Annotated in this window: 55 protein-coding genes, 1 tRNA gene and 2 pseudogenes (2 of these 58 only partly in view); 25 read left to right on the top strand and 33 right to left on the bottom strand. The window is 59.8% G+C overall.

Going from position 1 to position 55,023, the window contains the following annotated elements:
- The 7 genes from A3C3_RS0105090 to A3C3_RS0105060 all read right to left on the bottom strand — a co-directional run.
- A protein-coding gene (locus tag A3C3_RS0105090; protein ID WP_022713538.1) for a proline racemase family protein crosses the window boundary here: on the bottom strand, positions 1-616 show its 5' portion. Its footprint begins 422 nt before the window's first position; the window shows 616 of its 1,038 coding nt (coding positions 1-616); it begins with the start codon at positions 614-616; its stop codon lies beyond the left edge, outside the window.
- Positions 617-628: 12 nt separating this feature from the next.
- Positions 629-1,339: an SDR family oxidoreductase gene (locus A3C3_RS0105085; RefSeq protein WP_022713537.1), complete on the bottom strand. Its 711-nt coding sequence runs from the start codon at positions 1,337-1,339 to the stop codon at positions 629-631.
- 9 nt (positions 1,340-1,348) lie between these two features.
- Complete coding sequence (locus A3C3_RS0105080) at positions 1,349-2,599, bottom strand: NAD(P)/FAD-dependent oxidoreductase (RefSeq protein ID WP_022713536.1); 1,251 nt, start codon at positions 2,597-2,599, stop codon at positions 1,349-1,351.
- 82 nt (positions 2,600-2,681) lie between these two features.
- Positions 2,682-3,935 (bottom strand): alpha/beta hydrolase, encoded by a 1,254-nt coding sequence (locus A3C3_RS0105075; protein ID WP_183906871.1) that lies wholly within the window; start codon positions 3,933-3,935, stop codon positions 2,682-2,684.
- A gap of 436 nt (positions 3,936-4,371) precedes the next feature.
- Positions 4,372-5,007, bottom strand: coding sequence for a TetR family transcriptional regulator (locus tag A3C3_RS0105070; RefSeq protein ID WP_022713534.1), 636 nt, complete (start codon positions 5,005-5,007; stop codon positions 4,372-4,374).
- A gap of 15 nt (positions 5,008-5,022) precedes the next feature.
- Complete coding sequence (locus A3C3_RS0105065) at positions 5,023-5,685, bottom strand: class I SAM-dependent methyltransferase (protein ID WP_028739417.1); 663 nt, start codon at positions 5,683-5,685, stop codon at positions 5,023-5,025.
- Between the two features lie 275 nt (positions 5,686-5,960).
- A complete protein-coding gene (locus A3C3_RS0105060; RefSeq protein WP_022713532.1) occupies positions 5,961-6,275 on the bottom strand; it encodes a hypothetical protein in 315 nt (104 codons plus the stop codon).
- Between the two features lie 209 nt (positions 6,276-6,484).
- On the opposite strand from A3C3_RS0105060, the gene A3C3_RS0105055 reads away from it, so the two are divergent.
- Complete coding sequence (locus A3C3_RS0105055) at positions 6,485-6,955, top strand: aminoacyl-tRNA deacylase (protein WP_022713531.1); 471 nt, start codon at positions 6,485-6,487, stop codon at positions 6,953-6,955.
- On the opposite strand, the pseudogene A3C3_RS45920 reads toward A3C3_RS0105055, so the two are convergent.
- Positions 6,939-7,135: pseudogene (locus A3C3_RS45920) on the bottom strand (hypothetical protein); the annotation flags it as partial. The gene A3C3_RS0105055 and the pseudogene A3C3_RS45920 overlap by 17 nt on opposite strands.
- A 59-nt stretch (positions 7,136-7,194) precedes the next feature.
- Between A3C3_RS45920 and A3C3_RS48440 the strand changes: the two are divergent.
- On the top strand, positions 7,195-7,554 hold the full coding sequence (locus A3C3_RS48440; RefSeq protein ID WP_198019847.1) for a hypothetical protein: 360 nt from the start codon (positions 7,195-7,197) through the stop codon (positions 7,552-7,554).
- On the opposite strand, the gene A3C3_RS0105045 is transcribed toward A3C3_RS48440, so the two are convergent.
- Positions 7,445-7,933: a RidA family protein gene (locus tag A3C3_RS0105045; RefSeq protein ID WP_022713530.1), complete on the bottom strand. Its 489-nt coding sequence runs from the start codon at positions 7,931-7,933 to the stop codon at positions 7,445-7,447. The two genes, A3C3_RS48440 and A3C3_RS0105045, sit on opposite strands and share 110 nt — an antisense overlap.
- A gap of 194 nt (positions 7,934-8,127) precedes the next feature.
- On the opposite strand from A3C3_RS0105045, the gene A3C3_RS0105040 reads away from it, so the two are divergent.
- Positions 8,128-8,823 carry a TetR/AcrR family transcriptional regulator gene (locus A3C3_RS0105040; protein WP_022713529.1) on the top strand — a complete coding sequence of 232 codons (696 nt, stop codon included), beginning with the start codon at positions 8,128-8,130 and terminating at the stop codon, positions 8,821-8,823.
- A 574-nt stretch (positions 8,824-9,397) separates the two neighbouring features.
- Here A3C3_RS0105040 and A3C3_RS0105035 read toward each other — a convergent pair.
- The 3 genes from A3C3_RS0105035 to A3C3_RS0105025 all read right to left on the bottom strand — a co-directional run bounded on the left by A3C3_RS0105035 (position 9,398) and on the right by A3C3_RS0105025 (position 13,227).
- Positions 9,398-9,474: transfer RNA gene (locus A3C3_RS0105035), tRNA-Arg, on the bottom strand.
- A 122-nt stretch (positions 9,475-9,596) separates the two neighbouring features.
- On the bottom strand, positions 9,597-11,099 hold the full coding sequence (locus tag A3C3_RS0105030) for an ATP-binding protein (protein WP_022713527.1): 1,503 nt from the start codon (positions 11,097-11,099) through the stop codon (positions 9,597-9,599).
- Positions 11,100-11,229: 130 nt separating this feature from the next.
- Positions 11,230-13,227, bottom strand: a complete 1,998-nt coding sequence (locus A3C3_RS0105025) for a methyl-accepting chemotaxis protein (protein WP_022713526.1) — start codon at positions 13,225-13,227, stop codon at positions 11,230-11,232.
- A gap of 454 nt (positions 13,228-13,681) precedes the next feature.
- Between A3C3_RS0105025 and rpmH the strand changes: the two genes are divergently transcribed.
- From rpmH to yihA, 4 genes are all read left to right on the top strand, one after another.
- Positions 13,682-13,816 (top strand): 50S ribosomal protein L34, encoded by a 135-nt coding sequence (gene rpmH, locus A3C3_RS0105020; RefSeq protein WP_016552555.1) that lies wholly within the window; start codon positions 13,682-13,684, stop codon positions 13,814-13,816.
- 21 nt (positions 13,817-13,837) lie between these two features.
- Positions 13,838-14,236 (top strand): ribonuclease P protein component, encoded by a 399-nt coding sequence (gene rnpA, locus A3C3_RS0105015; protein ID WP_022713525.1) that lies wholly within the window; start codon positions 13,838-13,840, stop codon positions 14,234-14,236.
- A complete protein-coding gene (gene yidC / locus A3C3_RS0105010; RefSeq protein WP_022713524.1) occupies positions 14,236-16,026 on the top strand; it encodes a membrane protein insertase YidC in 1,791 nt (596 codons plus the stop codon). Before rnpA ends, yidC begins: the two co-directional genes overlap by 1 nt.
- 143 nt (positions 16,027-16,169) lie before the next feature.
- On the top strand, positions 16,170-16,826 hold the full coding sequence (yihA, locus tag A3C3_RS0105005) for a ribosome biogenesis GTP-binding protein YihA/YsxC (protein WP_022713523.1): 657 nt from the start codon (positions 16,170-16,172) through the stop codon (positions 16,824-16,826).
- A gap of 45 nt (positions 16,827-16,871) precedes the next feature.
- Here the strand turns inward: yihA and A3C3_RS0105000 are convergent, their stop codons facing one another.
- The 3 genes from A3C3_RS0105000 to A3C3_RS0104990 form a co-directional block, all read right to left on the bottom strand.
- The gene (locus tag A3C3_RS0105000; protein WP_022713522.1) at positions 16,872-17,429 is read right to left on the bottom strand and encodes a fasciclin domain-containing protein; all 558 of its coding nucleotides are present in this window, start codon (positions 17,427-17,429) and stop codon (positions 16,872-16,874) included.
- Between the two features lie 108 nt (positions 17,430-17,537).
- Complete coding sequence (locus A3C3_RS0104995) at positions 17,538-18,260, bottom strand: anti-sigma factor (protein WP_022713521.1); 723 nt, start codon at positions 18,258-18,260, stop codon at positions 17,538-17,540.
- The gene (locus tag A3C3_RS0104990; protein WP_022713520.1) at positions 18,257-18,796 is read right to left on the bottom strand and encodes a sigma-70 family RNA polymerase sigma factor; all 540 of its coding nucleotides are present in this window, start codon (positions 18,794-18,796) and stop codon (positions 18,257-18,259) included. Before A3C3_RS0104990 ends, A3C3_RS0104995 begins: the two co-directional genes overlap by 4 nt.
- A gap of 146 nt (positions 18,797-18,942) precedes the next feature.
- On the opposite strand from A3C3_RS0104990, the gene argB reads away from it, so the two are divergent.
- Positions 18,943-19,830 (top strand): acetylglutamate kinase, encoded by an 888-nt coding sequence (gene argB, locus A3C3_RS0104985; protein ID WP_022713519.1) that lies wholly within the window; start codon positions 18,943-18,945, stop codon positions 19,828-19,830.
- A 1-nt stretch (position 19,831) separates the two neighbouring features.
- Here the strand turns inward: argB and A3C3_RS0104980 are convergent, their stop codons facing one another.
- Positions 19,832-20,611: an isocitrate lyase/PEP mutase family protein gene (locus A3C3_RS0104980; RefSeq protein WP_022713518.1), complete on the bottom strand. Its 780-nt coding sequence runs from the start codon at positions 20,609-20,611 to the stop codon at positions 19,832-19,834.
- The gene (locus tag A3C3_RS0104975) at positions 20,608-21,687 is read right to left on the bottom strand and encodes a bifunctional transcriptional activator/DNA repair enzyme AdaA (protein WP_022713517.1); all 1,080 of its coding nucleotides are present in this window, start codon (positions 21,685-21,687) and stop codon (positions 20,608-20,610) included. The genes A3C3_RS0104980 and A3C3_RS0104975 overlap by 4 nt, the downstream gene beginning before the upstream one ends.
- Before the next feature lie 97 nt (positions 21,688-21,784).
- Here A3C3_RS0104975 and A3C3_RS0104970 point away from each other — a divergent pair, with 97 nt between their 5' ends.
- Both A3C3_RS0104970 and A3C3_RS0104965 read left to right on the top strand, forming a co-directional pair.
- Positions 21,785-22,492 (top strand): pyrimidine 5'-nucleotidase, encoded by a 708-nt coding sequence (locus A3C3_RS0104970; protein WP_028739415.1) that lies wholly within the window; start codon positions 21,785-21,787, stop codon positions 22,490-22,492.
- A gap of 110 nt (positions 22,493-22,602) precedes the next feature.
- Positions 22,603-23,253: an EF-hand domain-containing protein gene (locus tag A3C3_RS0104965; RefSeq protein WP_022713515.1), complete on the top strand. Its 651-nt coding sequence runs from the start codon at positions 22,603-22,605 to the stop codon at positions 23,251-23,253.
- A 48-nt stretch (positions 23,254-23,301) separates the two neighbouring features.
- On the opposite strand, the gene A3C3_RS0104960 is transcribed toward A3C3_RS0104965, so the two are convergent.
- A complete protein-coding gene (locus A3C3_RS0104960; protein WP_022713514.1) occupies positions 23,302-24,168 on the bottom strand; it encodes an LOG family protein in 867 nt (288 codons plus the stop codon).
- A 192-nt stretch (positions 24,169-24,360) separates the two neighbouring features.
- Between A3C3_RS0104960 and dapD the strand changes: the two genes are divergently transcribed.
- From dapD to A3C3_RS0104945, 3 genes are all read left to right on the top strand, one after another.
- A complete protein-coding gene (gene dapD, locus A3C3_RS0104955) occupies positions 24,361-25,221 on the top strand; it encodes a 2,3,4,5-tetrahydropyridine-2,6-dicarboxylate N-succinyltransferase (RefSeq protein ID WP_022713513.1) in 861 nt (286 codons plus the stop codon).
- Positions 25,222-25,332: 111 nt separating this feature from the next.
- A complete protein-coding gene (gene dapE, locus A3C3_RS0104950; protein ID WP_022713512.1) occupies positions 25,333-26,526 on the top strand; it encodes a succinyl-diaminopimelate desuccinylase in 1,194 nt (397 codons plus the stop codon).
- Positions 26,513-27,109: a hypothetical protein gene (locus A3C3_RS0104945; RefSeq protein ID WP_022713511.1), complete on the top strand. Its 597-nt coding sequence runs from the start codon at positions 26,513-26,515 to the stop codon at positions 27,107-27,109. Before dapE ends, A3C3_RS0104945 begins: the two co-directional genes overlap by 14 nt.
- A 24-nt stretch (positions 27,110-27,133) precedes the next feature.
- Here the strand turns inward: A3C3_RS0104945 and truA are convergent, their stop codons facing one another.
- From truA to A3C3_RS0104915, 6 genes and pseudogenes are all read right to left on the bottom strand, one after another.
- Positions 27,134-27,937, bottom strand: coding sequence for a tRNA pseudouridine(38-40) synthase TruA (gene truA / locus A3C3_RS0104940; protein WP_022713510.1), 804 nt, complete (start codon positions 27,935-27,937; stop codon positions 27,134-27,136).
- On the bottom strand, positions 27,937-28,872 hold the full coding sequence (gene fmt / locus A3C3_RS0104935; protein WP_022713509.1) for a methionyl-tRNA formyltransferase: 936 nt from the start codon (positions 28,870-28,872) through the stop codon (positions 27,937-27,939). Before fmt ends, truA begins: the two co-directional genes overlap by 1 nt.
- A gap of 22 nt (positions 28,873-28,894) precedes the next feature.
- A pseudogene (locus A3C3_RS48095) lies at positions 28,895-29,305 on the bottom strand (PIN domain-containing protein).
- On the bottom strand, positions 29,302-29,592 hold the full coding sequence (locus tag A3C3_RS0104925) for a plasmid stabilization protein (protein WP_022713508.1): 291 nt from the start codon (positions 29,590-29,592) through the stop codon (positions 29,302-29,304). Before A3C3_RS0104925 ends, A3C3_RS48095 begins: the two are co-directional and overlap by 4 nt.
- Positions 29,593-29,656: 64 nt before the next feature.
- Positions 29,657-30,175: a peptide deformylase gene (def, locus tag A3C3_RS0104920; RefSeq protein WP_022713507.1), complete on the bottom strand. Its 519-nt coding sequence runs from the start codon at positions 30,173-30,175 to the stop codon at positions 29,657-29,659.
- A gap of 86 nt (positions 30,176-30,261) precedes the next feature.
- Complete coding sequence (locus A3C3_RS0104915) at positions 30,262-31,758, bottom strand: globin-coupled sensor protein (RefSeq protein ID WP_022713506.1); 1,497 nt, start codon at positions 31,756-31,758, stop codon at positions 30,262-30,264.
- Between the two features lie 205 nt (positions 31,759-31,963).
- Between A3C3_RS0104915 and A3C3_RS0104910 the strand changes: the two genes are divergently transcribed.
- The 3 genes from A3C3_RS0104910 (at position 31,964) to A3C3_RS0104900 (ending at position 36,702) form a co-directional block, all read left to right on the top strand.
- Positions 31,964-33,187: a DNA recombination protein RmuC gene (locus tag A3C3_RS0104910; protein ID WP_022713505.1), complete on the top strand. Its 1,224-nt coding sequence runs from the start codon at positions 31,964-31,966 to the stop codon at positions 33,185-33,187.
- Between the two features lie 50 nt (positions 33,188-33,237).
- On the top strand, positions 33,238-34,137 hold the full coding sequence (locus A3C3_RS0104905) for a ribokinase (RefSeq protein WP_022713504.1): 900 nt from the start codon (positions 33,238-33,240) through the stop codon (positions 34,135-34,137).
- Positions 34,138-34,368: 231 nt separating this feature from the next.
- Complete coding sequence (locus A3C3_RS0104900; protein ID WP_022713503.1) at positions 34,369-36,702, top strand: methyl-accepting chemotaxis protein; 2,334 nt, start codon at positions 34,369-34,371, stop codon at positions 36,700-36,702.
- Between the two features lie 75 nt (positions 36,703-36,777).
- On the opposite strand, the gene ptsN is transcribed toward A3C3_RS0104900, so the two are convergent.
- The 6 genes from ptsN to lptC form a co-directional block, all read right to left on the bottom strand.
- Positions 36,778-37,242: a PTS IIA-like nitrogen regulatory protein PtsN gene (gene ptsN, locus A3C3_RS0104895; protein WP_022713502.1), complete on the bottom strand. Its 465-nt coding sequence runs from the start codon at positions 37,240-37,242 to the stop codon at positions 36,778-36,780.
- 70 nt (positions 37,243-37,312) lie between these two features.
- A complete protein-coding gene (gene hpf, locus A3C3_RS0104890; protein WP_022713501.1) occupies positions 37,313-37,885 on the bottom strand; it encodes a ribosome hibernation-promoting factor, HPF/YfiA family in 573 nt (190 codons plus the stop codon).
- 255 nt (positions 37,886-38,140) lie between these two features.
- Positions 38,141-39,679, bottom strand: coding sequence for an RNA polymerase factor sigma-54 (rpoN, locus tag A3C3_RS0104885; RefSeq protein WP_022713500.1), 1,539 nt, complete (start codon positions 39,677-39,679; stop codon positions 38,141-38,143).
- Between the two features lie 156 nt (positions 39,680-39,835).
- On the bottom strand, positions 39,836-40,624 hold the full coding sequence (gene lptB, locus A3C3_RS0104880) for an LPS export ABC transporter ATP-binding protein (RefSeq protein ID WP_028739414.1): 789 nt from the start codon (positions 40,622-40,624) through the stop codon (positions 39,836-39,838).
- A gap of 39 nt (positions 40,625-40,663) precedes the next feature.
- Complete coding sequence (locus tag A3C3_RS0104875; RefSeq protein WP_028739413.1) at positions 40,664-41,269, bottom strand: LptA/OstA family protein; 606 nt, start codon at positions 41,267-41,269, stop codon at positions 40,664-40,666.
- A 14-nt stretch (positions 41,270-41,283) separates the two neighbouring features.
- Complete coding sequence (gene lptC, locus A3C3_RS0104870) at positions 41,284-41,949, bottom strand: LPS export ABC transporter periplasmic protein LptC (RefSeq protein WP_022713497.1); 666 nt, start codon at positions 41,947-41,949, stop codon at positions 41,284-41,286.
- Between the two features lie 219 nt (positions 41,950-42,168).
- On the opposite strand from lptC, the gene sppA reads away from it, so the two are divergent.
- From sppA to A3C3_RS0104855, 3 genes are all read left to right on the top strand, one after another.
- Positions 42,169-43,119, top strand: a complete 951-nt coding sequence (sppA, locus tag A3C3_RS0104865; RefSeq protein ID WP_028739412.1) for a signal peptide peptidase SppA — start codon at positions 42,169-42,171, stop codon at positions 43,117-43,119.
- A 29-nt stretch (positions 43,120-43,148) separates the two neighbouring features.
- On the top strand, positions 43,149-43,448 hold the full coding sequence (locus A3C3_RS0104860; RefSeq protein WP_022713495.1) for an integration host factor subunit beta: 300 nt from the start codon (positions 43,149-43,151) through the stop codon (positions 43,446-43,448).
- 111 nt (positions 43,449-43,559) lie between these two features.
- Positions 43,560-43,892 (top strand): LapA family protein, encoded by a 333-nt coding sequence (locus tag A3C3_RS0104855; RefSeq protein ID WP_022713494.1) that lies wholly within the window; start codon positions 43,560-43,562, stop codon positions 43,890-43,892.
- A 7-nt stretch (positions 43,893-43,899) separates the two neighbouring features.
- Here the strand turns inward: A3C3_RS0104855 and A3C3_RS0104850 are convergent, their stop codons facing one another.
- On the bottom strand, positions 43,900-44,334 hold the full coding sequence (locus tag A3C3_RS0104850) for a GNAT family N-acetyltransferase (RefSeq protein WP_022713493.1): 435 nt from the start codon (positions 44,332-44,334) through the stop codon (positions 43,900-43,902).
- A gap of 46 nt (positions 44,335-44,380) precedes the next feature.
- Positions 44,381-44,833: an SRPBCC family protein gene (locus tag A3C3_RS0104845; protein ID WP_022713492.1), complete on the bottom strand. Its 453-nt coding sequence runs from the start codon at positions 44,831-44,833 to the stop codon at positions 44,381-44,383.
- 116 nt (positions 44,834-44,949) lie between these two features.
- On the opposite strand from A3C3_RS0104845, the gene A3C3_RS0104840 reads away from it, so the two are divergent.
- The 5 genes from A3C3_RS0104840 to olsB all read left to right on the top strand — a co-directional run bounded on the left by A3C3_RS0104840 (position 44,950) and on the right by olsB (position 50,675).
- Complete coding sequence (locus A3C3_RS0104840; protein WP_022713491.1) at positions 44,950-46,047, top strand: class I SAM-dependent methyltransferase; 1,098 nt, start codon at positions 44,950-44,952, stop codon at positions 46,045-46,047.
- On the top strand, positions 46,044-46,904 hold the full coding sequence (locus A3C3_RS0104835; protein ID WP_022713490.1) for a TrmH family RNA methyltransferase: 861 nt from the start codon (positions 46,044-46,046) through the stop codon (positions 46,902-46,904). The genes A3C3_RS0104840 and A3C3_RS0104835 overlap by 4 nt, the downstream gene beginning before the upstream one ends.
- Positions 46,901-47,404, top strand: coding sequence for a signal peptidase II (gene lspA, locus A3C3_RS0104830; protein ID WP_022713489.1), 504 nt, complete (start codon positions 46,901-46,903; stop codon positions 47,402-47,404). Before A3C3_RS0104835 ends, lspA begins: the two co-directional genes overlap by 4 nt.
- Positions 47,405-47,459: 55 nt before the next feature.
- The gene (locus A3C3_RS0104825) at positions 47,460-49,697 is read left to right on the top strand and encodes a PAS domain-containing hybrid sensor histidine kinase/response regulator (protein ID WP_022713488.1); all 2,238 of its coding nucleotides are present in this window, start codon (positions 47,460-47,462) and stop codon (positions 49,695-49,697) included.
- Positions 49,698-49,799: 102 nt separating this feature from the next.
- The gene (olsB, locus tag A3C3_RS0104820) at positions 49,800-50,675 is read left to right on the top strand and encodes a l-ornithine N(alpha)-acyltransferase (RefSeq protein WP_022713487.1); all 876 of its coding nucleotides are present in this window, start codon (positions 49,800-49,802) and stop codon (positions 50,673-50,675) included.
- A gap of 259 nt (positions 50,676-50,934) precedes the next feature.
- On the opposite strand, the gene A3C3_RS0104815 is transcribed toward olsB, so the two are convergent.
- Positions 50,935-53,217, bottom strand: coding sequence for an NADP-dependent malic enzyme (locus tag A3C3_RS0104815; RefSeq protein WP_022713486.1), 2,283 nt, complete (start codon positions 53,215-53,217; stop codon positions 50,935-50,937).
- 111 nt (positions 53,218-53,328) lie between these two features.
- Here A3C3_RS0104815 and mutS point away from each other — a divergent pair, with 111 nt between their 5' ends.
- On the top strand, positions 53,329-55,023 hold the 5' portion of the coding sequence (gene mutS, locus A3C3_RS0104810; RefSeq protein ID WP_022713485.1) for a DNA mismatch repair protein MutS. The gene runs 1,032 nt beyond the window's last position; only the first 1,695 of its 2,727 coding nucleotides appear in the window; its start codon is at positions 53,329-53,331; its stop codon lies beyond the right edge, outside the window.

Below are 55,023 nucleotides of genomic sequence, written 5' to 3'. Positions count from 1 at the left end.
CCTTGAGGATCATTCCTGCCTGAACGAGGCCTGCCGCATTCGTCTTCTCAATCGTCAGGTTGATCTGGCGGACATCGATCAATGCGTAGAAGATGCCGCCATAGCAGATGTCCGCTTTGACCTTGCCCCAATGCGGCGTTTGGATCTCGACGTCCAGTTGATGGACGAAAGCCGGAACCATGGTGAGCCGCACCTTCTCGCAGCGGCCATCGCGACAGGTTGCCAGCGCCTTTACCAGACCGGCCGCAGTCTCCAGGGTAACAACCGTTTCAGGTTCCTTCATTTCGACGATGCCCGATTCGAGCAGCGCGGTGGCGACGCAAATCGAATTCGAGCCCGAACTCGCATGCGCCTGATCGGGCTGCAGAATGACGAAGGCTGCATCGGCATCAGGATGCTTGGCCGGCAAGAGCAGATTGACGGACCCGATCGGCGCGCCGCGCGGCTCGAGGCAGAGGAAACGGCGAAGCTCGGTCCCCTTGGGGTCGGTATTCAACCAGTGAAGCTGCGCGGCAACGGTTTCGCCGGGAATTTTCGGCAGACCGCCAATCGCGACCTTGCCGATCTCGCCTTCGCAGTGAACGTCCAGAAGCTGGATGGTACGCTTCCACCTCATTTTTTACTCCTATCAAACGTGACGCGTGACGCCGCCATCGACGCGGATATTCTGACCCGTGATGTAGCCCGCGTCGTCGGAAAGCAGGAAAGCAGCGGTCTTTGCGATTTCTTCCATACGGCCGATCCGCTTCATCGGGATCTTGTCAGCGGTTTCCGGCTTGTGGTTAAGGCTGTCGATATAACCGGGCAGGATGCAGTTCATGCGGATATTATCCGCAGCATAGCGATCCGAATAAAGCTTGGTGAAGGCGCCTGCCGCGGCGCGATAGGTGCAGGAAACGGGGAAGATCAGTGACGGTTCATAGGCGGCGAAGGTCGTGACGTTTACGAAAGCGCCCTTGCCCTGCTTGAGCATGACGGGCGTCACGAGGCGGGTCATGCGCACCAGCGACAGGATCATCATGTCGGAACCGAGCGTCCACATCTCATCAGTGATATCCAGGAGATCGCCCTTCGGCGGATGACCGGTATGGTTCACGACAGCGTCGATGCGGCCATAGGTCTTCATCGTCAGGTCGAAAATCGCCTGGATGTCTTCAGCCTTTTCCGCCACGCCGCGCCAGGCAACGCCGCCAAGCTCGAGGGCCAGCGTCTCGCAGCTTTCGGAGGGCGACATCAGCGCCAGACGATAGCCCTGTGCGGCCAGTTCGCGGGCAATCGCCTCGCCCATGCCGCGGCCGCCACCGGTGATCAGCGCTACGGGCTTCGTGGTATCGGACATCGGTTCCTCCTAATATCGGTTTATGCGGAAAGGGGTCATGTCGACGGCGGGTTTGCCCCCCATCACCATATCGGCGATCAGCTTCGCTGTCGTCGCCGAAAGCGTCAGGCCGAGATGGCCGTGGCCGGTTGCATACCAGACGCCCGGCATCTTCGATGAAGGCGAGATGATCGGGATCGTATCCGGCAGCGCCGGGCGATGGCCCATCCATTCGGTTGTCTCTTCGACCTTCAAACCCGGCAGCGCACGTTGCGCATGGCGCACGAGCAATCGCGGGCGGCGGAAATCCGGCGGCGCGTCGAGACCCGCCAGTTCGACGTTGCCGCCGACGCGAATGCCGCCGGCCGTCGGCGTCACCATGAAAGCGCGATGCGGCCAGATGACCGAATAGCGCATCGAGATGCCAGGCTTCATGATCTGCGTGTGATAGCCGCGCTCGGTCTCCAGCGGGATCGGCTCGCCAAGCCTTGCGGCAAGCTCGCGCGTGTGCACACCGGCTGCCATTACCGCGGAGTTGACCTCGATGCGGCCGCCGTCCTGAAGCAGCACGACAGCATCGCCCGCCGGTTTGCGTTCGATATTGCGCACGACACCTGAAACGAAGCGCGCGCCCGCCGCCTGGGCGGCGTCCGCAAGCTTGACCACCAATTGATAGGGATCACGGATCGATTTGTTGTCCGGCAAAAGCACGGCCTTCGCGATCGAGGGTGAAAGTTCCGGCTCGTAGTGGCGGATCGCGCCGCCGTTCAAGATCTCGAAATCGAAGCCATAGCGCTGCATTAACTCGATATGGCCGCGGTCGGCGGCGAATTCAGCTTCCGTCTCATAGATGGCGAGGCAGCCCTCCTCCGTCATGAGTTCCGGTGCGCCGATTGCAGAAAGCATGGTCCGGAAATCGCCTAGCGCCCGGCGCGTCAGGTTCATGCCTGCATCTTCGATCCCGCGCAGACGGGACCGGCGGCCGGCCGCGATGAAACGCAAGAACCAAGGAAGCATTTTCGGAGCGTAAGACGGACGCAGCCAGACCGGCCCCTCGGGATCCATCAGCCAGCGGGGAATTTTCTTCCAGGTCGCCGGACCAGAACCGGCGGTGAAATCGAGCGCGATGCTCGCCATATTCCCGTAGGACGTACCACGCCCCGGCTCGCCCTTGTCGATCAGCGTCACCTGAAAGCCGCGTTGCTGCATTTCGAAAGCAATCGATGCGCCGATGACGCCTGCGCCGACAACGGCGACGGTCTGCTTCCTCTCATTCGTCATATCATTATCCATCAAGGCAAGATTTTAGCGGCAGGACTTGCGTTGTGATATATCAGAATGAGGTGAATGCCTATGAGGAATTTTATTGTGTCGGCAAACCGGCACCGACCGTATCGCCGACCGAGCCCGCGGTATTCTCCACCGACTGGCCGAAGCGCTTCAACTGGGCATCATAGTTGCGGCGCGTGCGCGGATCGAAGATCGCGATCGGGGTGCTGACGGCAACGCTGGCCGCGCTGCCGACCGTCTGCGCGGCACCGATCGCGACGGCACCAACCGCTTCGCCAAGACCGACCTGCGAATCGGTGATCGTCTGGCCGGCGATCAGCCGGTCGCCGATCAGCTTCACGACTTCCGGGCTTTCGGCGAATTTGCCGTGGTTCAGCCTGTCGCCGCCCTTGAGCTTGGTGAGATCGAGGACGGTGATGCCCGCCGCCTCGAGCTTGCTGCGATAAGGCTCCGCCGAAGGATCGATCTGGCCGAGGCGATCGACATTGCCGGAAATGCGGCGCGAAAGCGCCAGCGCGCGGTCGTCCCGCGAAACGAAGATGGTAAAGTGCGGCCTCTCCTCGCCGAGGCTCACGAATTGCCGCCCGAAAACATCAACGTCGAGATCGGGTGAGGCAAGGATGACGTTGTTGATCTTGCTTGCAACATGCCCGTCCCGGATCGCCATCTGGCGCAGCGCCTCGACGGTCAGCCAAGTGCCCATGGAATGCGCCATGATGGTGATATCGCTGACTGCCGGGTTCCGGGCGGTGCGGCGCAGCAGCTCTTCCAGCGCATCGCGGGAATAATTCGTGCTTTCCTTGTCGTAGTTATAGTCGAAGATGCTTCCGCGCGACGGCCAGGTGAAGACGACCGGCGCCACGTCCGCATGCGAATCGTGAACGATCTGCGCGAAGCGGTAAACGGAATCCTCGTAAAGATTGTTGAAGCCATGGACGAAGACCAGCACGCGGCGGCTCTTCGGCATATGGCTCTTCAGCCAAACCTCGCCTGCCTGCTCTCCTTCCAGCGGATCGACGGACACGGTGACGAAATCGCGAAGCGGATTGGCCGGCAGGCGCTTCGGCCATTGCACCTGACCGATCTTGCGATTGGCATCCGGCGGTATCGAAACGTTGACCGCAGTGACCATCAGTCCGGTGCCGCGCTCGCCAGAAAAGAGGACGGCGGGATCCTTGTCCTGTGCGCGCGTGGTTGCGACGAGAAGGTCGACTTTCGACGTGCCCGGCTGCACGGATCCCACCGGCGTCATCACGCCGACGTGCCGTCCGCCGCAGGCCGATAACAGGAAGGCAGCAAGCGCCAGGCTCGCAAGCGTCTTCCGCATGGCCCCCGATCCGTCAAACATCCCCTACTCCAACATCGACGCCTGGCTGAGCGCTCTGGCTGCTGCTCAAATAAGCCGTGGGCGTAAGGGGAGTCAAATAAGGCAAGCAGCCGGTGAGCCTCGCAATCGATGGGCAGACTGATTTTCAGGGCTGAAATAGAAAAGAGCCCGGTGCGGGAGGAGGTGCACCGGGCTCTTGATCCTGACTGGCAACTGGGAGGAGGAGTGTTACCAGTCTGCGTAAGAGCGCTGGGAGGAGGAGTGCGCTACTTACGAAGCTATAAATACCCGATTGATTTGATCGAGAATAGGGCTATTACCGCAATGCAGCAATGCACCTTACGCATGGCTCGACACGCAATCTTTGCGAAGACGCCTCATTTTGCAGCAACTTTGATCAGCTGGTCAAAATAACGTTCGGTTAAAATGCGATAACCTAAAGCCGATTTTTCGCCTCGTCGCCAAAATCCGCCAGCATCTTCCAAAGATCCGCAAAAAGCTCCCTCGCAAAGGCCTCGAGTGGGCCTTCTGGCGGACGTTCCTGCCAGCGCTCACCGCCGACACGCAATGTTCCGATGACGATCGCAGAGAGAAGCCGCATCCGCGCCCGGACTTCCTTCCCTTCGCCGCTTCTTGCGATCAATGCTTCCGTCAGCTTCTGCTCAAGTTTTGCATATTTCATCTGATCGCGCGCTTTCAGCACGGGTGTGCGACGGATGAGTTCACCAAGGGCGAGACCACGTTCATTGGCGGAAGCGGCAACGGTTTCCACGATTGCTTCTTCAACAACCGTCAAGGGCGACTGGCTCTTTGGCCTTGCGGCGATGGCAGCCATCAGCCGGTCGGCAAAAGAATCTTGCCAGGCGAAGACGACCTCTTCCTTTGAGGGGAAATAATCGAAAAAGCTGCGCTTCGACACGTCGGCGGAATCCGTGATGTCCTCGATCGTCGTTGCATCAAAGCCGCGTTCGAGAAACAGCGTCATTGCCGCCTGCTCAATGCGCTCGCGCGTCTGGCGCCGCTTGCGCTCGCGGCGCCCTTCTGCAGTGCCGGTCTGTTTCGATTCAGCCATTTGCGTCCGATTGCATCAGCCGCCAGCGTCTCCTGCGGCCGTTTCGATCTCCGCTTCCCGGCTATGATATTTGAAGCGCTCCCGCGAGAGCTCAAGCGGCTTGCGGCGCAAAATTCTGTAGACTGCGGCAGGCGGCAGGTTCCGCATCGTGCCGCCGATATGCGTTGCCTTGAGCCCCATCCGGTCGAGGATTGGCCGCGGCACAGGGCAGCGTGGACCGTAAGTGAATTGATAAAACGCACCGCCAGGCCGCATGTAGGTGAAAGCGCCGGCGAGAATGGCGGTGATCTTGCGCGGCGACATCGAAAGCAGCGGCAAGCCGCTGACCACCGCCCCGACCGGCTCGCCTTGGAAGATGCCGGCATGTGCCAAATGACCCGCATCCATCTGCAAGACACGGGCGGACGGAAAGCGAGCCTTGAGGCCATCGATGAATTCGGGGCCATATTCGATCAACGTCAAATCCGCCTCTTTGAGCCCGCGCGCAAGCAGCGCCCGCGTGAAAACACCCGTACCGGGGCCCAGTTCAATGATCGGCCCGTCAAGCGCCGCGATTTCCTTCGTCATCAGCTTGGCGAGCGAAACCCCGGAGGGAGCGATTGCAGCGACGCGAAGTGGATTGCTGATCCACGAACGGAAGAAATGCAGGAAATCCGAGCATGCAATGTTTGCGGTCATGTTGATTGGCCCACTTTTGAAATGCAGCGTCATTACCTGCCAGGCATCGCCTTCAGAACGGCAATTCCAGGAGGCCATCAGCCGCGCAGCGTGTCCAGGTCATTCATCCCAATTGAACGGGATCCTATCCTTTCAATTATTGCGCTTTTATATCTAGTGCATTTTTGCACTTGGTGCAACGATACGAGCCAGATTTTTCGACGCTCGCAGACAGTTGCTGCCAGACCGGCCAGCAAGCAGTTCTCCTTACGTCAAAGAGAGCGTTTCAGACTGCCCTATCGATCGTAGACCGCGCGATAGCCTTCGGACGAAGCGCAGGCGTCATACTGCCTGCGCGCCGCGCCGCGCGAGAGCGCTTCTGCTTCGGCGCTGTCATAATCGCGAGTCATCTGTGCACGCAGTTTATATTGCTGCATCGCTTCGCCATACATCGCATTGGCTTCGCCGATGCACATGACGTGGGCAACGAATGGCGGATTGACCGGGCTGCCGACGGGATAGAGAACCGGCTTGTCGGCATAGGTGACACATCCGGCAAGAATGACCGCGACCGCCATCATCGAAATCCCAACCTGGGTACTCGCCTTCATAATTCTCTCCCGCCCCGCTCCGCACCATCGCGGCGCAGAACGCAGATACATGCGCAAGATTGCGCGAAGCTAAGCAAGTTGATCGACGGCCGTAACAAGTTGGTTTCCCAACCGCTTACACTTGCGGCCGCCCATTCGCCGTTGACTTCCCGCATGATGAGAGGAAAATGTCGCTTATGCGTCCCAGGCAAACATAGGGAGTGCCTACGATGCCGATCGCAGGAAAACTTCAGGACTATATAGCCGGTGAGGGTATCGCTTACGACACCGTCGCTCATCACCGCACAGCAACAACCAGCCAGTCGGCGCAAGCCGCGCATATTCCGGGCAGCAGGCTGGCCAAATCCGTGGTCGTACATCACGAAACGGGGTATGTCCTAGCCGTTGTACCGAGCACACACCGCATCGAGCTCTCCACATTGCAGGATCTGATGAACAGGCGTCTTGGCCTCGCCTCGGAGGAGGAGGTCAGCTCGCTTTTTTCGGATTGCGACATTGGCGCGGTACCACCCATCGGACCCGCTTACGATGTGCCAGTGATCTTAGACGAAAGCCTCGGCGACGCGAGCGATGTCTATTTCGAAGGCGGTGACCACAAGACACTCGTGCATGTCAGTGGGCCCAATTTTCGCAGCCTGATGAAGGATGCGCAAATCGCCCGCTTCAGCCACCTCCCGTAGATGTCACGATCCCGGGTCGCGGCCTTGACGGGCGTACGGACTTGGGCAAAAGGGCCAAGGTCAGGTGGTGGCGGATATGCCTGTGGCGAGCGTCGCCTGGTCGGCATCAAACAGCCGGATGCCCACTATCGCGGCGACCTCGAATACAGCCCCGATGGCGCAACCCGGATCGCCCTTCTGTTCGGGCTGCGGAGCCGTGGACAGGCAGCCAAGCGACTTTCCGCTGTTGCCAATGCGGCTTGCGCGCCCATGCCGACCACAATGCTGCAATCAACATCCTGCGTCGGAACACGGCGTCTATGATCGTGGAGGAAGGGCAGCCGCTCTCCGTTGAAGCGATACCTATCGGCGGTGCTTCGCGCCCCCTCGGAAATCCCCCGCTTGCAAGCGGCCAAGCCTGGTTGCTCGGCCCTCGTGATTGTGAGCACCGGCTGCGGCGGCGCGCTCGACCGATTTCATTTTTCGCGATTGGGTCAGCAGCGTCGCCCGCTAGTGAAGCACGACCACGGCTTCCACCTCGAAGAGCATCGGGTCAATTGCAAGCTTGGGAACGGGAATCAGTGTCTGTGCCGGCAGTGCTTCGCCGAACATTTCCTTGACGCTTCTGGTCAACACCTCAAGCTTGGACATATCGTGATCGACCACGAAGACCGTGAGCTTGGCAACCTGGTCCGGCCGTGCGCCGAGCGCATCGAGAGCCGTGCGCAAATTTGCGTAGGCCTGCTCAACCTGGACAGCGAAGTCGGGCGACAAGGCTCCAGTGCTGTCTTGGCCGCCCTGGCCGGAGATGTAGGCCAGCCGGGCCTCACGGGGCACGATCACCGCCGTGCTGTAGCCATTCGGCGTCGGGTCGTAAAGGTTTTTTGGATTGACGATGGTCAGCTTGAGATCGTTCTCATTGGCCGTCGTCGTAGTGGGGACGCCCATGGTCATGATGATTAGCCCTCCGATAAGCAGATGCTTGATTGCATGTGACATGATTTTTTCTTGGCTCTGCGGACTGCGCGCAACGTATCCTCGCGGCCGGCAGGATTGATCTTTAACCCATCGCTCATGCGATGGACTCGTACGACGTACGTTTTGCATCGTACGTCGTACGAGTCAATCGGCCAGGATCGACATTCGTCGTATTGTCGGCTTAGATCGACGTTCTAATCAGCAAAGGAAGACGGATGACAGCCAAACGTAGCGGAGCCCGGAGCAAACGGCCGCAACGGATAAGTCAATGGTCCCAGCCCGCGCAGGAGCCGCGCAGTGAACCGCCTCTCTCTCGGGAACGCATCGTAGCGACCGCGGCAGAACTTCTGGACGCTCACGGAGTCGACGGCCTAACGATGCGCCGGCTGGCAGATCGCCTCGGCTCGGGCGTGATGAGCCTATATTGGCACGTCGACAACAAAGAGGATGTCTTTGATCTGGCGCTCGACGCGGTGCTCGAATATCGCGGATCGCCGCAGACAGTTCAGTCTCAAGACTGGCGCGGAGAAGTCGTTCATATGCTCGAAGACTGGCGCGCCAGCATGCTGCGCCATCCTTGGTCGGCATCGCTGTTGCCGCGCCGGGCGCTCGGCCCGAACATCCTCAGTCGCCTAGAACTGCTGAGCAAGACATTGTCCAGGGCCGGTGTAGCGGACGCAGATCTGAACGTCGCGATATGGTCGCTCTGGAACTATGTGATGGGCGCCACCATCACCCGGGCGGGCTTCGACCTCTCGGACGACGATAGGGCCGCTGCTCAGAAGCGACTTGAGCATCTCAGCGAACGCTACCCAACAATTGAACGCTGCCGCCTGCTGTTGGATGACGATTGGGATGGTGCTTTCAGGAAAGGCCTCGGCTTCCTGCTCGATGGCCTCTCTCCAAAATAATGAACTCTTCTTAATCTCGTGTGCAAATGAGTGGGCGCTGTTGCCTACCTCAGTGCTCAAGGTTTGCATCATTGGCGGTTCACTCAGCATCACTTAGTAAAAAGACATAAATGTAAACTCTGGCAAGCTCCAGCCCGCAAATGATCGCAATCGCTCCTCCCGATGAAGAGACAGGCGAACACTTCTTTGCTGAAATCTGAACAGGAGTTGACTCCCGGAACCTGCTCTTAGACGGTACCAAGCACCTTCACGGCAACCCCGCGCACGACCAAGGGTGTTGCACCGGCAAGGGTGAGCGCCAGCGCCGCAGCCAGCGCAAAAGCTGAAAGCCAACTATCAGGGTTCATTGAGCCGCAGCGATGGACTTTGACGGAGGATCACGGCGGGAACCAGTGCTGGACTATCACCACAATCCGCCCCGTGTGGCCAGGAAGACAGGGTGGCGAATCTGCATGGCTTGCACCAATTCGCTCTTTTCCGAAGACGTGGTTGCTCTTTGCGACAGGTTCGAAGCGCGCATCCGGCGCAGTTTGCGTGGTGCTCGCGTAAACTATTGTAAACTAAAAGGAAAGAATGGCGCACCCGAAGAGATTCGAACTCCTGACCCCCAGATTCGTAGTCTGGTGCTCTATCCAGCTGAGCTACGGGTGCGTGCCAAAAGCGGCCGTGCCGCTTGCGTGGGCGATCCTCTAAAGCGTCCTTTGGGTGAATGCAATAGCAATTCGAAAAAAATCACGACTTTGGTTGCAGATGGCTGAGTTGCGGAATTTGCATCACTTTTCCGACTGGGTGCGCGAACGATAGTCCTCCAGCGAAACCGGCCGGTCCGGGATTTCGATGCGGAACTGCGTGCCGGCCGCGGGCTTTTCGACGAGGGCGATCGTGCCGCCATGCGCGAGGACCAGTTCGCGCGCGATCGTAAGTCCGAGGCCTGTGCCGCCGCTGCGGGCCGAACCGCGGAAGGCCGCAAAAAGATTCTGCCGGGCCTTCATCGGCATGCCTGGCCCGGTATCGTCAACGATGATGCTGACGACGCTACCGACACGCTGCGCCGATACAGTGATGCGTTTAATGCCGTCAGGGGCGGTTTCGCCGGTCAACGCCTGCAACGCGTTCCGGCAGAGATTGTGAATCACGCGGAAGAGCTGCTCGCTATCAGCATCGACCTCTATGTCCGGCGGCATCTGCTCGGCAAACTCAACGCCGCTCTGCGGATCGATCGCCAGCATATCCCGCACGTCCTGCGTCAGATCGTAGAGCCTGACCCGCCGGCGGCGCGGCGCCGATTCGCTTGCCTGACCAAAGGAGAGCACTTCCGTCGTATAGCCGACAGCGCGATCGATCGTACGCAGCAGCTTCGGTGCGAAGCTCTTAACCATCGGGTCATCGACATCTACGAGACGGTCTGACATCAGCTGCGCCGAGGCGAGGATGTTGCGCATGTCGTGATTGATCTTTGAGACCGCAAGGCCAAGTGCCGCAAGATTCTTCTGCTGCTTCAGCGTCTTTTGCAGTTCCATCTGCATCGCCGTCAGACGCCGTCCCGCGACCGCCAGTTCATCGCGCCCGCCATCGCCCACGAAGACATGCTGCGGGTTTTCCGGATCGGCTGAAAATTGCTGCATGTTGCCGGTCAGCCTGCGGATCGGGAGGATCAGGATGCGATTAATCACGAAGAAAATCAGCGTCGCGGTAAAGAGCGAGATCAGCACGGAGAGGAGCAGAACATTGCGTGCATAGACGAGCATCGCCGTGCGTAACGGCCTTTCCTTCATCAGCACTTCGACGCCCATGTTCGTCTCGCCGACCGGGCCGTAAACGCGGATGATGCGGTTGCCGCCAAAAAGCAGCGTGTCCAATGCGTCTCCCATGGAACTGATGGGCGTGGCCTTGGTCAGGTCATACTGCTCATCGACGGATGTCGGCATGCTGCTCATCGCGAGAAGCCTGGAGGTGCCTTCCTTGCGAAGAACGATCGCCTTCGTGCCGGTCGCCGCCAATGTTTCCTTCTGCAAAGCATACGGCAGTTCGACGGGTTGCAGGCCATCGATAACGATGGCGGCGGCAGCAGCCGTGTTCAGCTTGTCCTCCAGCCAGCGGATGCGCATGCTGGCGATGGAAGGGAAGAAGATCAGCACTTCGGCGAGCATGATGAACAGGACAGTCAGCCAAAGCAGCTTGCCCGACAGGCCGCCGAACGCACCCGCCGGACGGCCATCTGCGCCGTCCGCCGCAATGTCGACAGTCGAATTTCCGCCTTGCTGTTGATCCGGCATCGTCATTTCCGATCGGCTAAGCGCCTGAAACCAGACTTCTATATTAGCCGATCGAAGTGCGCTTTCAAATCTTCGCGAGCGACGGCAAGCCGGTCGCCCGGAGGCGGCGTTTTCTGACTGTCGACGATACTCAGAATTCTTCCCAATTCTGCCCGGCAACCGCCGCGTTGCCGTTGAAGGCCCGCGAGACGGTCTTCATCACGCGGCGCGCCGGCGAGGCGACCGGACGGTGTTCTTCGCGGCGGGCAACGGCGAGCGGCGCTGCAGCAGCATTCGATATCCTGAAATGGGCAATAAGATTGACGAGACCGTCGGCTTCTGCGGAGAGCTTGTGCGTCGCAGCCGAGGTTTCCTCGACCATCGCTGCATTCTGCTGCGTCACCTGGTCCATCTGGTTTATGGCGGTGTTGACCTCCTTAAGGCCGGTCGATTGTTCCTTGGCCGCGGTCGCGATCGAGTGAATGTGATCGTTGATCGCGATGACGCGGGTTTCAATCTCGCCAAGCGCCTCGCCGGTTGCCTGCACCAGCTTCACACCGACATGAACTTCATCGCCGGATTTGGTGATGAGCGCCTTGATGTCCTTTGCGGCCGTTGCCGAGCGCTGGGCGAGCTCGCGAACCTCCTGCGCGACGACGGCAAAGCCCTTGCCCGCTTCTCCGGCCCGTGCCGCCTCGACACCGGCATTGAGTGCGAGGAGGTTGGTCTGGAAAGCGATCTCGTCGATTACGTTGATGATCTGGCTGATTTCGCGCGATGCCTGCTCGATGCGGCCCATGGCATCGACCGCGTTACGGACGACGACGCCGGAGCGGCCGGCATCATCCTTCGCTTCCGAGACCATGATGCTGGCCTCCTGGGCCCGTTCCGTCGAGTTCTGCACGACGGCCGTGATCTCGTCGAGAGCTGCGGAGGTCTGTTCGAGGGCTGCCGCCTGCTGTTCCGTGCGCCTGGAGAGATCGTCACTGGCAACGCGGAGCTCGTTGGTGTTGCCGTTGATCGCTTCGGTGGTCTCGCGGATCTCGCGCATGGTCGTCTGCAGCGTCTGGAACGTGTTGTTGACGTTCTGCTGCAACTCGGCGAAGGCGCCCTGGAAGTCGCCGCGCATGGTCTGTGTCAGATCGCCATCGGCAAGACTTGCAATGACGCGGCGGGTTTCGCCGACGCCGGCATCGACGCTCGAAAGCAGCGTGTTGATATTGCCTGCAAACTGATTGAGATTCTCGTCCTCATAGTCCTTCTCGATACGGCGGCTGAAATCACCGGCAGCCGCGGCAGCGACCACCACAGACATGCTCGACTGCAGGTCGTCGCTCTTGGTGCGCATGGCCGCTTCCTGCGCATGCAGCCGCTTGATGGCCAACCCGTTCTCCTTGAAGACGGCGACGGCGGCGGCCATCTCGCCGATCTCGTCCTTACGGCCGGCATAGGGCACATCCGCGTCGAAATTGCCGTTGGCGACTTCATTGATGGCGGTCGTTACGCGCTTGATCGGACGGCTGAGATGACTGGTACCGATGTAAACGCCCATGCCGACGCCTGTCGAAATGCCCACGCCGGCAATGGCAAGCACGAGCCAGAACAGCGAAGCACGGAAAGCTTCGATCTCGGCATCGACGGCCTGCAGCTCGGCCTTGTCGGTCTTTACGATCGCATCGATCTCGGCCTGGAAGGCCTTTCGGTTCGCGCGGTTGGCTTCATTGTTGCCTTGGGTGTTGGCGGCTGCCGGCCCGACTTCAGTGCCGAGACGGGCCGTTTCAGTGCGGAAGGTGCGGAATTCCTTGGCGCGCTCGACGAGCTTTCCGAAGCTCTCCTTCTGGCTCTCGGGAACGAGCGGCGCCCATCCGGCGATGACCTTGTCGATCTCGTCGAGATCTGCCATCAGTCCCTTGGCGAAGTTGCCGGTATCCTTGATTTCCTTCGCAGCGTAGATGCCGCGGGCTTCCATAACTGTTGCTGTCACGAAGCGGTTGAGCCGCTCGCCAGCATAGGCACGCTGTGAGGCACTCTTATAGGCGCTGAATTTGTTGTTGTACTCGTTCATGGCAATAAGGGCGGTTGCGCCAATAATAAGGGCGACAGCTGCCATAACGGAAACGAGCAAATTGATCTTGCCGCGGATTTTCAACGGAAATGCCTCCTGAGGGACTAACGACAGTCTGGAAAGCAAATTCCCAGCCGATGGAATGAAGATCGGCTAAATGTCTTAATGTTACATTTCGAATGTGATGGTTTAGAACTACAAAAAATTATCCATATTATCCGCGCATCAACGGCATTCTTCGCAAAAATTGCATAAACTTGAGTAGAAGCATCGCCGATAGCATGCCCATCAAGATAAAATCAGCAAAATTCAACCTTTCGACGTGTTGAGTACAATAGTTAATACCATGATGCGAATTTTTACAGTCTTAAACGGCTGGCAGATGAATCACCGGGGCGATAATTGACTTCTTGAGGCTTCATCCGTATAAGCCGCCGCACGTTCGGTCACTTCGGTCTTTGGCCTCGCCCGTTCGAAAAACAACGCTCCTTGCAATATGCAAATTCAAGAAGGGCCGCACTCCGCGGTGTTTAAATAAATGAAGCGTACCTACCAACCATCGAAGCTTGTCCGCAAGCGCCGCCACGGTTTCCGTGCGCGTATGGCTACCAAGGGCGGCCGCAAGGTCATCGTTGCCCGCCGCGCGCGTGGCCGCAAGCGTCTTTCGGCCTAAGGCCGGATTGCCCGATAACAGATGGCGGGCGAATTGACGACCACTGAAAAAAACACTGCAGGGCGGTTGAAAAGCCGCCCGCAGTTTCTTGCTGTCCGCAACGGCGAAAAGCGCAAGGGTGGCCTCTTCCTGCTCGAGGTTCTCGACCGGAAAGAGCCCGAAACCGAAGCCCGCGTCGGCTTCACCGTCACAAAAAAACATGGCAACGCGGTCGAACGGAACCGCATGCGACGCCGCCTCAAAGAGGCGGTGCGACTTCATGTGGGGTTTGCAATGCAGCCCGGACACGACTATGTGGTTGTCGCGCGAAGAGACTGCCTGACGGCGTCCTTCAAGGAATTGAGCGCGGAGCTTAAGGCACGCGTCGAAAGCAAGCCGAAACACAGGCGATCCTCCCACGGACGCCCCAGGAACGTATGATGCAAAACAACCGCAATTATTTCATTGCGATCGCTCTCTCGGTGCTGATCGTTCTCGGCTGGCAGTTTCTTTACATGAACCCGCGCATCGAGGCTCAGCGCAAGGCGCAGGAAGCCCAAAAAGCGCAGCAGCAGAGCGAGCAAACACAGGCTCCTGCTGCAGGCGGCCAGCCCGCACCGCAAACAAGTGGCGCCGCGCCGACCGGCCAGGCCGCCGCGACCGCAACGCGCGAGGAAGCGCTTGCTAAGGCGCCGCGCATCGCCATCGACACGGAAGCGCTCTCTGGCTCCGTCAACCTGGCAGGTGCCCGCCTCGACGACCTGAAGCTCAAGGGTTATCACGAGACGGTCGACAAGAGCAGCCCGATCATTACGCTTTTTTCGCCGGCTGACACCAAGGACGGCTACTTTACCGAACTCGGCTATATCGGCAGCGACCAGACCGGAGCAGTTCCCGGTCCGTCGACCGTATGGACGGCGCCGGAAGGCGCCAAGCTCACCGACAAGTCCCCGGTGACGCTGACCTACACCAATGACAAGGGCCTGACCTTTGCGCGTACGATTTCGGTCGACGACCGCTACATGTTCACCGTCACGGACAAGGTGACGAACAGCGGAAGTACGCCGGCTTCCATTTCGTCCTACGGGCGCGTTACCCGCTACAACAAGCCGACGACGCCCTCCGTCTACGTCCTGCACGAGGGCTTCATCGGCGTCATCGGCGACGGCCTGGTCGAGAGCAAGTACTCTGCCGTCGAGAAAGAAGCCGTCACCCCCGCCAAATCCACCGGCGGCTGGCTTGGCATCACCGACAAGTACTGGGCCGCAACGATCGTGCCGCCGCAGAAATCGGCTTATGAAGCCCGCTTCTCGCATTTCACCGATGGCCAGCCACGCTATCAGGCCGACTATAAGGAAGACGCAGTAACCGTTGCTCCCGGACAGTCGATCGAGCTCAAGAACCTCGTCTTTGCCGGCGCCAAGGAAGTTCCGGTCATCGACGGCTACGAGGCCTCCTACCAAATCCCGCGCTTCGACCGGCTGATCGACTGGGGCTGGTTCTATTTCATCACCAAGCCGATGTTCAAGCTGATGGATTTCTTCTTCCGCTACTTCGGCAATTTCGGCGTCGCGATCCTGCTGACGACAATCGTCGTCAAGGGGCTGTTCTTCCCGCTCGCCAGCAAGCAGTACGCCTCGATGGCGAACATGAAGCGCGTGCAGCCGAAGATGGAAGAGCTCAAAGCCAAATTCGGCGACGACCGAATGGGCCTTCAGCAGGCGATGATGCAGCTCTACAAGGAAGAGAAGATCAATCCGATTGCCGGCTGCTGGCCGATCGCCTTGCAGATCCCGGTCTTCTTCGCGCTCTACAAGGTCATCTATATCACGATCGAAATGCGGCATGCGCCGTTCTTCGGCTGGATTCAGGACCTCTCGGCCCCCGATCCGACCACGATCGTCAACCTCTTCGGTCTGCTCCCCTTCGAAGCGCCCGCCCTCCTGCATCTCGGCGTATGGCCGCTGATCATGGGTGTTACGATGTTCGTGCAGATGCGCATGAACCCGACGCCGCCCGACCCAACGCAGGCGATGATCTTCAACTGGATGCCGCTGGTCTTTACCTTCATGCTGGCAAGCTTCCCGGCCGGCCTCGTCATCTACTGGGCCTGGAACAATACGCTCTCCGTTATTCAGCAGGGGGTAATCATGCGCCGCCACGGTGTGAAGATCGAGCTCTTCGACAATCTCAAGGGCTTGTTCCGGCGAAAACCGGCGCCATCGAAATGAACGAGGAAGCCTCGCTTCGGCGGGGCTTTTTCTTTTCGGCAACCTGTTTCCAATGAGGGCGCATCGGGGACCGTTGGTTGACAAAATCATGCGAAACCTGAATGCCGTATGCGCAATGGATTAGGACGCGCTGGAAAAGCGGAATGACGCAAAACAACGAAAAGCCACTCTTCGGGCGGCCGTGGATCTTCATCCGCGGCGTGCCTTCCATGAAGTTCCTGCCACCGGAAGGGCCGCTGGAAGTGGCCTTCGCCGGGCGCTCGAATGTCGGCAAGTCGTCGCTCATCAATGCGCTTGTCGGACATAAGGGACTGGCGCGTACCTCGAATACGCCGGGCCGGACGCAGGAGCTGAACTACTTCGTTCCGGAGGGTTATTCCGGCGAAGGCGGCGACCTGCCGCCGATGGCGCTCGTCGATATGCCGGGCTACGGTTATGCGCAAGCGCCGAAAGACCAGGTCGACGCCTGGACGAAACTCGTGTTCGATTATCTGCGCGGCCGCGCTACGCTGAAGCGCGTCTACGTGCTTATCGACAGCCGTCATGGCATCAAGAAGAACGACGATGACGTTCTGAGCCTGCTCGACAAGGCCGCCGTTTCCTACCAGATTGTTCTCACCAAAACCGACAAGATCAAGCCGCCCGCGGTCGCCAAGCTGCTCGCGGAAACGGCAGAGAAGATCAAAAAGCGTCCGGCGGCCTTCCCATTCGTTATTGCCACCTCTTCCGAGAAGAGCGAGGGATTGGATGAGTTGCGCCAAGCCATTGCCGAAACGGTCGAGATCAAAAACTGGAACTGAGGGGAGGCGCCCGCAGGCGCCTCCCCTCCTTCGTCCATAAATCCATCACGTCTTAGGCAGAAGCACTTTGTCAACGACATGGATTACGCCGTTCGACTGCTTGACGTCGGCGATCGTCACGCGTGCTGTGCCTCCCCTTTCATCGGTCAGCGTGATCTTGCCCATGCTTTCCTTGGCTTTCAGCACGCAGCCGCCCACCGTCTTGATGTCGTGTTCGCCGCCATCGTCCTTGATCATTTTGGCGACGGTCTTCGCCATCGCATCTGCCGCAACCACGTGGCAGGTCAGCACCTTGACGAGCGCGGCCTTGTTTTCCGGCTTGAGAAGCGTCTCGACCGTGCCCTTCGGCAGGGCGGCGAAAGCCTCGTTCGTCGGCGCGAAAACAGTGAACGGACCTTTGCCTTCGAGCGTGCCGACGAGACCGCCGGCCTTCACCGCCGCGACCAGGGTGGTGTGGTCCTTCGAGTTGACGGCATTGTCGATGATGTTCTTCGTCGGGAACATCGGAGCGCCACCCACCATGGGGTTGGCGGCCTGCACAGCAAAAGCGATTGCGGATACGGCAGTGGCAAGCGCAATGGTGCGCAAAGCTGACTTCATCATGACCATTCTCCTCACGTCCGGCGCCGGTTCGCGTGCGGAATGCCTCGGCCCGCCCGGACATCGAGATGTACGAGGCGATGCAGAAAGAGTTTCAGACGAGACGATTTTTTAGCGGCGATGCGTGGTGCCACTGGCGACAACCGGTCCTGTCGGTGCACCGGTCGTCGAACCACCAAAAGGCTCAAGGCTGACGGCGAGCGTCGTACCGTCGGCAATGCCGCCGCGCAGATCGGCAGGAACAACAAGCTCGCCATCTTCATCCGAGTGGAAAATGCCGAGCGACTTTGGAGTGCCGCTTGCCGGCACCAGCCAGAGCTCCAGTGATTTATTCTCAGCCCCGCCCGCCGCAACAGGCACGATGCGGAGGCGGCCGCTTTGGGCGTCGTAAGAGGCAAGCAGATTGACCTGGCTGTCGGCGGACGACAATTCGGCAAACAGTGGCGATTGACCTTTCGGCGGTGGAACGTTGCCGGAGGCGAAAATTATGGCACCGATCGCAACGACCAGCGAAGCGAAGGTCAGCGAGCGCCAGAAGACCGCGGAATTCCAAAGGCCGCGCGAGAAGGACCGCGAAAGCTCCGGTTCGCCGAAAAGGCGTGCCTCGATCTGCTTGAACGTCTCCCGGCCCGGGCTCGCGGCCACTTCATAATCGTCGTTGAAAGCAGAGAGGTTCGTTTCCCAGCGGCTGACGATTGCGGCAAACTGGCGGTCCCGGCGCATGCGCTCCTCGACCACCCGGCGATCCTGAAACGAAAGAACACCAAGCACGTACTCGCCGGCGAGCACTTCATCACGGGAACGGCCTCCCTTGCTTTGATCCGGCGATGTCATCGCTCCATGCACTCTCTCAGCTTCAAAAGGCTGCGCCGCAGCCATGTCCGCATGGTGTTCAGCGGAACGCCAAACTGATCGGCAAGTTCCTGATAGCTTAGTCCTTCGACATAGGCCTTCTTCACCGCCTGCGCCCGATCAGCTTCCAACTCTTCCATGCAGGTGTCAATCCGCCTTCCTTCATCAGACAACACGGCCTGCTTTTCCGGGTCGAGGCCAGGATCGGGAAGATCGTATTCACCGTTCAACTCGTCGGCGACAGGCTTTCGCGCCCGCATCATATCGATCGCCTGGTTGCGGGCAATCGCCGCGAGCCAGGAGGACGGCGTACCTTGGTTGGCCACGAAAGCCCCGGCGCGCTGCCAGATCTTTGCATAAACCTCCTGCAACGCTTCCTCGGCTTCAACACGATCGTTCAGGATACGCAGGCATATGGAGAAAAGTTTCGGGCTCGTCTCCTTGTAGAGATCGGCGAAAGCCTTCCGGTCGGCCATGGCGATGCGGCCTATCAATTGCGCGATTTCCTCGCTCGTCATGCCGCGGCCCGTCTATCTTTGACACGATGCCAATAAACGGCGGCCGGCTCAAATTGACAAGAGGCGGAGCAACTAATGCGCAGGGCATTATTCCATCTGTCAAAAACTTGAGATAAAAGGCCGCGATCTATTCTGCGGGGTATGCCATGAACCAGTCCGAAAGCGAAACCCAAGCACGCCTTCTCGCACAGGCGCTGCCTTTCATGCAGCGTTACGAGAACAAGACAATAGTCGTCAAATACGGCGGCCATGCCATGGGCAATCCCGAGCTCGGCAAGGCCTTCGCCAGCGACATCGCGCTTTTGAAGCAATCCGGCGTCAATCCGATCGTCGTCCACGGCGGCGGACCACAGATCGGCGCGATGTTGACGAAGATGGGCATCGAATCGAAGTTCGAAGGCGGTCTTCGCGTCACCGACGCCAAGACCGTCGAGATCGTCGAGATGGTGCTTGCCGGCTCCATCAACAAGGAGATCGTGGCACTCATCAACCAGACGGGCGAATGGGCGATCGGGCTCTGCGGCAAGGACGGCAACATGGTCTTTGCCGAAAAGGCGCAAAAGAAGATCAAGGACCCGGATTCGAACATCGAGCGCGTGCTCGATCTCGGCTTCGTCGGCGAGGTCGTCGAAGTCGACCGTACGCTGCTCGACCTGCTCGCCCGTTCGGAAATGATCCCGGTCATCGCCCCGGTCGCGCCCGGCCGCGACGGCGCAACCTACAACATCAATGCCGACACCTTCGCAGGCGCCATCGCTGGCGCACTGAATGCCACGCGCCTGCTCTTCCTGACGGACGTTCCCGGCGTGCTCGACAAGCAGGGCAACCTCATCAAGGAGCTCTCGGTTTCGCAAGCGCACGCGCTGATCGCCGACGGCACGATTTCCGGCGGCATGATCCCGAAGGTCGAAACCTGCATCGACGCGATCAAGGCCGGCGTCCAGGGCGTCGTCATCCTGAACGGCACGACGGCCCATTCCGTGCTGCTCGAAATCTTCACCGAACACGGCGCCGGAACGCTGATCGTTCCGTGATTCAAGCTTGGCCCGCGGCGGCGAAGACCGCCTCGGCTGCCTCCTTCAGCTTTTCCATCATTGCGCGGTAAGGTCCCGGCCCATAACTGACACGGCCGACGCCGAGCTTTGCCAACGTCCTCACATCCGGCACGCCTTGGCGCATCATGATGTTGACCGGCAGCGTAACCGCTTCGCACACTCGGCGGATCAGGTCCTGGTTCGACAATCCCGGCGCAAAAAAGCCGCTGGCGCCAGCCTCTGCATAGGCGGCTGCCCGCTCGATCGCCTCGTCCACCAGCGGGACATGCCGGTCGGGATCGGAGAACTTGAGAAACAGGTCGGTGCGGGCATTGATGAAGAACGGAATGCCCTTAGCCTCGGCCATCTCGCGGATGGCGCGGATGCGTGCGGCCTGCTGATCGATCGGATGCAGCCCGCTGCCGCCAACCACCTGGTCCTCGAAATTGATGCCGACGGCGCCTGCATCAATCAGCATGGCGGCGTTGGCAGCGGCTCCCGCTTTCTCGGTCGAATAGGCGCCCTCGAAATCGACGGAGAGAGGCAAGTCGTTGGCCGCAGTGATCGACCGCACCGTTGCGACAAGCGCTTCCAGCGGGATTTTTTCGCCGTCCGCATAGCCTTGCGCCGCAGCAACCGACCAGCTGCCGGTCGCGAGCGCCTTGGCGCCTGCATCGCTGACAGCCTTCCCGGTGCCAGCATCCCAGATATTATAGAGGACGACCGGATTGCCCTTCTGATGCAATGCGCCGAACGCCTTCGCCTTTTCCGCCTGGTTCATAGAACGTCCTCCTCAAACAGACCCTTTGGGCCGCATTTTCCTTCGTGCCTCAAAAGCCATTGCTTGCGCCACAGCCCGCCGCCATAACCGGTCAGTGATCCGTCTGCGCCGACCACGCGATGGCAGGGGATGACGATGGCAAGCTGGTTTGCGCCGTTGGCGCGGCCGACCGCGCGCACCATCTGCGGGTTTTCCATTTCCCTGGCCAGATCACCATAGGTGCGTCTTTCTCCGACAGGAATTTCCCGAAGCTTCGCCCAGACCGCCCGCTCGAAGGGGGTACTGTCGCCGAGCGCCAAAGGGGTTTTGAAGTTCGCGGATTTCCCCTCGAAATAGGCTCGCAGCTCGGCATCGATCTGCTCGATCGCAGGCGTTCTCCCGGCGGCAACCGAGGAGCGCGTCTTGCGCTGCAGGTTTTCCAGCTCAGCCTGAAGCGCCTTCCGATCGTGGAACTCCAGAAGATGCAGATGCGTCTGATCGGCCACCGCGACCATCGGCCCGAGCGGCGTTTCAAACCAGTCTGCGAAAAGCAGCTCGCGATTTTGCGACATGGCAGGCGCCTTGCCGATCAACCGCTGAAACGCGGCGCGAAACCCGCTGCCCGACTCATAACCCGCATCCAGCTGGACATCGATGACGCGGGCGCCGCTCGCAAGCTGCCTTGCTGCCTCGCCGAGTCGGCGGTAGCGGGCGATGTCTAGGAATGTCATGCCCAGCGATCGTTTGAACGCGCGCCGCACGGTGGAGGGATCGTAACCCTTGCGGACGAGATCGTCCTCGGTCCAGCGCGCCGCCGGAGCGCAGTCGAGCGCTTCCAGCAGTTCGTCGACGATCGGTTCCTTGCCCGCCTGTTCCAGCGGCTTGCAGCGCCGGCAGGGCCGGAAGCCGGACTGCATGCAGGTGGCGATGGAATCGTAGAAGAGCGTGTTCTCCCGTTTCGGCTTGCGTGCGGGGCAGGTCAACCGGCAGAAGACGCCGGTCGTTCTCACGCAGACATAGGCAAGCCCCTCGTAATCGGAGCTGCGGGCGATCAGCGCATCATAAAGCGTGTCTTCATTGGGAAGATCGAAAAGCATGGGATCCTTTTATCATCCCTTCCCTTTTCCGTCCGTCGAAAATCGGGCGCCTATTTTTTTGTTCGGCAATTTCCTTGGCTCATGCCATAACGCCGCCATGACCAAGATAGATCGCACTCCGACCAAAGCCGATTTTGCGCATGTGACAGAATGGGTTTTCGACCTCGACAACACGCTTTATCCGCATCACGTCAATCTCTTCGCGCAGATCGACAAAAACATGACGGCCTATGTCTCGGCGCTTCTCCAGATGGAGCGGGACGAGGCGCGCAAGCTGCAGAAGCAATATTATCTCGATCACGGCACGACGCTGCAGGGTCTGATGATCCATCACGGCGTCGACCCGAACGACTTTCTGGAAAAGGCCCATGCCATCGACTATTCGAGCCTCACGGCTCAACCCGAATTGGGTGCGGCGATCAAGGCACTTCCGGGCCGCAAGTTCATCTTCACCAACGGCAGCGTCAAACATGCCGAAATGACGGCCGGTGCGCTCGGCATTCTCGAACATTTCGACGACATCTTCGACATTGTCGCAGCCGAATTCGTGCCGAAGCCGGCGCAGGTTACCTATGACAAGTTCATGGCACTGAAACGCGTCGAAACGGTCAAGGCGGCCATGTTCGAGGACCTGCCGCGCAACCTTGTGGTTCCAAAGGCGCTCGGCATGCAGACTGTGCTGCTCGTGCCGAACAATCTTGAGGAAACCGTCGTCGAGTGGTGGGAACAAACGAGCGGCGACGAGGACCATGTCGATTTCGTCACCGACGATCTGGCAGCGTTTCTGGCAAGGGTTGTGGACTAGATTACGAAGATTTCATTCAGCTTGCCAATGTTTAATTGGTCAAATTGACGCATCGGTCCTAGCCTTCGAGCGCGATCTCCAGCGAGATTGCGAACGCGAAAGGAAATACGATGTCTCGGAACAAGCTGATACTGATCGCACTTTCCTCCGTCATGATCGTCGGTGCTGCAGCCGGCGCCAGCTTTGCCGCTCCAGGCGACAAGGCCCGCCAACCACCGCGCCGGATGATGGGCGACGGGATGCGCGCTGAAGCAATGCGCGAGGTTGCCTTTGTGCGCATGTTGAAGCAGTTCGACACCAACAAGGACGGCCAGATTTCCAAACAGGAAGCCCAGGACGGCATCGAGAAGGTCTTTGCCGCGATCGATACGAACAACGACGGGGCGCTGACGCCGGGCGAAATCCGCAAGCACCGTGAAGCCCAGATGGTGGACCGCAAGGCACCGGATGACCAAATGGGCGCCAATGACGACGCCATGCCCAACGCTCCGCAGACGGCCGACAACGGTGACCAGCCGACGATACCGAAGCGCGCCGACCATGACCGCGGCGATCGCGGCCGCGGCGACAAGCGCTGGGGGATGCGCGACGGTGGCAGGATGATGTTCACCTCGATGATGCGCCGCATGGACACCGACGAGAACGGCCAGATCTCCAAGCACGAAGCCGAGGCCGCCTTCGACAAGTTTTTCATCCGCATGGATCGCAACAAGGACGGCGTGATCTCGATCGATGACATGCCTAATCGGCCGTTCCTGTAAGCAAGGACTTACCTCTATTGAAGTCCGTCGCACGTCGTGGCGAGTGTTCTATTCCTGATGCTCATAGAAATCCTGGATGATCTTCCAGGCAGCATCTGCCGTATCGACGAAGCTGATCAGCTTCACGTCGTCAGGTGCGATCGTCCCGAATTCGGCAAGTGCGTCGAAATTGACGATGCTTCGCCAGAACTTCTCGCCGAAGAGAATGAGCGGCATCTTTTCCATGCGTCCCGTCTGGATCAACGTCAGGCATTCGAAGAATTCGTCGAGGGTTCCAAAGCCGCCCGGGAACACCGCAATCGCTTTCGCGCGTACCATGAAATGCATCTTGCGGATCGCGAAATAGTGGAAGTTGAAGCTGAGCTCCGGCGTCACATAGGCGTTCGGGGCCTGCTCGTGCGGCAGCACGATATTGAGTCCGATCGAGGGCGCGCCTTCGTCGGCTGCTCCGCGGTTGCCCGCCTCCATCACGCCCGGGCCGCCGCCGGTGACGATCACATATTCATGGAAATCGAAACCAGCGGAATATTTCGAGCAGAGCCGGGCGAACTTGCGTGCTTCGTCATAATAGATGGACGCCGCCTCCAGGTTGGCGCGCTGCATGTCGTTGCGGGCTGCCCATGCACTCTGGCCTGGGGCCGGAATACGCGCGCCGCCGAACATGACGACGGTGGATTTGATGCCGCGTTCCGTCAACATCATCTCGACCTTCAAAAGTTCAAGCTGGAGACGGATCGGCCGCAGCTCCTCGCGGCACAGAAAATCGTCGTCGGCATAGGCCAGGCGATAGGAAGGAGAAAGCGTTTGCGGCGTCTTCGGCACGGCCAGTGCGCGGTGCCTGTCGATCTCGCTCGACTTCAGCGGAGCCCAGACTTTGTCCTTGCGCCTGAGCTTGCCGTTTTTTCCCTTCGCCATTTCAGAATGCCCTTCAAAATGCCGGCAACACTTGCCGGGTATGTCTATAACGCCTTGAATACAGAAACGATCTCGTTCGAAAAATCATTCCATTTTAGCCGCTCATGCGATAGAGCAGATCGCATCCCGCCGATCACAATTCCCGGAGACTTCCTAGTCTTCAGGATAAAGCTCGAAGTTTAAGGAATTCTCATGAGCGCCACCGACCTCGCATCCCTCGAAAAGACCATCGAAGCTGCCTTCGACAACCGCGACAACGTGAACGCGTCGACGAAAGGCGAAGTTCGCGAAGCCGTGGAAGCAGCGCTCGAGCTTCTCGACGGTGGCAAGGCTCGCGTCGCCGAACGCGGCGCCGATGGCGTCTGGACGGTCAATCAGTGGCTCAAGAAAGCCGTACTGCTTTCCTTCCGCCTGAACGACATGGAAGTTGTCAAGGGCGGCTCCGGCAATTCCACCTGGTGGGACAAGGTGCCTTCCAAGTTCGAAGGCTGGGGCGAGAACCAGTATCGCGCCGCGGGCTTCCGGGCCGTTCCGAACTGCGTCGTCCGCCGCTCTGCCTATATCGCCAGGAACGTCGTGCTGATGCCTTCCTTCGTCAATCTCGGGGCCCATGTCGGTGAAGGCACGATGGTCGACACTTGGGCGACGGTCGGCTCCTGCGCCCAGATCGGCAAGCATGTGCATCTTTCCGGCGGCGTCGGCATCGGCGGCGTGCTGGAACCGATGCAGGCCGGCCCGACGATCATCGAAGACAACTGCTTCATCGGCGCCCGCTCGGAAGTCGTCGAAGGCTGCATCATCCGCGAGGGCTCAGTTCTCGGCATGGGCGTCTATATCGGCAAGTCAACCAAGATCGTCGATCGCGCCACCGGCGAAGTCATGTATGGCGAAGTACCGCCCTACTCCGTTGTCGTTGCGGGTTCGATGTCGAGCGGCAACAAGACCATGGCAAACGGCCAACCGGCACCGCATCTCTATTGCGCCGTCATTGTCAAACGCGTCGACGAGCAGACCCGCTCGAAGACCGGCATCAATGAATTGCTGCGCGACTAAGCTTTGAGTGACAGCCGGATTCCGATCCGGTAAACAAACGGCGTTCTTTTCAGCGAGGCGGTTGGCCGCCTTGCCATGTCTTTGCCATTCCCGCCGGATAATTCGACCCTCATGACCGCCACCGATCCCGTCGCCAATCTCCAGACGCTCATCCGCTGCCCCTCCGTGACGCCTGCCGAAGGCGGCGCACTTTCTGCGCTCGACGCCATGCTTTCGCCGCTGGGCTTTAAGGTGGACAAGGTGAAGGCGACGGAAGCCGGCACGCCCGACATCGAAAACCTCTACGCCCGCCTGGGCAGTGATGGCCCGCACCTGATGTTTGCGGGACACACGGACGTCGTGCCGGTTGGCGACGAAGCCGCCTGGACGCATCCCCCCTTCGCCGCCGAAATTTCGGGCGGCGAACTCTTCGGTCGTGGTGCAGTCGACATGAAGGGCGGGATCGCATGCTTCGTGGCAGCCGTTTCCCGGTACGTCGAAAAACACGGCAATCCGAAGGGCTCGATTTCCTTGCTGATCACCGGCGACGAGGAAGGCCCCGCCATCAACGGCACGATCAAGCTCCTGCAATGGGCGGCAGAACGGGGCGAGCGCTGGGATGCCTGCCTCGTCGGCGAGCCGACCAATCCAGATACGCTCGGCGACATGATCAAGATCGGCCGCCGCGGTTCGCTCTCCGGCAGGATCACTGTCCACGGCGTTCAGGGTCACGCCGCCTATCCGCATCTCGCGGATAATCCGGTGCGCGGCATGCTGCAGCTCACGAGCGCGCTGATGGATCCCCCATTCGACAACGGAACCGAAAACTTCCAGCCGTCGAACCTCGAGGTGACGACCATCGATGTCGGCAATCCGGCCACCAACGTCATTCCGGCGAAGGCAGCGGCAAGCTTCAACATCCGCTTCAACGACACCTGGACGGCCGACACGCTGCAGGCGGAAATCATCCGCCGTCTTGAAGCGGCCGCCAAGAATGGCGCCCTGCGCCCTGGCCGCGAGGCGGTAAGATATGACATTGCCTGGGCCGATCGTCCGAGCCATGTCTTCCTCACTCGCAACAACGCACTGATTGCATCACTTTCCTCTGCCGTCGAGAGCATTGCCGGCAAGGCCCCGAAGCTTTCGACCACCGGCGGCACGTCGGATGCGCGTTTCATCAAGGACTATTGCCCGGTCGTCGAATTCGGGCTGGTCGGACAGACCATGCACATGGTCGACGAACGCGTTGCTGTTTCCGATCTCGAGACGCTGACCCAGATCTACGAAACCTTCATCGAGCGATGGTTCGCAAATGCCGGGGCTTAGGGAGGTTCAATACTATCTGTCGGGTTTGTGGCTGCTGATCCGTATGGACACGCGGGGCTTCCGGTTTCTCGATATGTCGGACCGCGGCGTCAACCGCTCCTTCTGGGCGATGGCCTGGTGCCTGCCGCCGATGGGCATTTCGTGGCTCTGGTGGCGTCAGGCCTTCCTGCAGTCGATGCCGCCGCATGTCGAAGTCGGCCTTCCCTTCTATTTCCGTTTGGGCCTGGTCGAAATCGCCAATTGGTTCGTGCCGCTGGTGCTTGCCGGACTGTTGCTGTTTGCCTTCCGCATGGGCGATCGCTTTGCCGCCGTGGTCGTCAGCATCAACTGGCTCGGTGTGCCGCTTTCCTACATCAACGGCCTGCTGCTGGCGCTGGTCTTCTTCATTCCCGGCGCCATAAGCCTCGTGTCGATCCTGCTTCTGGTCTTCATGATGGCGCAGGTCTTCATGCTTGCAAGGATTTTGCGGATGATCTTTCACGGCCACGGGCTGATGGTCGGGGCGCTGACGCTGGCGCTGCTGGTGCCGACCATGATCCTCGCCGAATATCTTCAGCGCTTCCTCGGCATTTATCCGGTTTAGATCAACGCTCTGGTATGAGCCGGGTCACGACAGATCGTCATCGCCATTTTCTTGCGTCCGCTTGCGCCGATCGGTGATCACCGCCGGATAATCGACCTGCATGAAATAAAGTCCTTCGGGCGGAGCAACCGGACCGCAGGCCTTGCGGTCACGCGCCTCGAGGGCGGCACGCACATCCTCCGGCGTCCATTTTCCTTCTCCGGCAAGCTTCAGCGTTCCGGCAAAGGAGCGGATCTGATTGTGCAGGAAACTCTGTGCCGTTGCGCGGATTTCGATGAGCTCGCCGTTCCGCGTCACGTCGAGCCGGTCGAGTGTGCGGACCGGGCTGTTTGCCTGGCAATGCGCGGAACGGAAGGTGGAAAAGTCATGCCTGCCGACGAGGATCTGGGCGGCCTGGTGCATCACCTCATGATCGAGCACCTTCGGCACCCACCAGGCCTTGCCCGCCTCGAGCGCCAGCGGCGCCCGGCGGTTGATGATGCGGTAGAGATAGTGCCGCCGCTCGGCGGAAAAGCGGGCATCGAAGAACTCGCCAACCACCTGCACCTCCAAAATGGACACGCGCTCGCCCGCCAGCTTCAGATGCGCATTCAGCGCGTTCTGCAACTTGAACGCCGACCATTCCTTTAAAAGATCGGCATGGATCACTTGACCCATCGCATGCACGCCGGAATCGGTACGCCCGGCGCCACGGATCGACACGGTCTCGCCGCTTAACGACAGGATCGCAGCTTCGATCGCCCCCTGCACGGAGGGGCCGTTTTCCTGTCGCTGCCAGCCGACATAGGGTCCGCCGTCATATTCGACTGACATCCGGTAGCGCGGCATCAGGCAAGCCTCGTGCCGCGCGCAAGCGGCGTGCCGCGCAGGAAATCCGCCGCCGCAAGCGGCTTGCCGCCGGCCTTCTGCAATCTGGTCAGCCGAACCGCTCCGGATGCGCAGGCGATAACCAGCTCATCCGTCAGCACTTCGCCGGCAGGTCCGTGCCCGTCCGCAAGTTCCGAACCCAGCACCTTCACCCGCTCCGGATTGCCGCCAATCTCGACTTCGACCCAGGCCCCGGGAACCGGCGAAAGTCCGCGGATATGATTGTGAACGTCCCTTGCATCCCTGCCGAAATCGATCCGCGTCTCGCCCTTGTCGATCTTCGTGGCATAGAGGACGCCCTCTTGCGGCTGCGGCGTCAGCGGTAGGTCGCCCATTTCGAGCTTTACCATCGCTTCGCCGATCGACTTGGCGCCGACATGCTTCAGTTGGTCGTGCAATTCGCCGGCCGTCATGTTCGGGCCGATCTCGACCTCGCGGGTCAACGCGACGGGGCCGGTATCCAGCCCCTTGTCCATCTTCATCACCATCATGCCGGTCTTTTCGTCGCCTGCCATGATCGCTCTCTGGATGGGTGCTGCGCCGCGCCAACGCGGCAGCAGCGAGGCATGGCCATTGTAGCAGCCATTGCGCGTTCCGTTCAAAATCGCCTCCGGCAGCAGCAGTCCATAGGCAACGACAACCGCCACATCCGCGTTGAGCGCCCGGAAGCGCTCCCGTTCTTCCGGCTCCTTGAAATTGACCGGCGTGAAGACGGGCAGGCCGAGCAGTTCGGCGGCCTGATGCACCGGCGACTTCTGCAGGTCAAGTCCGCGCCGTCCGCCCGGCCGCGGCGGCTGCGTATAGACCGCAATAATCCGATGCCCCGCATCCACCAGTGTGCGCAGGGTCGGAACCGAGAACTCAGGCGTTCCCATGAAAATGATGCGAAACGACATTCTCTCTCGCCAGGTTTTAGGATCAGCCGTCTTCAAACGGGTTTACGAGCCTGAGATCAAGCCCTTCGAAATCTTTTATGTCGCGTGTCGCCAGCGTCGCTCCGTGAGATGGTGGCGATCATAGCGTCCTGGATCGATATCGGCCGCCCTTTGCACTCACGCTTTGCCCGCAGACGGCCCGTTGCAATCGCGGCATGGTGATCAAGGGCGAGTATCTTGTTCCGATAAGCTCCAAGCAGGCTGGCGAATTTGTCGATGTAACGCTTCGATTTCGTTCGGAGCCAGAAAAGCTCGGCAGCGTAGGACTGCTCCATCGCGACAATTTCGCAGAGGTAAAGGTCAGATTTACCTGCCTTGTCATCCATGTTTTGACGCGCTCGCTTGGAGCAGGCTTTGCTACCTCCGAAATGATATTGGTATCAAGGACGATCACTCGAGATCCTCGATGGGTCGGCCGAAATCACGCTTTCGGTCCGCTTCAATCTCATCCATGATTTTCGCGAACGCCTCGGCCTCGTCGTCGTTCTCCGGCCCGAGGATTGAACGCAGACTGTCCCATGCCGTTAGATCGTCATCATTTGCAACAGGTTCTTCGGCGATCATGCCTTCTTGTACAAGGCGCTTGGCTTCGTCGGAAAGACTGCAACCCCATTGCTCGGCACGCACAGAGATGTTCCGCTTCATCGCATCGGAAATATCCCGCATCCGAAGATCGCCCATACGGCACCTCCTTTACGATATCAGCGATATCATCATGCGCTTGCGTCCATAGCTTCAACGCAACTCAGAGAGCCTTCGCCGACTTCGCCGCCTTCGTGAACTTCTTGATCACCATTTCCCGCTTCAGCCGCGAAATATAATCGATGAAGAGCACGCCGTTCAGATGGTCGATCTCGTGCTGAAGGCAAGTGGCGAGGAGGCCGTCGGCCTCAACGGTCTGCTCCTTGCCGTCACGGTCGAGATATTCGACGCTGACGGTCGCCGGACGCTCAACCTCGGCATAATAGTCCGGAATGGAAAGGCAGCCCTCTTCGTAGACCGATCGCTCGTCGGAAGATCTGACGATCTTCGGATTGATAAAGACCTGCGGCTGCTTTTCCTCGCCCTCCCGCGAAACGTCGATCACCAGTATCCGGCGCGGCACGCCGACCTGGATTGCGGCCAGGCCAATGCCCGGTGCGTCATACATCGTTTCCAGCATATCGTCGGCAAGACGCTTGAGATCGGCATCGACCCGCTCGATCGGTTTGGAAACCTGGCGGAGGACGGGATCTGGAAGAATGATAAGTGGCTTGATGGTCATCGCGTTCCCATAACCTATCTTTTCCAGCTAGGGAATTATCCTGAAACTCCGGAAAGTGCTTTTTTGCGCAGCCCTGCGGAATTTGGTCAGGCTGCACGGCGGGATGCCGGCGCCTGATGCTCCTGCGAGCGGATATTGAAGTGCTGCAGCAGCGCCACGAGGTTATCCACCGCCGCGCGCAGGTGACGGCTCTCTGCCGAGGTATGTTCTACCATGCTTGAGTTCTGCTGCGTGATCGTGTCCATGTTGCGGATCGCAATGCTGACTTCGTTTACCCCTGTCGCCTGATCACGCGCTGCCGCTGCGATATCGGCGACGAAGCGGTTGATGATGTTGATACGGCTGATCATATCGCTAAGTGCCTCTCCGGTGCTGCTGACGATGCCGACGCCCTCATTCACCTGTATGGAACTTTCCGAGATCAGATTCTTGATCTCCTTGGCCGCGTCGGCAGTGCGCTGCGCGAGCTGGCGCACTTCCTGGGCGACAACTGCGAAACCCTTGCCCGCCTCGCCGGCACGCGCGGCCTCGACGCCGGCGTTAAGGGCCAGAAGGTTCGTCTGGAAGGCGATTTCGTCAATGACGCCGATGATCTTGGCAATCTCGGCGGACGACTTCTCGATACCCGCCATGGCCGACACCGCGCTTGTCACGAGCTCACCAGAACTCTTCGCCTTCTCCTGCGTCTCGCGCACCGCACCGGATGCTTTCTCGGCATTTGCTGCGGTCTGGCCAACGCTGACAGAGAGCTGCTGGAGCGCAGCAGAACTCTCCTCAATGCCGGCCGCCTGTTGCGCCGTGCGCATCGCCAGATCGTTGGTCGCCTTGGAAATCACGTCGGTGCCGCTCAAAATTTCACCGGAACTGCTACGCACCGATGCGAATGAGGCGCGTAGCGCCGCCGCGGCGCGGTTATAGTCCTCCGCCATGTGCCGGAAATTGCCCGGCAGGTCCGCCGGCAGTGTTGCTTCGAGATCGCCCTTGGAAAGAGCTTCCAATCCGCGGCGCAGATGCTCGAGCGCAATCGCCTGATCGGCTTCTGCCTTGGCACGCTCCTCTTCATGCTTGCGCCGCTTCTCTTCCAGCGCATCGAGATAGACGGAAATTGAATAGTCCATGTCGAGCATACTGGCCTTGATGACCGAGGCGAGCTTTTCGGCAAGCGCCTTGCCCTGCTGGCGGCCGAAGCGTGACGGCCACTGCTTTTCCATGATGCCTTTGACGAGTTCTGCCATGACGATCGCATAACCGCCGATATACCAGCGCGGTTCAAGGCCAATGCGGGCATGCGCCCTGCCGACGGCGGTGACGCCGTTCACGTAGCTCTCGTCGAAATTGCCGCCGGCAAGGTTCGCCCAGTGATCCTCCTGGCGTTTCTTGGCCTGGCCGACATGCGTTTTGTCAGAAAAGAAGGCGGCCACCGCGGGCGTCCTGGCGATCTTGCCATAAAACTTGTCCAGCGCGCCGCCGATCAGTTCACCGATGACCGGGCGCAGTTCGCGTATCGTCTTTCTCGCCTCGCTGTCGAGTTCGATGAAATCAAGGCGCTGCTTGAGTGCGTTTTCGGATTGCTGAGTGGTCATACTGTATTTCTGTCCTGGCGCATGGTGCGATAGAGGTCTCTTCAGAACCGACAATTCAAAAATATAGTTGAGTATCCGTTAAAATCAGGCGGCGATCTTCAGGAGCTTCGTGCCGCAGTGCTGCGGCACTTGCCCCCGAAATTGCGCTGTGGATCTGTTCACGTTTTGATCTAGCCATCGCCGGCGGGTTTGTTATTGTGCGCGAATGAACAATGTTGCCGAATCGCTGACAATTTCGATCGCCGGGCTCAGCCCGGCCGTCCTCGCCCTTGCCGGTGGCGCTGTCGCTGTCGTTGTCGTGGCGCTCGTGTTCCTGCTGGTCGGGAACAGCAGCCTGCGGCGCGAACAGGATGAGGAGGCAGCGATCCGGGCCGCGGAAGCCGATGCCCGCATGGCCGAGCTGCTGAAGATTCAGGCCGAGATGCAGGGACGCATTTCGACCATGGCTGAGGTCTTCGGAACGCGTCAGGCCGAACTCAACCAGGCTATCGGTCAGCGCCTCGACGGCATGTCACAGCGTGTCAGCACGACGATCAGCGAACAGACGAAATCGACGCACGAGAACCTTCAGCGCCTGCAAGAGCGGCTCGCGGTCATCGATGCAGCTCAGAACAATATCCAGACGCTGGCAAAGGATGTCGTCGGGCTTCAGGCTATCCTCTCCAACAAGCAAACGCGCGGCGCATTCGGCCAGTCTCGTATGGAGACCATCGTCGCCGACGGTCTGCCGATGGGCGCCTATGCTTTCCAGCAAACGCTTTCAAACGGCTCGCGGCCGGACTGCACCGTGCGCATGCCGAACGGTGCGCCGCCGCTGGTCATCGATGCCAAGTTTCCTCTCGAAGCCTGGAATGCCATTCGCGACGCGGGCACGGCGGACGCAACCAAGCTTGCCTCGCAGCAATTCCGCCGCGATATGGAAATCCATGTCCGCGATATATCGGAGAAGTATCTTATCCAGGGTGAGACGCAGGATACGGCTTTTCTCTTCGTTCCTTCGGAATCGATCTTCGCTGAAATTCATGAGAACTTCGAGCCGATCGTCCAGAAGGCGCATCGTTCCCGCGTCGTCATTGTTTCGCCCTCGCTGCTGATGCTGTCGATCCAGGTCATCCAGGCCGTTTTGAAGGATCAGCGCATGCAGGCGCAGGCGCACGTCATCCAGGGCGAGGTAGCGATCCTGATGGATGATCTCGGGCGGCTCGATGAGCGCGTGCGCAAACTGCAGACTCATTTTTCCCAGGCACAGCGGGATGTTGATCAGATCATCACGTCCACTGACAAACTCTCCAAACGCGGCGCAAAAATCGAAGCGCTGGAATTCGAGGGCGCAGAAGCGCTCAAGGCGGAACGTGAAAGCGGACCTCCGGCGAAGTCGGTCGAAAGCCGCACCGGCCTTCTCAAACTGAGGGTGGTTGACGAAGAGTGAGCCCATCGGGCAGTGTCCGTCACCATGAGAAGCATGACAGGACACCCTTTATGATCACAGTTTTCGGCTCCATCAACATGGACCTCATCGCCACGACCGATCGCCTGCCAAAGCCCGGCGAAACGGTGGCCGGCAACGGTTTTGCAACGGCGGCGGGCGGCAAGGGAGCCAACCAGGCATTAGCAGCGCGACGCGCCGGCTGCGTGGTCCATATGGTGGGCGCAGTCGGCAGGGATGAATTCGCTGCACCGGCGCTCATGCTGCTCGATCAGGCGGGCATCCGCCTTGCAGGCGTCAAGCATGTCGATGGACCCACCGGTACGGCGCTGATCCTTGTTGGTGGAGACGGCGAGAACATGATCGCCGTCGTGCCGGGCGCAAACGGGACCATCGCGGCCGAAGATGCCGATGCGGCGATCGGCGCCATGAGCAAGGGCGATACCCTGATGCTGCAGTTCGAGGTGCCCGCCCCGGCAGTCGAGCGTGCGCTGGCCGCAGCCAAGGTCAAGGGCGTCACGACCGTCCTCAACCTCGCCCCGCTCATTGCGGACGCCCCGCGGCTTGGACGTCTCGCCGATATCGTCATTGCCAACGAGACGGAGTTCGAGCGGCTTGCTGGCCAGGACAACATGAACCCGGCTGATCGCGAAACGGCGTTGAGAAGGCTGCACGGAGAGACTGGACAGACGTTGATCGTGACGCTCGGCGCCGACGGCGTGATCGCAATCCGCGATGGCGTTCTTACACGAGCGAAAGGACTGAAGATCGAGCCGGTGGATACCGTCGGGGCAGGCGATACATTCTGCGGCTACTTTGCCGCAAGCCTGGATGAAGGCCTCGATTTCGAAGCTTCGCTGCGCCGGGCCGCCGTCGCCGGCTCGCTTGCCTGCCTCAAGGCCGGAGCACAGCCATCCATTCCCCTGTCCGCCGACGTCGCAAACAAGATATAGCCTTTTCTATTTTGACCGGACACTCGAAGAAATATGAATCAACTCAATATATTAGCGGAATGAATCGGTATAGTTTCATTCAAATTTAAGAGATTTCCGGCGATCTTTCTTTTGATCGCCAGGCTTTTCTTAAAGGGCCCCGGCAACGTCACGGCTGCTCCATGACGGCGCGGCATTTCCTCCCCGTGCCGGAGAATGCGACTCCGGTGCGGCGCCCCTGCCGAGGAACCCATGTCCATCTTCCGCATGAAGTCGCTTGCCGCAAAGCTCATCCTCATTACAGGCGCGGCCATCGCGCTTGTCCTACTGGTTTCCAACTTCTTCCTGATTGGCCAGACCCGCGATCGCGTACATGCGTTGACGATGGACCAAGCCAACCTCGAAGCGAAATCAATCGCCAACGAGATCGCCGCGAATGTCGGCGAGCTGGCGAGCGCCGCGCGCTCGATGTCGGGCGTCCTCGGTCGCGGTCACGAAGGCAAGACCTTCGACCGAAAGGGCATCATTAACATCCTGAAGGCCAACCTCGAGCAGAATACCTTCGCCTTCGGAAGCTGGTTCTGCGAACAGCTCGGCGCCTTTGACGGCAAAACAGCCGAGATCGCCGACAACCTCGATGAGGGCACGAACAAGAATGGCGCCTTTACGCCCTACTGGTCGAAGACAAGGGATGGCGCCATCCAGTTTTCGACCTTCGACAACGACTATACCGCCGAATGGTGGAAACTTGCCGCCGACACCTCTAAGGGCGCCATCACTTCACCCTATCTTGCCGAAGGCACCGACGTTCCGACGTTGCTGACTTCCATCGCCTATCCGGTCATGTCCGGCGGCAAGATGATTGGAGTCGAAGGCGTCGACATCTCGCTCAAGTCCCTCACCGACAAACTGCTGGCATTGCAACCCTTCGGTTCGGGCCGTGTCACTCTCGTTGCGCAAAACGGCAACTGGATCGTGGCGCCGACGAAGGAACTGATGTCGAAACCCTACGGCAACGGCAAAGGCGCGGCCGAAGTTAAGACAGCGCTGGCCTCGATGACCCCGAGTGTGGTTCGCAACCTTAACTTTGATGGCCATGAACCTTTCGATCGCGTCGTCTATCCGTTTGCCGTACCGGATCTTCATGCCACCTGGGTCGTACTCGTCGATGTTCCCCACAGCGCCATCAATGCACCGGTGCGAGATCAAACCTTCATGATGATCGCCGGTGGCATTGTTGTTCTTGGTGCCGTCATGCTGGCTCTCTATTTTGCCGTCCGCTCCCTGGTGCAAAAGCCTCTCGGCTTGCTCGTTGCAAGTGTCAAGGCACTCAGCGACGGCAGGTATGAAGAGCCGGTCACTGGCCAGGAGCGCGCAGACGAGATCGGTTCCGTCGCCCAGGCCCTCGAAGGGTTCCGGTTTGCGCTTGCCGATACGCAGCGGCTCCAGGCAGAGGCCGACAATCAGCGCAGTGCCGCAGAAGCCGAACGCAGCCGCTCGGAAAGCGAGCGGCAGGAGTCTGTCGCGCTGCAACGCCAGATCGTTTCCATCGTCGGCGCCGGGCTCTCAGAACTATCGCAGGGCAACCTCGGTCATCGCCTCACGGAGGAGTTCCCCGGCGAATACGCCAAACTGAAGCAGGATTTCAACGCTGCGCTAGCCAGCCTTAAAGAGACGATCAACACGATGAACCTCAGCGTCGTGAACATTGGCTCCGGCACCAGCGAAATCAGCAATAGCGCCTCGGACCTTGCCAAGCGCACGGAACAGCAGGCGGCAAGCCTGGAAGAAACCGCCGCCGCGCTCAACGAGCTGACCGCTCAGGTCAATTCAAGTGCCGAGAATGCCCGCACGGCTGCAGAAAACGTCAATCTCGCCTGTGAAGATGCGGAAAAATCCGGCGAGGTGGTGCAGAAAGCAATCGCCTCCATGCACGGCATCGAACAGTCATCGACGGAAGTCTCGCGCATCATCGGCGTCATCGACGAAATCGCTTTCCAGACGAACCTGCTGGCACTCAATGCCGGCGTCGAGGCGGCGCGCGCTGGTGAAGCGGGCAAGGGCTTCGCTGTGGTTGCTCAGGAAGTCCGTGAGCTGGCGCAACGCTCTGCAACTGCAGCCAAGGAGATCAAGACGCTCATCAACACCTCGGCCATCCAGGTCAAGGAAGGCGTCGACCTCGTCGGCCGCGCTGGCGGTACGCTGCATAAGATCGCCGAACAGGTGATGGGCATCAACGGTCTCATCCGCCAGATCTCCGTCTCGGCGAGCGAACAGGCGATCGGCCTTAAGGAAATTAACCAGGCCATGAACCAGATGGACCAGGTGACCCAACAGAATGCAGCAATGGTGGAAGAGGCGACAGCCGCCAGTGTTGCGCTGAACGACGAGGCGCAGACGCTGAAAGCGCTGGTCCTTCGCTTCCATGTGTCAGGTCAGGGGAACGCCACGGCGCTGCGCTCGACGGCGCAGCAGATGCGCACCCCGACGCCGGCCTACCGTTCCCCGGCTCCCGCGCCGCGCCGCCCTGCGCCACAGTCGAACAGTTCGGCTGCCGTTGTTCAGGACAACTGGGAAGAGTTCTGAGGCGCAAGTCTTCACACGTGAAAAGAGGCATCCGACAATCGGGCGCCTCTTTCATTTCAGATGATCGTCTGCCGCTCAGGCAGCGTTCGATGCTTGCTCTTCATTGAGGAAAGCGTAGATCGCCGATGCGGAATCTGTGGCACGCAGCTTCGCGACGAGATCGTGATCGCGAAGCACGCGCGCAATGCGCGACAACGCCTTCAGATGGTCGGCGCCCGCCCCTTCCGGAGCGAGAAGCAGAAACACCAGGTCGACCGGCTGGTCGTCCAGCGCTTCGAAATCGACCGGACTTTCCAGCCGTGCGAAGACGCCGACAATCGAGCGGACGCTTGCGAGCTTGCCGTGCGGAATGGCGATGCCATTGCCGACGCCCGTCGAGCCGAGACGCTCGCGCTGCAGAACGACGTCGAAAATTTCCCGCTCGGAAAGGCCGGTGATCTTGGAGGCCTTTGCCGCCAACTCCTGAAGCAACTGTTTCTTCGAATTTACCTTTAGGGCGGGAATGATCGCATCTTGGTGCAGCAGATCTGCCAATGCCATTTCTTTTTCCTTCTGTCGCCGAAACCGGATGATTGGGAGAGCGGCGTGGCTACCGCTCATCGCCCGGATGTCAGCTCTTGATATTGGCGGCGTCGATCCAGCCAATATTACCGTCATGCCTGCGGTAAACGATGTTCAAATGTTCCTTGCCCGGGCTGCGGAACAAAAGCAGTGGCTCATCCGTCATATCGAGCGCCATGACGGCAGTCGCAACGGACATGGTCTTCAACTGCTTCGTGCTCTCGGCAACAATTACCGGGGCGAAATCGTCGGGGACCTCGTCTTCATGATCCGGGACAGCGTCCATGACCGTATAGGCGACTTCCGTACCGTTCAGATGGTTTCCGGCATGATGATCCTTGAGCTTGCGCTTGTAGCGGCGCAGACGCTTTTCGATGCGCTCCGAAGCGGCATCGAATGCAAGCTGTGGGTCCATCGCTTCGCCTGCCGCATGCAGCACCACCCCGCTATCAAGATGGAGCTTGCAATCCGCAGAGAACCGCGAACTCGATTTCTCCACAATCACCTGACCGGAATATCCCCCGTCGAAGTATTTCGTGATGGCCATGTCCATTTGGTCCTCGATCCTTTGACGGAACGAGTCCCCAATTTCCATATGTTTACCGGATACACGCACACTCATGGAGTTTCCCTTCTTATAGTGGTTTGCGGTACCAGTTTACGCCAAGGCCAGACCTCATCCAAGCACTTCACGCAAACTCAAGCAATATCGGCTTAAGTCGTGTGCTTCAATCGCCCTGAGGATGATGGGGATAAGTCCAAACGCTGTTGGCAGCGCCAACTGCGGCGGGCTTCTAGCGGCAGACTGCCGAAATGTCAACGGGTGTGCCGCCGCGCCGATATGGATATGCAGGCAAGGGTTGATTTAGCTCCACTTTCAAAAGCCCGCAACCTTCGCCAATGCCCGCTTTTCGCGCCGCCGCTGAACGGAGGATGCGATATTCATCGCCTCACGGTACTTTGCAACCGTACGGCGAGCCAGATCAATGCCATCCTTCTTCAGCATGTCGACAATATCATCGTCGGAAAGGACTGCGTCCGTGCTTTCCTGCATGATCAGGGCGCGTATCCTGTGGCGAACGGCCTCAGCCGAATGACTATCGCCGCCCTCCACCGCGCTGATCGACACCGTGAAGAAATATTTGAGTTCGAAGAGGCCGCGCGGTGTCAGAATGTACTTATTCGAGGTGACGCGGCTGACGGTCGACTCATGCATCTTGATGGCATCGGCAACTGTCTTCAGATTCAGCGGGCGCAGGTGATCGACGCCATGCATCAGGAAGGCATCCTGCTGGCGGACAATCTCGCTTGCGACCTTCATGATCGTCTTCGCGCGCTGATCGAGACTGCGGGTGAGCCAGTTGGCGCTCTGAAGGCATTCGGACAAGAACGTGTAATCACCGCCGTTCTTTGTGACATGGGCGAAATAGGACTGATTGACGAGCACGCGCGGGAGCGTATCAGGGTTCAACTCCACCAGCCAGCTTCCATCTGATGACGAACGTACGACGACATCCGGCATGATCGCTTCGGAAACGCTGGTTTCAAAGCCGCTGCCGGGTTTCGGGTTCAGCTGGCGAATCTCTGCGAGCATATCAAGCAGGTCTTCCTCGTCCACGCCGCAAAGCCGCTTGAGCGTCGCGAAGTCGCGCCGTGCCAGCAATTCGAGGTTGGAAACGAGGGCCTGCATGGCAGGATCGAAGCGGTCCTTCTGCTTCAGCTGGATCGACAGGCATTCGGCTAGGCTGCGAGCAAACACACCGGGCGGATCGAGGGTCTGCAGCTCGGCAAGAACACGTTCGGCGGCCGCAGGATCGCTACCCAGTCTTTCGCCGATGTCGGCAGGGTCGCTCTGCAGGTAGCCCGCCTCGTCGAGCTGGTCGATCAACTGCTGCGCGATCAGCCGGTCTCCCGCATCCGGCAGGATGAATGGAATCTGCTGCGCAAGATGATCCCTGAGCGAGACCTGGCCTGCAACAAAGTCGTCGAGATCGTAATTCTCTCCGTCACCACCCCCCGGCATCGACTTCCACTGGCTGATCAGCTCCGGCGCATCGGCCCGCGGCGGCACCCCATCATCCTGGAAGACATTTGCATAATTGACGTCCAGTTCTTCGCTCAGCCGGCTGGCGCTGCCGTCATTGCCGTTGTCATACCAGTCCCCGGAAAGTGCTTCGGTGCGGTCATCATCATCGTCGGACTGCCGGCCGTGCGGCTCATCCTGCGCATCGTTGTCACTGCCCGTTTCCGCGTCATCTGACGGAAATTCGAGCAATGGGTTCTTCTCGACTTCCTGCGCAATAAACTGGACAAGCTCGAAGTGCGTCATCTGCAGCAACTGGATGGATTGCATCAGTTGCGGCGTCATCACCAGGGACTGGTTCTGTCGCAGGAAAAGATTGGCAGACAGGGCCATAGCGGACGCGAAACTCCCGTTCAATTCCTCCGGGAAACCGCGATCGAGCAGAGTTCGGGCCGCGGAAATCCAACTTGGCCCAAAAATTGCTTTTTTATTCTATTTGGTCAAGCGCAAGTATGACAGGAAGGTGAATTTCCGTCGCCTTCGATCCTATCAAAGGCTGAATTTATCGCCAAGATAGAGCCGGCGCACTTCCGGATTATTGACGATGTCGTTCGCGCGCCCGTGCGTCAGCACTTCGCCGGCATGGATGATATAGGCCCTATCGATGAGGCCAAGCGTCTCGCGCACATTGTGATCGGTGATCAAAACGCCGATGCCGCGCGCCGTCAGATGGTGGACGAGGTTCTGGATGTCAGCGACCGAAATCGGATCGACGCCCGCAAAAGGCTCGTCAAGCAGCATGAAGGTCGGATCGGTTGCGAGCGCGCGCGCGATTTCCAGACGCCGGCGCTCACCGCCCGACAATGCGACCGCCGCCGATTTTCGCAGCTTGGAGATATGGAATTCCTCCAGAAGCTCATCGAGCTTCTTTTCCCGCTCCGCCTTGTCCTTCTCGTGCACTTCGAGCACGGCGCGGATATTCTCTTCGACCGTCAGGCCGCGGAAGATCGAGGCCTCCTGCGGAAGGTAGCCGACGCCGAGGCGCGACCGGCGATACATCGGCATCGTCGTCACGTCATTGCCGTCGATCTCGATCGTGCCTTCGTCCACCGGCACGAGGCCGGTAATCATATAAAAACAGGTCGTCTTGCCGGCACCGTTCGGCCCCAGAAGGCCGACAGCTTCGCCGCGCCTGACGACCAGCGAAACGCCGTTGACGACACGCCGCGTGCTATAGGTCTTCGTCAGACCGCGCGCAATCAGCGTGCCGTGGTAACGACTTTTGTCTCCGCCGGCGGCAGAATCCGCGGCAGATTGCGGCCCGGCCCGGCCGAACATGGTTGAAAGCGAGAATAATTTCACGTCGGGCGGCCGGTCTCAGTTCTTTTTCTGGGATTTCGGATCGAGCTGAATCTGGACGCGCCCCCCGCAGCTATCCAATTGCGCCTGTCCGGTCTGCATATGAACCGTCAGCTGGCAGCCCGTGAAGACGTTCGGCCCATCCGACAGCACAACCTTTTCACCTTTCAGGACAAAGAGCTGTTGGGCCATGTCGAAAGAGCCATTGTCGGCAGTCGCCGTCTGCGTGCCGGAACTCAGGAAAACCTTATCGGTGACGATGATACGATCGATGTCGGCATTGCCGGATGAGATGGATGCCGCTCCGGCCTCGGCCTTTGCGCCGTTTGGTTGGGCGTCGCCGCTCTGTGCCTTGTAAAAGACCGTCATATGACCGGCCTGCAGGGTCGTCTTCCCCTGAACGACCTTCACATTGCCGGTGAAATCGGCCTTGTGCTCCTGATCGTGGATCTCGAGCTTGTCGCTTTCGATCTGGATCGGTTGATTGCTGTCGAGCTTCAGGCCATCCATCTGGCTGGTCGTCGCCTGCGCAAAGGCCGCTCCTGCCATCAGTAGAAGCCCCAAGGCGCTGCCGCCAAGTGTTACGCCAGACTTACGAAGTGAAAAGTGACAATCTATTGTCATGAGTGACCCGGCTGTTAGGTGCCCTGTTTACGGATGACGGATGGATCGACATTCATGCGAACATTCCCCTCGAATGTGATCACGCGCCCCTTATCCGTCATCTTGAGCGACTGCGCAACAATCGAAGCGCCGTCTTTTTGAATCTCGATAGGATCATCTGTCGTCATCTTGCCGCCCTTGATGTCGAGCTTGGCAGATTGAAATTTCGCCGTCAGACCGTTGCTCAGCAAAATCGTGAATGGGTCCCTCAGCGCAAGGTTGTCCGTGGATCGGTCATAGTCGGCCGTGACAGCCTCAACGCGGGCGATCAGATCATCGTTGACCGGCACCGCAGCCTTGATCGTTTCGAGCGTGATAAGGTTCGGGTTCTTGATGTCTTGCAGCGCGCGCTCGGCAAGCATCGAATAGTTGATGCCGTCGGCATTACGCCCGGCGATCGCCGGCTTTTCCATGACGATCTTGCCGTTTTCGATCTTAGCGCCTTCGATCTTGAGATTCTCGGGCAGGTAAGCCCGGACCATCGAGACTGCAATGAAGGCAAGCGAAATGATGACGGCAGCGACAGGCAGCAATATCTTCAGGCGGCGGACACGTGCAGAATGGAAGAGCGCAGCCGCATAGGCGCTCCTTGCAGGCCTGGCAAAGGCAGGCTTCCCGCTGCTGTTTAATGTGTTGAGCATTAACATGTCCGTGTCTGTTGATCGGCAACCCTATATAGGAACTACATCCGCCGATCACAGATCGTTTCGCATTATTACACTAGCTTGCCAATATGGATTTTTTTCTGCAACTAGCAAATAAGGCACGAAACCGAGGAAAATCGGCATTTCCGAAGAAGGAATGCCGCCTTATCTGATGCCATGTTGCATGAAGCCGGCGCGCCGGCTCTGGAGGACCTTATGGACAGTTCGACGATCGCGGATCGCCGCAGGCTTCGCCGCAAACTCGGCTTTTGGCGTATTGCGGCGGTGGTGCTCTTGGTCGCGCTCGGCTTTGCTCTTTACCAATTCGTCGCAGGCGACATCGCCACGCAGCGGCCGCACATCGCTCATGTGACGATTTCCGGCCTCATAACCGACGACGACGAGTTGCTTGAAAGGCTGAAGAAGATCGAAGAAAACGACCGAGTCAAAGGCGTCATCGTCTCTATTTCTTCGCCTGGCGGCACGACCTATGGCGGCGAAAAAATATTCAAAGCGATCCGGGCGATTGCGGCGAAGAAGCCGGTTGTCTCCGATATCCGAACCCTTGCCGCTTCCGCAGGCTATATGGTCGCTGCCGCTGGCGATACGATCATTGCCGGAGAAAGCTCGCTCACCGGTTCGATCGGCGTGATCTTTCAGTATCCGCAGATCCAACCGCTGCTCGACAAGCTCGGCGTCTCGCTGCAAGAAATCAAGTCGTCTCCGCTGAAGGCAGAGCCATCGCCTTTCCATGCTGCCAGCGAAGAAGCGAAAACCATGATCAACAATATGGTCATGGATAGCTACGCCTGGTTCGTCGACTTGGTCGTCGACCGCCGCAAGCTGCCGCGCGACGAGGTGCTGAAGCTCGCCGACGGAACGATTTTCACCGGTCGCCAAGCGGCGAAGCTCAAGCTCATCGACCGGGTCGGCGGCGACACGGAAATCCGGGATTATCTCGCTGGGAGGGACGTCGGCAAGGATCTTCCGGTCGTGGATTGGGACAGGAAGAGCAATACGCCTTTTCTGCTCGCAGGGGCTGTTTCGAAGCTCGCAGTTCTGTTCGGTTATGGCGATCTCGTGAAGAGCCAGGACATTGAGGGTATTCTGCCACAAAAGTTGCTCCTTGACGGGCTCGTTTCAGTTTGGCAGGTTGGCCGCGATTGATAAGAAATCAATAATTTAAGGGGGCGACCGTGATCAAGTCGGAATTGGTGCAGATCGTTGCCGCGCGCAACCCGCATCTTTATCACCGGGATGTCGAGAATATCGTCAACGCGGTTCTCGACGAGATCACCGATGCGCTCGCAGCGGGCAACCGCGTCGAGCTTCGCGGCTTCGGTGCATTTTCCGTCAAGAATCGCCCTTCGCGCTCCGGCCGCAATCCGCGCACCGGCGACACCGTTTTCGTCGAGGAGAAGTGGGTGCCCTTCTTCAAGACCGGCAAGGAGTTGCGCGAACGGCTGAACCCCGGCCAGGCCGACCACGAAGATTGAGCTTCATCCAGACTGCGTCGAAATCGCGCTTGAACCTCGCGCGCACCTTTCTATTCTGCTGAGCAGTCATGCGCCGTATCGAAGCGGCGCAACCACGCGCGGAGGCCACGGATGGCGAAGAAGATCATCAACCTTTTGATTTTGTTGCCGCTCGGCATCATTCTCATCACCTTCTGCGTTGCCAACCGGCAGGCCGTGACGCTGGCATTCAACCCCTTCCGGCCCGAAGATCAGGTTCTCGCGCTTTCTGCGCCGTTCTTCGTTTTCATCTTCATCGCGCTGATTATCGGCATGCTGATCGGATCGGCCGCCACATGGCTCACGCAGGGCAAACACCGCAAGCGCGCAAGAATCGAGGCGAAGGAGGCCGTTCGCTGGCACAGCGAGGCGGACCGGCATAAGACCCGCGCCGAAGAGATCGCCGGTCAACTGCCCTCCCGCTGATCGACCGTCAGCCAGGAATAAAGCTCAGTTCCTCGTAGTCGCCTTCAGCCGACGTGCCGCTACCGGTGACCACGAAACCGCGGCCGGCATAGAATGTCTTGGCGTTTCTGTTGTTGATCAGGCACTTCAACCGGTATTTGCGGCGCGGCCACTCCGGCAGCGCCGTCAGCAGCGCGGTACCGACGCCCCTGCCCTGCCATTCCTTGCGGATGTAAAGCATGTGGATGAAATCATCCGCGGCCCACAGCGTCATGAAGCCGGCAATCTCGCCATCAGGTGCTTCGGCAACCCAGACAATTTCACCCTGCGAATGGGCGAGAAAATCCTCATGGCTAAACTTGCCGGGATCGACCCAGGTGAAGGTCTGTCTGCGCTCGTTAAGATAGATGTCGCCGAGCTGCCCATTGTCGGAAGGGCGGGAATTTCTGACTGTGTAATTCATGGATGCGATTTAGAAGAGGCTGAAGACTGTGCCAAGCCAACAGCCCCTATTGCGCGGCCTTTTCGCTGACGACAGCATTGAAATCTGCAAAGAATTGCTGCGCAAGCTTTTGCGATGTCGAATTCACCAGCCGCGCTCCAAGCTGGGCAAGCTTGCCGCCGACCTGTGCCTTTGCCGCATATTGCAGCACTGTCTCTGCACCTTCCGCCCTCAAGGTGACGTCGGCCCCGCCCTTGGCAAAGCCTGCAACTCCGCCCTTGCCCTCACCCGAAATCGTGTAGCTCTCCGGCGCGTTGACATTTGTCAGAGTCACCTCACCGTTGAAGGTGGCCGAGACCGGTCCGATCTTGACCTTGACGACCGCCGTAAGCTCGGTTGGCGATCTCATCTCGAGGCTTTGACAGCCGGGGATGCATCGCTTCAAGACTTCTGGATCGTTCAAGGCTACCCACACCGCATCGCGCGACGCGTTGATACGTTCCTCGCCGGTCATGTCCATATCGAAATCCTCCCGTTTCAATTCTCTAAACTTATCACAGCGGGAAAGCACTTTGCCAAGGTGACTGGGGATGCTATTTGCACGAGCTCTATCAAACTTGAGACGCGGAAATCACGTTGAGACAGAAAGAGCGCCGGCCGGGCCATAAGGCGCAACCTGCCGGCTCCCCCGGCAATCGCCGCAATGACGCACGCTCGAGCCACCCGCCAAAAGCGGTCAAACCTGTGGCCACGCGGGAGACCGTGCGAGAGGCGGCTTCGCCCGCTGCAAGCGAGCGGCCGCTAAAGGACCGCACGGGCAACCGTCCTCACGAGCGCGTTCCTGTCATTCTGGAATCCCTCGGCGCAGGCGACTTTCACCTCATCGACAGCGGCACCGGCCTGAAGCTCGAGCAATATGGCCCCTATCGCATCGTCCGCCCCGAGGGTCAGGCGCTCTGGCAGCCGTCGCTGGCATCGCATGTCTGGGAAAAGGTCGATGCGATCTTTACCGGCGATACGGACGAGGAAGGCACCGGCCGCTGGCGCTTTCCGAAGGAGGCGCTCGGCGAGACCTGGCCGCTGCATCTTCTCGGCGTCGATTTTTATGGGCGCTTTACCTCCTTCCGCCATGTCGGCGTGTTTCCGGAACAGATCGTCCACTGGAGCTGGATGAAAGAGCAGGTCGAGGCCGCCGGCCGACCGCTGAAAGTCCTCAATCTTTTCGGGTATACAGGCGTCGCGTCGTTGGTCGCGGCGGCGGCCGGTGCGGAAGTCACCCATGTCGACGCCTCCAAGAAGGCAATCGGTTGGGCCCGTGAAAATCAGGCGCTCGGCCGCTTGGAGAAACTGCCGATCCGCTGGATCTGCGAAGACGCGATGAAGTTCATCCTCCGTGAGGAGCGCCGCGGCAATACCTATGACATCATCCTTACCGATCCGCCGAAATTCGGCCGTGGCCCGAACGGCGAAGTCTGGCATCTCTTCGAACACCTGCCATTGATGCTCGATGTCTGCCGCGAGATCCTGTCGCCTCAGGCGCTTGGCCTGGTGCTGACCGCCTATTCGATCCGTGCCAGCTTCTATTCGATCCACGAATTGATGCGCGAGACGATGCGCGGCGCAGGCGGCGCGGTCGAATCCGGCGAGCTCGTGATCCGCGAGGCGGGCCTTGACGGCAAGACGCGGGGCCGCGCGCTATCGACCTCCCTCTTCTCCCGCTGGGTGCCGAAATGAGCCATGAACATCGGGGCCATGGCCCCCACAAGGTCGGACATGTGAAAGAGGTGACCTCGCTCGCCAATCCGATCATCAAGGACATCAAGGCGCTGACCAACAAGAAGTCGCGCGAGGAGAGCGGTACCTTCATGGCCGAGGGCCTGAAGCTGGTCATCGACGCGATCGAGCTCGGCTGGGCGATCCGCACGCTGGTCTATGCCAAGGCGGCCAAGGGCAAGCCGCTGGTCGAGCAGATGGCGGCGAAAACCGTAGCCTCCGGTGGCCTCGTCCTCGAAGTCAGCGAGAAGATCATTTCCTCGATCACGCGGCGTGACAATCCGCAGATGGTGGTCGGCATTTTCGAGAGCCGCTGGAAGCCGCTGAAGGACATCCGTCCGAAGGACGGGGACACCTGGATCGCGCTCGATCGTGTACGCGATCCCGGCAATCTCGGCACAATCATCCGCACGGTGGATGCCGCAGGCGCCTCCGGCGTCATCCTCGTCGGGGAAACGACCGACCCCTTCTCCCTTGAAACGGTGCGCGCCACGATGGGCTCCGTCTTCGCCGTGCCCATCGCGAAGGCGACGCCAGAGGAATTCATCGGCTGGAAGAAATCCGCCGGCGTGGCCGTCGTCGCCACGCACCTTGCAGGTTCGGTCGATTACCGCACGATCGATTACAAGAAGAGGCCGGTCGTTCTCCTCATGGGCAACGAGCAGTCCGGCCTGCCGGACCAGTTGGCTAAGGAAGCCGACGCACTTGCACGCATCCCGCAGCAGGGTCGTGCGGACTCCCTCAATCTCGCCGTTGCAAGCGCCGTGATGCTTTTCGAAGCGCGGCGCCATCTCCTTTCGCTTTCCGAGGGCAAATGACCGAAAAGACGCTTAACCGTCCGGCGCTCCTGTCGCGCCCGCTGCCGATCCTGATCTTCATTCTCGTCGCGGTCCTTATCGACCAGATCGTCAAGATCGCAGTCGATCGCTATCTGCCATTGCAGGAAGCCGTGCCGATGATCCCGATGCTGGCGCTCTACCGCACTTACAATCTCGGCGTCGCCTTTTCGATGCTGTCGGGCATGGACGGTTGGTTCATCGTCGGCATGCGGATCATCATCGTGGCCTTCGTCATCTGGCTCTGGCATCGCACCTCGAAGGACCGCTGGATTGCGCATAGCGGATTTGCGCTGATCATTGCCGGTGCGCTCGGCAATCTGATCGACCGTTTCCTCTACGGCCACGTCATCGACTACATTCTCTTCCACACCGAAAGCTGGTCCTTCGCCGTCTTCAATCTCGCCGACAGCTTCATCACGGTGGGCGCCGGTTGCGTCATTCTCGACGAGCTTTTGCAGCCGAAAAAGACGGAAAGCTAAAATCTTACGCTTTTCCTGAAGGCATTCGGAACGGCGCATATGTTAGCCAGAAATTATGCACAGTCTGGCTCAATTGCAGGAACGTCTCGCCGCCGCATTCGGCGCGGCCGCCAAGCCGCATGACCCGCGGCCGGCGGACGATGTTGTGCCGCCGGCGCCGGCAGCTCCAAAGCAAAAGCATCCGCTGCGCACCCTGCTCTTTTACTGGCTCGGCGGCCTTGGCCTTTTTGCTGCGATCGCACTCCTTGCGCTCGGGCAAGCGGGCGGACCTTGGTTATTTTTCGCTTGCCTTGCAATCCTTGCCGTAGCACTTCCAGGTTTTATGTTGCTGATGAAGCTGCGTCAGCGGACCGGCAACCAGCCGCAGGCAAGCGATGCCGGTCAACTTTTCGCCAATGTTCATGACGCCCTCGGCGACATAACCGTTACCCGTACCATTGACCGGCGGATCATCGGCGCCAATGCCACTTTTCGCCGCCTGACGGGCCGTCTGAAGCCGGAGGGACAGACTTGCGAACAACTCGGCATCGCCTTCCGCCCTGGCGCCGAGCCGTATCGCTTCGATGTCGAGATCTCGACACCGGAAGGCCAGCGCATCTTCGCCTGGCATGACATCGTCACCCGCGATCCGTCTAATGGACGTCTGCTCGTCCAGAGCGTCGCCCGTGACGTGACCGCCGAGCGCCTTTCAGCGCAGGCGCGCGAGGAGGCACGCCAAAAGGCCGAGTACAACAGTGCGGCGAAATCCCGCTTGCTTGCGACCGTCAGCCATGAAATCCGAACGCCACTATCGGGCATTCTCGGGATGACTCATCTGCTTAGCCAGGCGCAGATGACCCAGGAGCAGCAGAACTATATCGACGGCATCCGCCAGTCAGGCCATGCGCTCGCCCAACTCGTCGAAGACCTCCTCGATTTCTCCACAATCGAAGTCGGCCGCTTCCAGCTTCGTCCGCGCACCGAATCGCTGCGCCAGCTGCTGGAAAGCGTCGTCGAAATGCTGGCGCACCGCGCCCACGAAAAGGGCATCGAGATCGGTGCGACGGTCTCTTCCGACGTGCCGGAATTCATGAGTTTCGATCCGGCGCGGCTGCGCCAGGTGCTTTTCAACGTCATCGGCAATGCGGTGAAGTTCACCCAGGTGGGCGGCGTCTTCATCCGCGTATCCTTGCGCGATAACGACCTCATGATAACGGTGACGGACACCGGCCCAGGGATGACAGCGGAGGAGCATGCCCGAATCTTCGGCGAATTCGAGCAGGGAGGAACCATGTCGGAAAAGAGCGGCGGCACCGGGCTCGGGCTCACCATCTCCGCCCGCATCATGCGCGAATTCGGCGGATCGCTGACCGTCGCCAGCGAAAAGGGCAAGGGCAGCGAATTCACGATCCGCTTTCCTGCAGACATTCCTCTAGAGGCTCGCGGCAGCCGCAAGTCCCTGCTTGCCGGCAATATTGTCGTGCTTCTTGCGCCGGTCGGCGCAGCCCGCGCCGCAATCGCCGAGACCATCGTCGCTCTCGGCGGCGATTGCCATCTGGTGGCCGACGGCGAAAAAGCCCGGGAGACGCTTCTCTACATTGCCGGCATCGACCATCGCCCGACGGATATCATCGTCGATCATCGCATGTCCGCGGAGTTTACAGAGCATCTTGCCGACCGCGTCGACATTGCCGCGCTTGGCCTGCGCAAGACCCTTCTCGTCAATCCGGAAGAGCGTAACGCCCATCCGCTCGATCTCTTCGATGCCTGGCTTATTCGGCCTCTTCGCGAACAGTCGCTGATCGACGTGCTTCGCGGTCGCATGCGCGGCATGGAAAAGCGCGATGCGCTGAACGACAACCAGCCCGGCTTTACCGCCGCCATTCCCGAAGCGAATATGCCAGGCGGGATGAATATCCTTCTCGGAGAAGACGACCCGATCAACGCGATGCTTGTCCGCGCCGTGCTGGAGAAGGGCGGACATAAGGTTCACCATGTCGAAGACTTCGAGACGTTGCTGGATTGCGCACTTGCCGAAGGCAGCATGCGCCCCGATATCATCATCAGCGATCTCACGATGCCGGGCGGCGAAGGTGTTGAAATGATTGGCCGGCTGCGCGGTCACGAACGGCGGCTGCAGGTCATTCCGGTGCCGGTCATCGTGCTGACCGCCGACAAACGCGACGAGTCGCGCCGCCAGGTCCTGCTTGCCGGTGCAAACCGCGTGATGCTGAAACCTGTCGACCCAATCCGGCTACTGACGGAAGTCCATGCCGTCGCAGCTCTTTCCGCCCGCCGAGCCGAAGCGCTCTGAGCAGAGTGACATAAGCGTCGTTTTTCCGTAAAGTCCATGTCACTTTCCTGTCGTACAGAAGTGTTTTATGACACGCCATGAGCCGGCAACGGGAGAATCACCATGTCCATCGACATCCTTAATCGCGACACAACGCCGGAGGTTTCTCGGCCTGCAGCGGCCGTCGCGCCGAAGGAAGGCGACGTCTTGGGCCGCATCGGCAACCTGGAGACCCGCCTTGCCCGCACTGCTCGCGAGATCGATGCCGCCCAGCATGTGCGCTACCGCGTTTTCGTTCAGGAAATGCAGGCGCAGCTTCCGCCAGAGGCCATGCGCCGCGAACGCGACTTCGACGCTTACGATGCATTCTGCGATCACCTTCTCGTCCTCGACCGCTCGATCGAAGGTGACAGCGAAGACCAGATCGTCGGAACCTACCGCCTGCTGCGCCAGGACGTGGCGATGGCAAATGGCGGTTTTTACTCGGCTTCCGAATTCGCGATCGGCGAGCTTCTCGCACGTCATCCAGACAAGCGCTTCATGGAGCTCGGCCGCTCCTGCGTGCTGCCGGAATACCGCACGAAGCGCACCGTCGAACTTCTCTGGCAGGGCAATTGGGCCTATGCGTTGAAGCACGGCATGAGCGCCATGTTCGGCTGCGCCTCCTTCCCGGGTGTGCATCCGGAGAGCCATGCGCTGGCACTTTCCTTCCTGCACCACACGGTCCTTGCCAAGGGCGAATGGGCGGTCGGCGCTCTGCCGGGCCAAGCCCGCAGCATGGATCTGATGCCGCCGGAGGCCGTCAACCCGAAAAAGGCGTTGATGGCCCTTCCGCCGCTGATCAAGGGCTACCTTCGCCTCGGCGCCATGGTCGGCTCCACCGCGGTGGTGGACCATGCGTTCAACACGACGGACGTGCTGATCGTGCTGCCGATCGCAAGCATTTCGGATCGCTATTTGAATTACTACGGCGCTGACGCCGGCCGCTTCGCGAGCTGATTTTCGAAAAGATCGAACTGGCGGCGCAAACAGGTAATCTCGTCCGGTCGAAGCAGATGGTAGCGAGCACGCGCTATCTCTGATGTCCTGCAGTGCCGCCGCCTCATCCGACCCTTCGGGGCCGTCTCGGCGAGCAGGCAAGATTGCCGCATCCGCTCGGCGAGATAAATTCAAGAGACGCACAAGCAGCGCCGCCAGTCCCTTCTCCCCGGCGGGGAGAAGGTGCCGGCAGGCGGATGAAGGGGCTCGCGCCTGACTGCTACCCCGCCGAATAGGCCGCGATCGCCGCCATGTTGACGATGTCGGAGTCCTTGGCGCCCATCGAGGTGATCTGAACGGCTTTGTCGAGGCCGACAAGGATCGGGCCGATGACCGTCGAGCCACCGAGTTCCTGCAGCATCTTCGTCGAGATCGAAGCGGAGTGGAAAGCCGGCATGACCAGCACGTTGGCGGGAGCCGACAAGCGGCAGAACGGGTACTGCTCCATCACCTTTCGGTTCAGCGCCACGTCGGCTGCCATTTCGCCATCATACTCGAAATCGACACGGCGCTTGTCGAGGATCTTCACGGCTTCTCGCACGCGCTCGGAACGTTCGCCCGAAGGATGACCGAAGGTGGAATAGGCGAGCAGCGCAACGCGCGGCTGATAGCCCATGCGCCGCGCAAGGCCTGCCGCTTCTTCGGCGATATCGGCCAGCTCCACGGCGGTAGGCATATCGTGAACCGCGGTATCGGCGACAAAGACCGCACGGCCGCGGACAATCACCAGCGACACGCCGATGACACGGTGGCCCGGCTTCTCGTCGATGCAGCGCCGCACGTCCTCCAGCGCCGTCGAGTAGTTGCGCGTGATGCCGGTCACCATGCCATCTGCATCGCCAAGCGCCACCATCGTCGCGGCGAAATGATTACGATCGTTGTGAATCAGGCGCTGTGCATCGCGGTGCAGATAGCCTTTCCGCTGCAGCCGGGCATAGAGGTAGTCGGTGTAAGCCTCAATGCGGGTCGAGATGCGTGCATTGACGATTTCAAGGCCCGGCCGGTTGAGGTCGATCCCTGCCCGCTCCGCCGTCGCCCTGATCAGATCTTCGCGGCCGAGAAGGATTGCCGTGCCGAGCTGCTGGTTGGCGTAGGACATCGCCGCGCGCATGACCTGCTCTTCTTCAGCCTCGGCAAAAACCATCCGTTTCGGACGGCGGCGAACCCGCTCGTAGAGGCTCGCAAGCGTCGAAGCGATCGGATCACGTCTTGCCGACAGCTCGCGGCGATAGCCGTCCATGTCGGTGATCACCTTGCGGGCAACGCCAGTTTCGATCGCAGCCTGCGCCACGGCGGCCGGAATAGCCGAAATGAGGCGCGGATCGAAGGGCACCGGAATGATATATTGCGCACCAAAGCGCGGGCGGTTGCCCTGATAAGCGGCAACGACGTCATCGGGTACATCCTCGCGGGCCAGATTGGCAAGCGCCTTGACGGCGGCGATCTTCATGGCGTCGTTGATCGTGGTTGCCCGCACGTCGAGCGCGCCGCGGAAGATATAGGGAAAGCCGAGAACGTTATTCACCTGGTTCGGGTAGTCCGATCGCCCTGTCGCCATAATGGCATCATCGCGGATGCGCGCGACTTCCTCCGGCGTGATTTCCGGATCGGGGTTTGCCATCGCAAAGATGATCGGCCGGTCGGCCATCGAACGTATCATCTCCTCCGAAAAGGCACCCTTCTGCGATAGACCGAACACGACGTCCGCACCCTTCATCGCATCTGCCAGCGTGCGGGCCTTTGTCTTTACCGCGTGTGCCGACTTCCACTGGTTCATGCCCTCGGCGCGGCCCTGATAGATTACGCCCTTGGTGTCGACAAGGGTGATGTTTTCAGGCGCAAAACCCATCGACTTGATGAGCTCGACACAGGCGATTGCGGCAGCTCCTGCGCCGTTGCAGACGAGTTTCGTCGTCTTCAGGTCACGTCCCGTCAGCTCCAGGGCATTGATGAGGCCGGCCGTTGCAATAATCGCCGTGCCGTGCTGGTCGTCGTGAAAGACCGGAATATCCATCAGCTCGCGCAGACGCTGCTCGATGATGAAGCAGTCTGGCGCTTTGATGTCCTCCAGATTGATGCCGCCGAAAGACGGGCCAAGGAAACGCACACAGTTGATGAACTCGTCGACATTTTCCGTATCGACCTCGAGGTCGATGGAATCGACATCGGCAAAGCGCTTGAAAAGGACGGATTTGCCTTCCATCACCGGCTTGGATGCCAAGGCGCCGAGATTGCCGAGGCCCAAAATGGCTGTGCCGTTGGAAATGACGGCAACCATATTGCCGCGCGTTGTGTAGTCGTAGGCAGTGCCCGGATCGGCGGCGATCGCCTTTACCGGCACCGCGACGCCCGGCGAATAGGCCAGCGACAGATCGCGCTGCGTCGCCATCGGTTTCGTCGGGTTGATTTCCAGCTTCCCGGGCCGCCCCATGGCATGAAACTCGAGCGCTTCATTGTCGGTAACGGACGTCACCGGCTGCGGCTTCTTTTCGATATCGGGCATTCTTCCTCCAACGTCCTGTGGGTGACGCCTTGCTCTTCCTCAATGGCGGTTGTCATCTATAGCGGCGGGCGGCTAGGGTTGGCACCTGTTTTTTTGGAAAATTGCACCTCCGTGAACCAACGAATAGACGCCAGGAACGAAGCCTTTTCGGCTGCCGAGCTATCCACGCAGGAAAGCCGTGCCTCGGCCACGCCGATGATGGAGCAATTCATCGAGATCAAGGCGAACAACCCCGACTCGCTGCTCTTCTATCGAATGGGCGATTTCTACGAATTGTTCTTCGAAGACGCCCTGGAGGCCTCGCATGCGCTCGGCATTACGCTCACGAAGCGCGGTCAGCACATGGGGCAAGATATCCCGATGTGCGGCGTTCCCGTGCATGCCGCAGACGATTACCTGCAGAAGCTGATTGGACTGGGCTTCCGTGTCGCCGTCTGCGAACAGGTGGAAGACCCGGCGGAGGCGAGGAAGCGGGGCTCGAAGTCCGTCGTCAAACGCGACGTCATCCGCCTTGTCACGCCGGGAACCATCACCGAAGAAAAGCTGCTATCACCCTCTGAATCGAACTATCTGATGGCGCTCACCCGGATTCGAGGCGCGTCTGAACCGCTGATGGCGCTCGCCTGGATCGATATCTCTACCGGCGTCTTCCGGCTGGCCGAAACTGAGGCATCACGGCTGCTTGCCGACATCCTGCGCATCGATCCCCGCGAACTGATCCTGCCGGATACGATATTTCACGATCCCGAGCTGAAGCCGGTCTTCGACGTGCTCGGCCGCACTGCCGTGCCGCAGCCCTCCGTGCTTTTCGACAGTGCAACAGCAGAAAACCGCATCGCGCGCTATTTCGGCGTTTCGACGCTCGACGGCTTCGGCACTTTCTCCCGCGCCGAGCTTGCGGCAGCGGCGGCGGCCGTTGCCTATGTCGAGAAGACACAGATCGCCGAACGCCCGCCGCTTGGCAAACCGGAGCGCGAAAGCGGCGCCTCGACGCTCTTCATAGATCCCGCGACCCGCGCCAATCTGGAGCTTGCCCGCACGCTGTCCGGCGACCGCAACGGCTCCCTGCTGAAAGCAATCGACCGGACGGTCACCGGTGGAGGAGCCCGCCTTCTCGCAGAACGGCTGATGTCACCGCTGACCGATCCTGCCTGCATCAACGAGCGGCTGGATTCGATCGGCTTCCTGATCGGGGAGCCTAGGCTTTGCGGCGACCTGCGCGACGCGCTGAAGCACGTGCCGGACATGCCGCGCGCACTCTCCCGCCTTGCGCTCGACCGCGGCGGCCCGCGCGATCTCTGGGCGATACGGCAAGGACTTGGCGCTGCGTCCGGTCTTGCAAAGCTGCTCGGCGATGCGCTTTTGCCGGAAGAACTCAATGCGGCCCTTTCCGGGTTGCAGGCCTTGCCTCAAGCTCTTCAATCACTGCTTGCCGAAATGCTCGCCGACGAACTGCCGCTCTTGAAGCGCGACGGCGGCTTCCTGCGGGACGGTGCCAATGCCGATCTTGATGACGTGCGGGCGCTTCGCGATCAGTCGCGCCGGGTGATCGCCGGATTGCAGCTCCAATATGCCGACGAGACCGGCATCAAGTCTCTGAAGATCAAGCACAACAATATCCTCGGCTATTTCATCGAAGTGACGGCCGGCAATGCCGGGCCGATGACGGATGCGCCGGAGGCCAAAGCCCGCTTCATCCATCGCCAGACCATGGCAAATGCCATGCGCTTTACGACGACCGAGCTTGCCGACCTGGAAAGCCGGATCGCAAACGCGGCGGACCGCGCATTGCAGATCGAGCTCGAA

Origin of the sequence: Rhizobium mongolense USDA 1844 (genome assembly GCF_000419765.1) — a bacterium.
GTDB classification, from domain to species: domain Bacteria; phylum Pseudomonadota; class Alphaproteobacteria; order Rhizobiales; family Rhizobiaceae; genus Rhizobium; species Rhizobium mongolense.
The sequence above is the reverse complement of the archived record's forward strand: the minus strand, read 5'-3'. Positions and strand labels throughout refer to the sequence as shown.

What these genes read in the sequence shown, in the direction of transcription:
- A3C3_RS0105085 (WP_022713537.1), bottom strand. Translation starts at nt 1,339, where the DNA reads ATGTCCGATACCACGAAGCCCGTAGCGCTGATCACCGGTGGCGGCCGC.
- A3C3_RS0105080 (WP_022713536.1), bottom strand. Translation starts at nt 2,599, where the DNA reads ATGACGAATGAGAGGAAGCAGACCGTCGCCGTTGTCGGCGCAGGCGTC.
- A3C3_RS0105075 (WP_183906871.1), bottom strand. Translation starts at nt 3,935, where the DNA reads ATGCGGAAGACGCTTGCGAGCCTGGCGCTTGCTGCCTTCCTGTTATCG.
- A3C3_RS0105070 (WP_022713534.1), bottom strand. Translation starts at nt 5,007, where the DNA reads ATGGCTGAATCGAAACAGACCGGCACTGCAGAAGGGCGCCGCGAGCGC.
- A3C3_RS0105065 (WP_028739417.1), bottom strand. Translation starts at nt 5,685, where the DNA reads ATGACCGCAAACATTGCATGCTCGGATTTCCTGCATTTCTTCCGTTCG.
- A3C3_RS0105060 (WP_022713532.1), bottom strand. Translation starts at nt 6,275, where the DNA reads ATGAAGGCGAGTACCCAGGTTGGGATTTCGATGATGGCGGTCGCGGTC.
- A3C3_RS0105055 (WP_022713531.1), top strand. Translation starts at nt 6,485, where the DNA reads ATGCCGATCGCAGGAAAACTTCAGGACTATATAGCCGGTGAGGGTATC.
- A3C3_RS0105045 (WP_022713530.1), bottom strand. Translation starts at nt 7,933, where the DNA reads ATGTCACATGCAATCAAGCATCTGCTTATCGGAGGGCTAATCATCATG.
- A3C3_RS0105040 (WP_022713529.1), top strand. Translation starts at nt 8,128, where the DNA reads ATGACAGCCAAACGTAGCGGAGCCCGGAGCAAACGGCCGCAACGGATA.
- A3C3_RS0105030 (WP_022713527.1), bottom strand. Translation starts at nt 11,099, where the DNA reads ATGCCGGATCAACAGCAAGGCGGAAATTCGACTGTCGACATTGCGGCG.
- rpmH (WP_016552555.1), top strand. Translation starts at nt 13,682, where the DNA reads ATGAAGCGTACCTACCAACCATCGAAGCTTGTCCGCAAGCGCCGCCAC.
- rnpA (WP_022713525.1), top strand. Translation starts at nt 13,838, where the DNA reads ATGGCGGGCGAATTGACGACCACTGAAAAAAACACTGCAGGGCGGTTG.
- yidC (WP_022713524.1), top strand. Translation starts at nt 14,236, where the DNA reads ATGCAAAACAACCGCAATTATTTCATTGCGATCGCTCTCTCGGTGCTG.
- yihA (WP_022713523.1), top strand. Translation starts at nt 16,170, where the DNA reads ATGACGCAAAACAACGAAAAGCCACTCTTCGGGCGGCCGTGGATCTTC.
- A3C3_RS0105000 (WP_022713522.1), bottom strand. Translation starts at nt 17,429, where the DNA reads ATGATGAAGTCAGCTTTGCGCACCATTGCGCTTGCCACTGCCGTATCC.
- A3C3_RS0104995 (WP_022713521.1), bottom strand. Translation starts at nt 18,260, where the DNA reads ATGACATCGCCGGATCAAAGCAAGGGAGGCCGTTCCCGTGATGAAGTG.
- A3C3_RS0104990 (WP_022713520.1), bottom strand. Translation starts at nt 18,796, where the DNA reads ATGACGAGCGAGGAAATCGCGCAATTGATAGGCCGCATCGCCATGGCC.
- argB (WP_022713519.1), top strand. Translation starts at nt 18,943, where the DNA reads ATGAACCAGTCCGAAAGCGAAACCCAAGCACGCCTTCTCGCACAGGCG.
- A3C3_RS0104980 (WP_022713518.1), bottom strand. Translation starts at nt 20,611, where the DNA reads ATGAACCAGGCGGAAAAGGCGAAGGCGTTCGGCGCATTGCATCAGAAG.
- A3C3_RS0104975 (WP_022713517.1), bottom strand. Translation starts at nt 21,687, where the DNA reads ATGCTTTTCGATCTTCCCAATGAAGACACGCTTTATGATGCGCTGATC.
- A3C3_RS0104970 (WP_028739415.1), top strand. Translation starts at nt 21,785, where the DNA reads ATGACCAAGATAGATCGCACTCCGACCAAAGCCGATTTTGCGCATGTG.
- A3C3_RS0104965 (WP_022713515.1), top strand. Translation starts at nt 22,603, where the DNA reads ATGTCTCGGAACAAGCTGATACTGATCGCACTTTCCTCCGTCATGATC.
- A3C3_RS0104960 (WP_022713514.1), bottom strand. Translation starts at nt 24,168, where the DNA reads ATGGCGAAGGGAAAAAACGGCAAGCTCAGGCGCAAGGACAAAGTCTGG.
- dapD (WP_022713513.1), top strand. Translation starts at nt 24,361, where the DNA reads ATGAGCGCCACCGACCTCGCATCCCTCGAAAAGACCATCGAAGCTGCC.
- dapE (WP_022713512.1), top strand. Translation starts at nt 25,333, where the DNA reads ATGACCGCCACCGATCCCGTCGCCAATCTCCAGACGCTCATCCGCTGC.
- A3C3_RS0104945 (WP_022713511.1), top strand. Translation starts at nt 26,513, where the DNA reads ATGCCGGGGCTTAGGGAGGTTCAATACTATCTGTCGGGTTTGTGGCTG.
- truA (WP_022713510.1), bottom strand. Translation starts at nt 27,937, where the DNA reads ATGCCGCGCTACCGGATGTCAGTCGAATATGACGGCGGACCCTATGTC.
- fmt (WP_022713509.1), bottom strand. Translation starts at nt 28,872, where the DNA reads ATGTCGTTTCGCATCATTTTCATGGGAACGCCTGAGTTCTCGGTTCCG.
- A3C3_RS0104925 (WP_022713508.1), bottom strand. Translation starts at nt 29,592, where the DNA reads ATGGGCGATCTTCGGATGCGGGATATTTCCGATGCGATGAAGCGGAAC.
- def (WP_022713507.1), bottom strand. Translation starts at nt 30,175, where the DNA reads ATGACCATCAAGCCACTTATCATTCTTCCAGATCCCGTCCTCCGCCAG.
- A3C3_RS0104915 (WP_022713506.1), bottom strand. Translation starts at nt 31,758, where the DNA reads ATGACCACTCAGCAATCCGAAAACGCACTCAAGCAGCGCCTTGATTTC.
- A3C3_RS0104910 (WP_022713505.1), top strand. Translation starts at nt 31,964, where the DNA reads ATGAACAATGTTGCCGAATCGCTGACAATTTCGATCGCCGGGCTCAGC.
- A3C3_RS0104905 (WP_022713504.1), top strand. Translation starts at nt 33,238, where the DNA reads ATGATCACAGTTTTCGGCTCCATCAACATGGACCTCATCGCCACGACC.
- A3C3_RS0104900 (WP_022713503.1), top strand. Translation starts at nt 34,369, where the DNA reads ATGTCCATCTTCCGCATGAAGTCGCTTGCCGCAAAGCTCATCCTCATT.
- ptsN (WP_022713502.1), bottom strand. Translation starts at nt 37,242, where the DNA reads ATGGCATTGGCAGATCTGCTGCACCAAGATGCGATCATTCCCGCCCTA.
- hpf (WP_022713501.1), bottom strand. Translation starts at nt 37,885, where the DNA reads ATGAGTGTGCGTGTATCCGGTAAACATATGGAAATTGGGGACTCGTTC.
- rpoN (WP_022713500.1), bottom strand. Translation starts at nt 39,679, where the DNA reads ATGGCCCTGTCTGCCAATCTTTTCCTGCGACAGAACCAGTCCCTGGTG.
- lptB (WP_028739414.1), bottom strand. Translation starts at nt 40,624, where the DNA reads ATGTTCGGCCGGGCCGGGCCGCAATCTGCCGCGGATTCTGCCGCCGGC.
- A3C3_RS0104875 (WP_028739413.1), bottom strand. Translation starts at nt 41,269, where the DNA reads ATGACAATAGATTGTCACTTTTCACTTCGTAAGTCTGGCGTAACACTT.
- lptC (WP_022713497.1), bottom strand. Translation starts at nt 41,949, where the DNA reads ATGCTCAACACATTAAACAGCAGCGGGAAGCCTGCCTTTGCCAGGCCT.
- sppA (WP_028739412.1), top strand. Translation starts at nt 42,169, where the DNA reads ATGGACAGTTCGACGATCGCGGATCGCCGCAGGCTTCGCCGCAAACTC.
- A3C3_RS0104855 (WP_022713494.1), top strand. Translation starts at nt 43,560, where the DNA reads ATGGCGAAGAAGATCATCAACCTTTTGATTTTGTTGCCGCTCGGCATC.
- A3C3_RS0104850 (WP_022713493.1), bottom strand. Translation starts at nt 44,334, where the DNA reads ATGAATTACACAGTCAGAAATTCCCGCCCTTCCGACAATGGGCAGCTC.
- A3C3_RS0104845 (WP_022713492.1), bottom strand. Translation starts at nt 44,833, where the DNA reads ATGGACATGACCGGCGAGGAACGTATCAACGCGTCGCGCGATGCGGTG.
- A3C3_RS0104835 (WP_022713490.1), top strand. Translation starts at nt 46,044, where the DNA reads ATGAGCCATGAACATCGGGGCCATGGCCCCCACAAGGTCGGACATGTG.
- lspA (WP_022713489.1), top strand. Translation starts at nt 46,901, where the DNA reads ATGACCGAAAAGACGCTTAACCGTCCGGCGCTCCTGTCGCGCCCGCTG.
- A3C3_RS0104825 (WP_022713488.1), top strand. Translation starts at nt 47,460, where the DNA reads ATGCACAGTCTGGCTCAATTGCAGGAACGTCTCGCCGCCGCATTCGGC.
- olsB (WP_022713487.1), top strand. Translation starts at nt 49,800, where the DNA reads ATGTCCATCGACATCCTTAATCGCGACACAACGCCGGAGGTTTCTCGG.
- A3C3_RS0104815 (WP_022713486.1), bottom strand. Translation starts at nt 53,217, where the DNA reads ATGCCCGATATCGAAAAGAAGCCGCAGCCGGTGACGTCCGTTACCGAC.